At 73.8% G+C, this 55,406-nt stretch carries 59 protein-coding genes and 1 tRNA gene (2 of these 60 only partly in view); 29 read left to right on the top strand and 31 right to left on the bottom strand.

Annotated features, from left to right (window positions below):
- Positions 1-2,551: the 3' portion of an AAA family ATPase gene (locus Voc01_RS54245; RefSeq protein WP_203932156.1), read on the top strand. The gene continues 185 nt to the left of window position 1, outside the view; only the last 2,551 of its 2,736 coding nucleotides appear in the window; the start codon falls outside the window, past its left edge; its stop codon occupies positions 2,549-2,551.
- 67 nt (positions 2,552-2,618) lie between these two features.
- Entirely contained in the window at positions 2,619-3,719 is a 1,101-nt protein-coding gene (locus Voc01_RS36150; protein WP_239160718.1) for a methyltransferase, read from the top strand.
- 19 nt (positions 3,720-3,738) lie between these two features.
- Here the strand turns inward: Voc01_RS36150 and Voc01_RS36145 are convergent, their stop codons facing one another.
- From Voc01_RS36145 to Voc01_RS36130, 4 genes are read right to left on the bottom strand one after another with little or no spacing between them, the layout of a single operon-like run.
- Positions 3,739-4,404 (bottom strand): response regulator, encoded by a 666-nt coding sequence (locus Voc01_RS36145; RefSeq protein ID WP_239160717.1) that lies wholly within the window; start codon positions 4,402-4,404, stop codon positions 3,739-3,741.
- Between the two features lie 5 nt (positions 4,405-4,409).
- Positions 4,410-5,558, bottom strand: coding sequence for a sensor histidine kinase (locus Voc01_RS36140; RefSeq protein WP_203932155.1), 1,149 nt, complete (start codon positions 5,556-5,558; stop codon positions 4,410-4,412).
- Between the two features lie 7 nt (positions 5,559-5,565).
- On the bottom strand, positions 5,566-6,342 hold the full coding sequence (locus tag Voc01_RS36135) for an ABC transporter permease subunit (RefSeq protein WP_203932154.1): 777 nt from the start codon (positions 6,340-6,342) through the stop codon (positions 5,566-5,568).
- A gap of 2 nt (positions 6,343-6,344) precedes the next feature.
- A complete protein-coding gene (locus Voc01_RS36130; protein WP_203932153.1) occupies positions 6,345-7,235 on the bottom strand; it encodes an ABC transporter ATP-binding protein in 891 nt (296 codons plus the stop codon).
- A 226-nt stretch (positions 7,236-7,461) separates the two neighbouring features.
- On the opposite strand from Voc01_RS36130, the gene Voc01_RS36125 reads away from it, so the two are divergent.
- Positions 7,462-7,911 carry a hypothetical protein gene (locus Voc01_RS36125; protein WP_203932152.1) on the top strand — a complete coding sequence of 150 codons (450 nt, stop codon included), beginning with the start codon at positions 7,462-7,464 and terminating at the stop codon, positions 7,909-7,911.
- Positions 7,912-8,088: 177 nt separating this feature from the next.
- Here the strand turns inward: Voc01_RS36125 and Voc01_RS36120 are convergent, their stop codons facing one another.
- A complete protein-coding gene (locus Voc01_RS36120; RefSeq protein ID WP_203932151.1) occupies positions 8,089-9,444 on the bottom strand; it encodes an amidase in 1,356 nt (451 codons plus the stop codon).
- Between the two features lie 16 nt (positions 9,445-9,460).
- On the opposite strand from Voc01_RS36120, the gene Voc01_RS36115 reads away from it, so the two are divergent.
- Genes Voc01_RS36115 through Voc01_RS36105 form a run of 3 tightly spaced genes read left to right on the top strand, consistent with a single transcriptional unit; the run spans position 9,461 to position 11,523 of the window.
- On the top strand, positions 9,461-9,784 hold the full coding sequence (locus Voc01_RS36115) for a putative quinol monooxygenase (protein WP_203932150.1): 324 nt from the start codon (positions 9,461-9,463) through the stop codon (positions 9,782-9,784).
- 36 nt (positions 9,785-9,820) lie between these two features.
- Entirely contained in the window at positions 9,821-10,360 is a 540-nt protein-coding gene (locus Voc01_RS36110) for an RNA polymerase sigma factor (protein WP_239160716.1), read from the top strand.
- On the top strand, positions 10,357-11,523 hold the full coding sequence (locus tag Voc01_RS36105) for a hypothetical protein (RefSeq protein ID WP_203932149.1): 1,167 nt from the start codon (positions 10,357-10,359) through the stop codon (positions 11,521-11,523). The genes Voc01_RS36110 and Voc01_RS36105 overlap by 4 nt, the downstream gene beginning before the upstream one ends.
- A 51-nt stretch (positions 11,524-11,574) precedes the next feature.
- Here the strand turns inward: Voc01_RS36105 and Voc01_RS36100 are convergent, their stop codons facing one another.
- From Voc01_RS36100 to Voc01_RS36085, 4 genes are all read right to left on the bottom strand, one after another.
- The gene (locus tag Voc01_RS36100) at positions 11,575-11,802 is read right to left on the bottom strand and encodes a hypothetical protein (RefSeq protein WP_203932148.1); all 228 of its coding nucleotides are present in this window, start codon (positions 11,800-11,802) and stop codon (positions 11,575-11,577) included.
- A gap of 68 nt (positions 11,803-11,870) precedes the next feature.
- Positions 11,871-12,377 carry a helix-turn-helix domain-containing protein gene (locus Voc01_RS36095; RefSeq protein ID WP_203932147.1) on the bottom strand — a complete coding sequence of 169 codons (507 nt, stop codon included), beginning with the start codon at positions 12,375-12,377 and terminating at the stop codon, positions 11,871-11,873.
- A gap of 92 nt (positions 12,378-12,469) precedes the next feature.
- The gene (locus tag Voc01_RS36090; RefSeq protein WP_203932146.1) at positions 12,470-12,820 is read right to left on the bottom strand and encodes a hypothetical protein; all 351 of its coding nucleotides are present in this window, start codon (positions 12,818-12,820) and stop codon (positions 12,470-12,472) included.
- Between the two features lie 974 nt (positions 12,821-13,794).
- Positions 13,795-13,974, bottom strand: coding sequence for a hypothetical protein (locus Voc01_RS36085; RefSeq protein ID WP_203932145.1), 180 nt, complete (start codon positions 13,972-13,974; stop codon positions 13,795-13,797).
- A gap of 251 nt (positions 13,975-14,225) precedes the next feature.
- Here Voc01_RS36085 and Voc01_RS36080 point away from each other — a divergent pair, with 251 nt between their 5' ends.
- Positions 14,226-14,735, top strand: a complete 510-nt coding sequence (locus Voc01_RS36080; RefSeq protein ID WP_203932144.1) for a hypothetical protein — start codon at positions 14,226-14,228, stop codon at positions 14,733-14,735.
- On the opposite strand, the gene Voc01_RS36075 is transcribed toward Voc01_RS36080, so the two are convergent.
- Positions 14,720-17,230 carry an ATP-binding protein gene (locus Voc01_RS36075; RefSeq protein WP_203932143.1) on the bottom strand — a complete coding sequence of 837 codons (2,511 nt, stop codon included), beginning with the start codon at positions 17,228-17,230 and terminating at the stop codon, positions 14,720-14,722. The genes Voc01_RS36080 and Voc01_RS36075 overlap by 16 nt on opposite strands.
- Before the next feature lie 168 nt (positions 17,231-17,398).
- Here Voc01_RS36075 and Voc01_RS36070 point away from each other — a divergent pair, with 168 nt between their 5' ends.
- Positions 17,399-17,872: a hypothetical protein gene (locus Voc01_RS36070; RefSeq protein WP_203932142.1), complete on the top strand. Its 474-nt coding sequence runs from the start codon at positions 17,399-17,401 to the stop codon at positions 17,870-17,872.
- Positions 17,873-17,984: 112 nt separating this feature from the next.
- Positions 17,985-19,004, top strand: coding sequence for a serine hydrolase domain-containing protein (locus Voc01_RS36065; protein ID WP_203932141.1), 1,020 nt, complete (start codon positions 17,985-17,987; stop codon positions 19,002-19,004).
- Here the strand turns inward: Voc01_RS36065 and pdxR are convergent.
- Complete coding sequence (gene pdxR / locus Voc01_RS36060) at positions 19,001-20,431, bottom strand: MocR-like pyridoxine biosynthesis transcription factor PdxR (RefSeq protein ID WP_203932140.1); 1,431 nt, start codon at positions 20,429-20,431, stop codon at positions 19,001-19,003. The genes Voc01_RS36065 and pdxR overlap by 4 nt on opposite strands.
- A gap of 59 nt (positions 20,432-20,490) precedes the next feature.
- Here pdxR and Voc01_RS36055 point away from each other — a divergent pair, with 59 nt between their 5' ends.
- Genes Voc01_RS36055 through Voc01_RS36045 form a run of 3 tightly spaced genes read left to right on the top strand, consistent with a single transcriptional unit; the run spans position 20,491 to position 25,090 of the window.
- Complete coding sequence (locus Voc01_RS36055; protein ID WP_203932139.1) at positions 20,491-21,636, top strand: monodechloroaminopyrrolnitrin synthase PrnB family protein; 1,146 nt, start codon at positions 20,491-20,493, stop codon at positions 21,634-21,636.
- Positions 21,626-22,735: an aminotransferase class V-fold PLP-dependent enzyme gene (locus Voc01_RS36050; protein ID WP_203932138.1), complete on the top strand. Its 1,110-nt coding sequence runs from the start codon at positions 21,626-21,628 to the stop codon at positions 22,733-22,735. Before Voc01_RS36055 ends, Voc01_RS36050 begins: the two co-directional genes overlap by 11 nt.
- A 9-nt stretch (positions 22,736-22,744) precedes the next feature.
- Positions 22,745-25,090, top strand: a complete 2,346-nt coding sequence (locus Voc01_RS36045; protein ID WP_203932137.1) for a glycoside hydrolase family 3 protein — start codon at positions 22,745-22,747, stop codon at positions 25,088-25,090.
- Here the strand turns inward: Voc01_RS36045 and Voc01_RS36040 are convergent.
- The gene (locus Voc01_RS36040) at positions 25,030-25,521 is read right to left on the bottom strand and encodes a CcdC protein domain-containing protein (RefSeq protein ID WP_203932136.1); all 492 of its coding nucleotides are present in this window, start codon (positions 25,519-25,521) and stop codon (positions 25,030-25,032) included. The two genes, Voc01_RS36045 and Voc01_RS36040, sit on opposite strands and share 61 nt — an antisense overlap.
- A gap of 64 nt (positions 25,522-25,585) precedes the next feature.
- Here Voc01_RS36040 and Voc01_RS36035 point away from each other — a divergent pair, with 64 nt between their 5' ends.
- The 3 genes from Voc01_RS36035 to Voc01_RS36025 are packed head-to-tail and all read left to right on the top strand — an operon-like array spanning position 25,586 to position 26,791.
- Positions 25,586-26,203: a TetR/AcrR family transcriptional regulator gene (locus Voc01_RS36035; protein ID WP_203932135.1), complete on the top strand. Its 618-nt coding sequence runs from the start codon at positions 25,586-25,588 to the stop codon at positions 26,201-26,203.
- Positions 26,204-26,237: 34 nt separating this feature from the next.
- Entirely contained in the window at positions 26,238-26,423 is a 186-nt protein-coding gene (locus Voc01_RS36030; RefSeq protein WP_203932134.1) for a hypothetical protein, read from the top strand.
- Positions 26,424-26,425: 2 nt separating this feature from the next.
- A complete protein-coding gene (locus Voc01_RS36025; RefSeq protein ID WP_203932133.1) occupies positions 26,426-26,791 on the top strand; it encodes a hypothetical protein in 366 nt (121 codons plus the stop codon).
- Positions 26,792-26,802: 11 nt separating this feature from the next.
- On the opposite strand, the gene Voc01_RS36020 is transcribed toward Voc01_RS36025, so the two are convergent.
- Positions 26,803-29,064 carry an ATP-binding protein gene (locus tag Voc01_RS36020; protein WP_203932132.1) on the bottom strand — a complete coding sequence of 754 codons (2,262 nt, stop codon included), beginning with the start codon at positions 29,062-29,064 and terminating at the stop codon, positions 26,803-26,805.
- A gap of 118 nt (positions 29,065-29,182) precedes the next feature.
- The gene (locus Voc01_RS36015; protein ID WP_203932131.1) at positions 29,183-29,971 is read right to left on the bottom strand and encodes a TrmH family RNA methyltransferase; all 789 of its coding nucleotides are present in this window, start codon (positions 29,969-29,971) and stop codon (positions 29,183-29,185) included.
- A 30-nt stretch (positions 29,972-30,001) separates the two neighbouring features.
- Here Voc01_RS36015 and Voc01_RS36010 point away from each other — a divergent pair, with 30 nt between their 5' ends.
- Positions 30,002-30,814 (top strand): TrmH family RNA methyltransferase, encoded by an 813-nt coding sequence (locus Voc01_RS36010; RefSeq protein ID WP_373873913.1) that lies wholly within the window; start codon positions 30,002-30,004, stop codon positions 30,812-30,814.
- A gap of 241 nt (positions 30,815-31,055) precedes the next feature.
- Here Voc01_RS36010 and Voc01_RS36005 read toward each other — a convergent pair whose 3' ends face one another.
- Positions 31,056-31,502, bottom strand: a complete 447-nt coding sequence (locus Voc01_RS36005) for an Hsp20/alpha crystallin family protein (protein WP_203932129.1) — start codon at positions 31,500-31,502, stop codon at positions 31,056-31,058.
- Between the two features lie 136 nt (positions 31,503-31,638).
- Between Voc01_RS36005 and Voc01_RS36000 the strand changes: the two genes are divergently transcribed.
- Together Voc01_RS36000 and Voc01_RS35995 are read left to right on the top strand one after the other, a co-directional pair.
- A complete protein-coding gene (locus Voc01_RS36000) occupies positions 31,639-32,265 on the top strand; it encodes a type III effector protein (RefSeq protein WP_203932128.1) in 627 nt (208 codons plus the stop codon).
- A 61-nt stretch (positions 32,266-32,326) separates the two neighbouring features.
- Positions 32,327-33,043 carry a universal stress protein gene (locus tag Voc01_RS35995; RefSeq protein ID WP_203932127.1) on the top strand — a complete coding sequence of 239 codons (717 nt, stop codon included), beginning with the start codon at positions 32,327-32,329 and terminating at the stop codon, positions 33,041-33,043.
- 11 nt (positions 33,044-33,054) lie between these two features.
- Here the strand turns inward: Voc01_RS35995 and Voc01_RS35990 are convergent, their stop codons facing one another.
- Positions 33,055-34,236 (bottom strand): ABC transporter substrate-binding protein, encoded by a 1,182-nt coding sequence (locus tag Voc01_RS35990; protein ID WP_203932126.1) that lies wholly within the window; start codon positions 34,234-34,236, stop codon positions 33,055-33,057.
- A gap of 139 nt (positions 34,237-34,375) precedes the next feature.
- A complete protein-coding gene (locus Voc01_RS35985) occupies positions 34,376-34,975 on the bottom strand; it encodes a TetR/AcrR family transcriptional regulator (RefSeq protein WP_239160715.1) in 600 nt (199 codons plus the stop codon).
- Between the two features lie 41 nt (positions 34,976-35,016).
- On the opposite strand from Voc01_RS35985, the gene Voc01_RS35980 reads away from it, so the two are divergent.
- Positions 35,017-35,526 carry a cupin domain-containing protein gene (locus Voc01_RS35980; protein ID WP_203932125.1) on the top strand — a complete coding sequence of 170 codons (510 nt, stop codon included), beginning with the start codon at positions 35,017-35,019 and terminating at the stop codon, positions 35,524-35,526.
- Here the strand turns inward: Voc01_RS35980 and Voc01_RS35975 are convergent.
- The 5 genes from Voc01_RS35975 to Voc01_RS35955 all read right to left on the bottom strand — a co-directional run bounded on the left by Voc01_RS35975 (position 35,505) and on the right by Voc01_RS35955 (position 40,064).
- Positions 35,505-36,230 (bottom strand): PspA/IM30 family protein, encoded by a 726-nt coding sequence (locus tag Voc01_RS35975; RefSeq protein ID WP_203932124.1) that lies wholly within the window; start codon positions 36,228-36,230, stop codon positions 35,505-35,507. The two genes, Voc01_RS35980 and Voc01_RS35975, sit on opposite strands and share 22 nt — an antisense overlap.
- A gap of 21 nt (positions 36,231-36,251) precedes the next feature.
- Positions 36,252-38,219, bottom strand: coding sequence for a TPM domain-containing protein (locus Voc01_RS35970; protein WP_203932123.1), 1,968 nt, complete (start codon positions 38,217-38,219; stop codon positions 36,252-36,254).
- A gap of 6 nt (positions 38,220-38,225) precedes the next feature.
- Positions 38,226-38,408, bottom strand: coding sequence for a hypothetical protein (locus tag Voc01_RS35965; protein WP_239160714.1), 183 nt, complete (start codon positions 38,406-38,408; stop codon positions 38,226-38,228).
- Between the two features lie 76 nt (positions 38,409-38,484).
- Positions 38,485-39,126 carry a hypothetical protein gene (locus Voc01_RS35960; protein ID WP_203932121.1) on the bottom strand — a complete coding sequence of 214 codons (642 nt, stop codon included), beginning with the start codon at positions 39,124-39,126 and terminating at the stop codon, positions 38,485-38,487.
- A gap of 95 nt (positions 39,127-39,221) precedes the next feature.
- The gene (locus Voc01_RS35955) at positions 39,222-40,064 is read right to left on the bottom strand and encodes a bifunctional 5,10-methylenetetrahydrofolate dehydrogenase/5,10-methenyltetrahydrofolate cyclohydrolase (protein WP_239160735.1); all 843 of its coding nucleotides are present in this window, start codon (positions 40,062-40,064) and stop codon (positions 39,222-39,224) included.
- Between the two features lie 72 nt (positions 40,065-40,136).
- Here Voc01_RS35955 and Voc01_RS35950 point away from each other — a divergent pair, with 72 nt between their 5' ends.
- Positions 40,137-42,173 (top strand): hypothetical protein, encoded by a 2,037-nt coding sequence (locus Voc01_RS35950; RefSeq protein WP_203932119.1) that lies wholly within the window; start codon positions 40,137-40,139, stop codon positions 42,171-42,173.
- Between the two features lie 2 nt (positions 42,174-42,175).
- On the opposite strand, the gene Voc01_RS35945 is transcribed toward Voc01_RS35950, so the two are convergent.
- Positions 42,176-43,222 (bottom strand): tartrate dehydrogenase, encoded by a 1,047-nt coding sequence (locus Voc01_RS35945; RefSeq protein WP_203932118.1) that lies wholly within the window; start codon positions 43,220-43,222, stop codon positions 42,176-42,178.
- Between the two features lie 44 nt (positions 43,223-43,266).
- Positions 43,267-44,163: a LysR family transcriptional regulator gene (locus tag Voc01_RS35940; RefSeq protein WP_203932117.1), complete on the bottom strand. Its 897-nt coding sequence runs from the start codon at positions 44,161-44,163 to the stop codon at positions 43,267-43,269.
- 104 nt (positions 44,164-44,267) lie between these two features.
- Between Voc01_RS35940 and Voc01_RS35935 the strand changes: the two genes are divergently transcribed.
- Positions 44,268-44,783, top strand: a complete 516-nt coding sequence (locus Voc01_RS35935; RefSeq protein WP_203932116.1) for a hypothetical protein — start codon at positions 44,268-44,270, stop codon at positions 44,781-44,783.
- 83 nt (positions 44,784-44,866) lie between these two features.
- Positions 44,867-45,739, top strand: a complete 873-nt coding sequence (locus Voc01_RS35930; protein ID WP_203932115.1) for a haloalkane dehalogenase — start codon at positions 44,867-44,869, stop codon at positions 45,737-45,739.
- Positions 45,740-45,753: 14 nt separating this feature from the next.
- Here the strand turns inward: Voc01_RS35930 and Voc01_RS35925 are convergent, their stop codons facing one another.
- Together Voc01_RS35925 and Voc01_RS35920 are read right to left on the bottom strand one after the other, a co-directional pair.
- Positions 45,754-46,404: a trimeric intracellular cation channel family protein gene (locus Voc01_RS35925; RefSeq protein WP_203932114.1), complete on the bottom strand. Its 651-nt coding sequence runs from the start codon at positions 46,402-46,404 to the stop codon at positions 45,754-45,756.
- 62 nt (positions 46,405-46,466) lie between these two features.
- On the bottom strand, positions 46,467-47,162 hold the full coding sequence (locus Voc01_RS35920) for an alpha/beta fold hydrolase (RefSeq protein ID WP_203932113.1): 696 nt from the start codon (positions 47,160-47,162) through the stop codon (positions 46,467-46,469).
- A gap of 178 nt (positions 47,163-47,340) precedes the next feature.
- Here Voc01_RS35920 and Voc01_RS35915 point away from each other — a divergent pair, with 178 nt between their 5' ends.
- Positions 47,341-47,961, top strand: a complete 621-nt coding sequence (locus tag Voc01_RS35915) for a GntR family transcriptional regulator (RefSeq protein ID WP_239160713.1) — start codon at positions 47,341-47,343, stop codon at positions 47,959-47,961.
- 124 nt (positions 47,962-48,085) lie between these two features.
- Positions 48,086-50,083: an arabinofuranosyltransferase gene (locus Voc01_RS35910; protein ID WP_203932111.1), complete on the top strand. Its 1,998-nt coding sequence runs from the start codon at positions 48,086-48,088 to the stop codon at positions 50,081-50,083.
- Positions 50,084-50,093: 10 nt separating this feature from the next.
- Here Voc01_RS35910 and Voc01_RS35905 read toward each other — a convergent pair.
- Together Voc01_RS35905 and Voc01_RS35900 are read right to left on the bottom strand one after the other, a co-directional pair.
- A tRNA-OTHER gene (locus Voc01_RS35905) sits at positions 50,094-50,216 on the bottom strand.
- A gap of 54 nt (positions 50,217-50,270) precedes the next feature.
- Positions 50,271-50,903 carry a TetR/AcrR family transcriptional regulator gene (locus tag Voc01_RS35900; protein ID WP_203932110.1) on the bottom strand — a complete coding sequence of 211 codons (633 nt, stop codon included), beginning with the start codon at positions 50,901-50,903 and terminating at the stop codon, positions 50,271-50,273.
- Positions 50,904-50,964: 61 nt separating this feature from the next.
- Here Voc01_RS35900 and Voc01_RS35895 point away from each other — a divergent pair, with 61 nt between their 5' ends.
- The 3 genes from Voc01_RS35895 to Voc01_RS35885 are packed head-to-tail and all read left to right on the top strand — an operon-like array spanning position 50,965 to position 52,876.
- Positions 50,965-51,309 carry a cupin domain-containing protein gene (locus tag Voc01_RS35895; RefSeq protein WP_203932109.1) on the top strand — a complete coding sequence of 115 codons (345 nt, stop codon included), beginning with the start codon at positions 50,965-50,967 and terminating at the stop codon, positions 51,307-51,309.
- Positions 51,310-51,356: 47 nt separating this feature from the next.
- Positions 51,357-51,659 (top strand): VOC family protein, encoded by a 303-nt coding sequence (locus Voc01_RS35890; RefSeq protein WP_307781603.1) that lies wholly within the window; start codon positions 51,357-51,359, stop codon positions 51,657-51,659.
- 41 nt (positions 51,660-51,700) lie between these two features.
- Entirely contained in the window at positions 51,701-52,876 is a 1,176-nt protein-coding gene (locus Voc01_RS35885; protein WP_203932108.1) for a cytochrome P450, read from the top strand.
- Positions 52,877-53,111: 235 nt separating this feature from the next.
- Here Voc01_RS35885 and Voc01_RS35880 read toward each other — a convergent pair whose 3' ends face one another.
- On the bottom strand, positions 53,112-53,450 hold the full coding sequence (locus Voc01_RS35880; RefSeq protein WP_203932107.1) for a hypothetical protein: 339 nt from the start codon (positions 53,448-53,450) through the stop codon (positions 53,112-53,114).
- A gap of 35 nt (positions 53,451-53,485) precedes the next feature.
- Between Voc01_RS35880 and Voc01_RS35875 the strand changes: the two genes are divergently transcribed.
- On the top strand, positions 53,486-54,058 hold the full coding sequence (locus Voc01_RS35875; protein WP_203932106.1) for a hypothetical protein: 573 nt from the start codon (positions 53,486-53,488) through the stop codon (positions 54,056-54,058).
- A 78-nt stretch (positions 54,059-54,136) separates the two neighbouring features.
- On the opposite strand, the gene Voc01_RS35870 is transcribed toward Voc01_RS35875, so the two are convergent.
- The gene (locus Voc01_RS35870; protein WP_203932105.1) at positions 54,137-54,604 is read right to left on the bottom strand and encodes a MarR family transcriptional regulator; all 468 of its coding nucleotides are present in this window, start codon (positions 54,602-54,604) and stop codon (positions 54,137-54,139) included.
- A 69-nt stretch (positions 54,605-54,673) separates the two neighbouring features.
- Here Voc01_RS35870 and Voc01_RS35865 point away from each other — a divergent pair, with 69 nt between their 5' ends.
- Positions 54,674-55,060, top strand: coding sequence for a tautomerase family protein (locus Voc01_RS35865; protein WP_203932104.1), 387 nt, complete (start codon positions 54,674-54,676; stop codon positions 55,058-55,060).
- Here Voc01_RS35865 and Voc01_RS35860 read toward each other — a convergent pair.
- Positions 55,050-55,406: the 3' end of a hypothetical protein gene (locus Voc01_RS35860; RefSeq protein WP_203932103.1), read on the bottom strand. The gene runs 576 nt beyond the window's last position; the window shows 357 of its 933 coding nt (coding positions 577-933); its start codon lies off the right edge, out of view; its stop codon occupies positions 55,050-55,052. The genes Voc01_RS35865 and Voc01_RS35860 overlap by 11 nt on opposite strands.

Raw genomic sequence — 55,406 nt, 5'->3', positions numbered from 1 at the left:
CTGCGACGACCTGTCCACACCCCGGCCGTTCGGTCCGCTGCGCGACCTCGTCGGAGCCGTCGGCGCCGGCCTGGCCCGGGCCCTCGACGCCAGCGACCGCACCCGCGCACCCGACGCGCTGCGGGCCGAGCTCGACCGGCCCGGGCAGCCGACCGTGCTCGCCGTGGAGGACGCGCACTGGGCCGACGAGGCGACCCTCGACGTGCTGCAGTTCCTGGTCCGCCGGATCACGGCGCTGCCAGCCGTCCTCATCCTCACCTACCGCGACGACGAGCTCGGACCCGAACACCCGCTGCACCGCCTCCTCGGGCTGGCCTCCCGCACGCCGGGCACGCGGCGGCTGCCGCTGCAGAAGCTGTCGACCTCGGCGGTCCGGCGGCTCACCGAACAGAGCGCGCTCGACCCCGACGACGTGTACGCGGTCACCGCCGGCAACCCGTTCTTCGTCACCGAGGTCGTCGCCGCGGGCGGCGCCCGGAAGGTGCCGCCCACGATCGCCGACGCCGTGCGGGGACGTGTCGCCGGGCTCCCCGAGGCCAGCCGCGAGGCGCTGGAGCAGCTGGCGGTGCTGCCGTCCGGGGTGGAACGGTGGCTGCTCGACCCGCTGCTACGCGACAGGCCCGAGAGGCCCGGCAACGCCGACAGGATGCACGTGCTCGCGGCGGCAGAACAGCACGGGCTGCTCACCGTCACCCCGCAACGGGTGGCCTTCCGCCACGAGCTGGCCCGCCGGGCCGTCGCCGACGCGCTGCCCGCCGCCCGCCGCATGCACTACAACCGCAGGGTCCTGCGAGCCCTCGTCGAGCACACCGAGTGGGACCTGTCCCGCATCGTGCACCACGCCGCGGAGGCCGGCGACACCGACGCGATCGTCCGGTACGCGCCCGCCGCCGCCACCGAGGCCAGCCGCACCGGCGCCCACCGAGAGGCGGCCGCACACCTGCGGCTGGCGCTGACGCTGCGCACGCGCTTCCCCGACGACGCGCTCGCCGGCCTCTTCGAGGCGTACGCCGTCGAGTGCTACACGCTCGGCCAGGCCGGCCCCGCGCTGCCGGCGCAGCAGGAGGCGGTCGCGCTGCGCCGCACGCTCGGCGACAAGGCGAAGCTCGGTACCGCGCTGCGGTGGCTGGCCCGCATCGGCTGGTGGGCCAACGAACGGCCGACCGCCGAACGCGCCGCCGAGGAAGGCGTGAAGATCCTGCGGGACGCGGGTGAGCCCGCCCTGCTGGCAATGGCGCAGAGCAGCCTCGCCCAGCTGCACATGCTCGCCAACCGCAACGAGGAGAGCGTCGCGCTGGCGGCGGAGGCGGTCACGGTCGCCCGCTCCGTCGACGACCCAGCGCTGCTCTCGCACGCGCTCAACAACTGGGCGACCGCCGGCTGGCGGATCGGCGACCCCGACGCCGAGGCGCGGCTGGTGGAGAGCCTGCGCGTCGCGCTCGACGCCGGCGAGACCGACCACGCCTGCCGCGCGTACGTGAACCTGGTGTGGAGCCTCATCGAGGACCGCCGCTGGGACGACGCCGACCGCTACCTCACCGAGTCGATCGGCTACGCCGACGGCACCGAGTTCGTCGGGTTCCTCGCGTACCTGCTCGTCGCCCGCGGCCTCGTCTACCTGGCGACCGGCCGGTGGGACGAGGCGGTCGCGGTCGTCGAGCCGGCCTTCGACGCGCAACCGGCCGCCCGCTGGGGCGCGCTCACCGTCCGCGGCCGCATCGCGGTCCGGCGTGGACTGCCCGAGGCCGACGACCTGATCGACCAGGCGCGCCAGATCGCCGAACGCATGGACGAGCCGCTGCGCATCGGTCCGGTCGCGGCCGCCCGCGCAGAGGCCGCGTGGTTGCGGGGGGACCGGGCTGCGGTGACCGCGGTGGCGGCGCCCGCCTACGACCGCCTCGCCGGCGACCCGCGCGACCCGGTGCTGCCCGAGCTGTACCTGTGGCTCGCCAAAGCGGGGGCGGCACCCACCGGAACACCACCACCCGGCCGCCCACCACCCGGCCGCCCACCACCCGGCCAGCCACCCGCTGGCCAGGCAACGCCACCCACCGGCGCACCACCCACCGGGCGGGCGACCCCGCCGGCGTGGACCGAGCCGTACGTGGCGCAGGCCCGGGGCGACTGGGCGCTGGCCGCGGAGGGCTTCACCGAGCTCGGCTGCCCCTACGAGTGCGCCCAGGCGCTGGCCGACAGCGACGACCCCGACGACCTGCTCGCCGCGCTGTCGGTCCTCGACGGGCTCGGGGCCGAGCCGCTGGGCCGGCGGGTGCGGGCGCGGCTGCGCGACGTCGGCGTCACCCGGATCCCGCGCGGGCCGACCGACACCACCCGCGACAACCCGGCCGGCCTCACCGAGCGGCAGCTCACCGTGCTGCGGATGGTCGCCGAAGGCCTCACCAACGCCCAGATCGCCGAGCGGCTGGTGGTCTCCACCCGCACCGTCGACACCCACGTCGGCGCCGTACTCGACAAGTTCGGCGTCCGCAACCGCCGCGACGCGGTCGCCCACGCGGTCACTCTGGGGATCGTGCCCGGCCAAAGTAGGTAGGTGCACGCACGAAACTCCGTAGCTGGCACGGATCCGCCGGGGCCGCGCCCCGCCGTAGAACTGGCTCATGCTGCAGGACGAGGATGTCAAGCTCGACGGGTCGACGATGGGAACGCCGGTCAACGCGGGCCGGCTGCTCGAGTTCGTCGAGCGGTTCGTCGGAGACCTCGGTGCCACGATGGCCGCCGGAAGCGTGGTCCTCGGTGACCGGCTGGGCCTCTACCGCGCCCTCGCCGAGTGCCCGCAGCACCCGGAGGAGCTGGCCGGCCGCACCGGTACCGCCGCCAGGTACGTGGAGGAGTGGCTGCGGGGACAGGCGGCCAGCGGCTACGTCTGCTACGACCCCGCGACCGGGAAGTACTCGCTGACCCCGGAGCAGGCGTTCGCGCTCACCGACCCGCACGGTCCACTCTTCGCGCCGGGCGCGTTCGAGCTGGCGCTCGGGGCGCTGCGGGCCGAGCCCGAGATCGCGGCCGCGTTCCGCACGGGCGCCGGCATCCCCTGGGACCTGCACGACGACCAGGTGTTCCGCGGCTGCGAGCGGTTCCTGCGGCCCGCCTACACGGCGAACCTCGTGCCGAACTGGCTGCCGTCGCTCGACGGCGTGGTCGCCAAGCTCCACGCCGGCGCCCGGGTCGCCGACGTCGGCTGCGGGCACGGCGCGTCGACGGCGCTGCTCGCGGCGGCGTTCCCGCGGTCGACGTTCGTCGGCTCCGACCCGCACGCGCGGTCGGTGGCCGAGGCCGTCCGCGGCGCGCGGTCGGCCGGCGTCGACGACCGCGTCGAGTTCGAGACCGCGTCGGCGCAGACGTTCAGCGGCGGACCGTTCGACCTCGTGACCACGTTCGACGCGCTGCACGACATGGGTGACCCGCTGGGCGCCGCCCGGCACGTCCTGCGCTCCCTGCACCCCGACGGCACGTGGATGATCGTCGAGCCGTACGCGGGCGGGTCGGTGCCGGAGAACCTCGGCCCGGTCGGCCGGGTCTACTACTCGCTGTCGACGTTCCTGTGCGTGCCGAACGCGCTGTCGCAGCCGGGCGGCTACGCGCTCGGGGCGCAGGCCGGCGAGGAACCGATCCGCCGGCTCGCCCTCGACGCCGGGTTCGGCACGTTCCGGCGGGCGGCCGAGGCGCCGTTCCACCTGGTGTACGAGGCGAAACCGTGAGGGCGGACCGGTGAGAACGTCATGCCTCGCCGCGGGTCACGACCCCGGCCTCGTACGCGAACACCACGATCTGCACCCGGTCGCGCAGCCCGAGCTTGGCGAGCAGCCGGCCGACGTGCGCCTTGACCGTCGCCTCCGACAGGCACAGGGCGGCCGCTACCTCGGCGTTGGACCCGCCGCGGGCCACCAGTACGAGGACGTCGCGCTCGCGATCGGTGAGGCGCTGCAGGCGCTCGTCGCCCTCGGTGCGCCCGGTGGCGGGGTCGGGCAGGAGCGGGGTGAAGGCGTCGATGAGCCGACGGGTGACCCGCGGCGCCACCACCGCGTCTCCCCCGGCGACCGCGCGGAGGGCGGAGAGCAGGTCGGCCGGCGGCACGTCCTTGAGAAGGAAGCCGGAGGCGCCCGCGCGTAACGCGGCGTACACGTACTCATCAAGATCGAAAGTCGTGAGGACCAGGACGCGCGCGTCCGACGAGGCGACGATCTCCCTCGTCGCGGCGATCCCGTCCATCACCGGCATGCGCACGTCCATCAGCACCACGTCGGGCCGCAGCGCGCGGGTCATGGCGACCGCCTGCTCGCCGTTGCCGGCCTCCCCCACCACCTCCAGGTCGGCCTGCGCCTCCAGGACCAGCCGGAACCCGAGAAGGAGCAGGGGCTGATCGTCGACCAGAAGCACCCTCACGCGCGTCACCCCTGATCTTCGGTCGGAAAGCGCAACGACGCGCGGACCCGCCAGCCCGCGCCGGCGCCCGGCCCCGCCTCCAGCCGGCCGCCGAACGACGCGGCGCGCTCGGCCATGCCGGGAAGGCCGTGCCCGTCGGCACCCGGAGTGACCGCGACACGGCCGGCGCCGTCGTCGACGACCTCGATGTCGGCGCCGTCGGCGGTGAACCGCAACCCGACCCGGGTGACCGCGCGCGGGCCGGCGTGCTTGAGCGCGTTCGTCAGCGCCTCCTGCACGATGCGGTACACCGCGAGCCCGGCGCCCGGACCCCACGCGCCCGGCTCGCCCCGCCGGGTCAGCTCCACGCGCATACCGGCGGCCCGGACCTGGTCGACCAGCGGGTCGAGGTCGGCGAGACCGGGCTGCGGGCCGCGCGGCGCCTCGTCGGTCCTCAGCACGCCGACCATCCGCCGCATCTCGACCAGGGCCAGCCGGCCGGTCGCCGCGACCTTGTCCATGACGTCGACCGCGCGGTCCGGGGCCGTCGGGACCGTCGCGGCCGCGCCCTCGGCGAGCGCGACCATTACGGTGAGGTTGTGCGCGACGATGTCGTGCAGCTCGCGGGCGATGCGCGCCCGCTCCCCGGCGGCGGCGAGCCGGGCCTGCTGGTCGCGTTCGCGCTCCAGCCGGGCGGCGCGTTCCTCCAGCTGGTCGAGGTAGGCGCGGCGGGTGCGCAGGTTCATGCCGAGGAACACCGACGCGGCGAGCAGCGCGGTCACCGCGATCACGTCCTGGTTCTCCAGGTCGTTCGCGATCAGCGTCCCGACGATCACCGCCTCGAACGCGACCGCCACCGGCACCAGCCAGACCCGCGGGCGGTGGCGGGCGACGGCGTAGACCGCGAACAGCGGGCAGAACAGCGACGCCGGCGTGTCCGCCACCGAGTCCGTGAGGCCACCGACCGCCATCACCACGCAGAACACCACGACCGGCGCCCGCCGCCGCCAGACCAGCGGCAGGCACACCGCCACCGACGCGAGCCAGGTCCGGGCGGTCGGCCCGGTACCGGTCACCTCCGACCGGCCGACCAGCGCCATCGCGCTGACGGCGAAGGCCAGGACGGCGACCACGGTGTCGACGACCCACGGATGCCGCCCCGGCCAGCTCCTCATGGACACATCATGCGTCGCGCCGCAGCAGCACCGCCGCGCCCCCGGCGAGCACCGCCGCGACCCACGCGAGCATCACCAGCGCCGCCGGGCCGGCCGACAGCAGGTCGATGTCGCCGGCCGACCCGAGGTCGCCGACCGCGTACAGCGACTGGCTCGCCGCGACCGGCACCACCGGCACCACGTCGTCGAGCATCCGGTCGGGCAGCGCCGCCGGCAGCAGCGCCGGCAGCACCAGCAGCACACCGACGTACACGGTGATCGCGGCCGCGGTGTGCCGCACCATCGCACCGATGCCGAGCCCGATCAGCCCCATCGCGACGGGCGCCACCGCGGCACCGGCGGTGGCCCGGAGCACGCCGTCGTCGGTCAGGCCGACACGGACGCCCGGCTCGGCGAAGGCCTGGCTCACCAGCAGCGCCGCGACGCACGCGGCCGCCGTCACCGGCAGCATCAGGGCCACGAACGCCAGCGCCTTGGCGCCGAGGACCGGCAGCCGCGTCGGCACCGCCGCGAGGGTCGACCGGATCGCGCCGGAGCCGTACTCGCCGGTCATGAGCAGGATCCCGAAGACGCCGACGACCAGGGAGGCCACGTCGACGCTGAGGAACGCCCGGGCGATGGCGTACGGCGCGCTGTTGTCGACGTCGGGGTCGCGGTTGGCCTGCCAGCCGATCAGCCCGGAGACGGTCACCATCAGGACGGCCACCACACCGAGCAGGGCCCAGGTCGACCGGAGCGAGACGAGCTTCGTCCACTCCGACCGGACCACCCGCCGGAAACTCACCTTCACAGTCCCTGTCCCTCCGTCAGTTCCATGAACGCCTCCTCCAGCGACGCCCGTCGCGGGGTCAGCTCGTGCAGGACCAGGCCGCTCCTCGCCGCCAGCTCGCCGATCGACTCCGGGGTCGCGCCGTCGACGTCGAGCAGGCCCGGCTCCCGGCCCGTCACCGTCGCGCCCGTGCTGACGAGAGCGTCGCGCAGCGCCGTGGCGTCGGGCGAGCGGACGAGCACCCGGCTGACCGCCACGCTGGCGATCAGCTCGGACACCGTGGTGTCGGCGAGGAGCCGGCCGCGCCCGACCACCACCAGGTGCTCGGCGGTCACCGCCATCTCGCTCATCAGGTGGCTCGACACCAGCACGGTGCGGCCCTCGGCGGCGAGGTCCTTGAGCAGCGTGCGGATCCAGCGCACGCCGTCGGGGTCCAGGCCGTTGACCGGCTCGTCGAGCATCACGACAGCCGGGTCGCCGAGCAGTGCGGCGGCAATGCCGAGCCGCTGCCCCATGCCCAGCGAGAACCCGCCGGCCCGCCGGCCCGCCACCTTGCCGAGGCCGACGGTCTCCAGTACCTCGTCGACCCGTCGTGCCGGGATCCCGTGGGTCTGTGCCAGCGCGAGCAGATGGTTGCGGGCGCTGCGGCCGCGGTGCACCGACCTCGCCTCGAGCAGCGCGCCGAGCACGCACAGCGGCGCGGCGTGCGCGGCGTAGGGCCGGCCGAGCACCGTCGCGCGTCCCGCGGTGGGTCGGTCCAGGCCGATGATCATGCGCATCGTCGTCGACTTGCCGGCGCCGTTGGGCCCGAGGAACCCGGTGACCTGCCCGGGCCGGACCTGGAACGACAACCCGTCGACGGCGACGGTCTTTCCGTAGCGTTTGGTGAGGTTCTCCACGTCGATCACGGCTTCGACGCTAGGTTTCCGGCTCCGCGGGCGGGAGCGCCCGCGGTCTGCGTGTGCTCCGCCGCGGACGCGCCCACGGTCTAGGTGTCTCCTCCTTGCGGAGGAGTAGGGAATCACCCGATGTTCGACGGTCGCGGCCGCGCTTACGGTGGGCCGGCTGTCGACGACATCCGCGGGAGGACGCATGGGAGACAGGTACGGCGCGAGTGACTCTGTCCCGTCCGCGGTGACCGATCGGGCCTCCGCGACCGTTCCGGGCGCCGGGACCGCCGGCCCGCTGCCGGTGCCGCCACCCGGCGCCACACCCGATGGCCGGGGCGGCTACCTGATCGACCGCGACGGCGACGGACGCGTCGACGCCATATGGCGCGACACCGACGGTGACGGCGACGTGGACGTGGTCGGCTACGACGACGACGGGGACGGACACGTCGACCGGCTGCTCCTGGACCGCAACGGTGACGGACAGGTCGACCTGTACGCCTACGACCAGAACAGCGACGGCTACGTCGACTACATGGTCGGCGACGAGAACTTCGACGGTCGCGTCGACGCGGAGACCGTCGACAGCGACGGCAACGGAGTGGCCGACATGCGGTACAGCGACACCAACGGCGACGGCGTCGTCGACACGGTCGAGTACTGGCACCCTGACGTGTATCCCGACCACTGGTAGGCCACGGTGTCACCGGCGACGTTCGGGCGCCGCGCGGCCGCCGCGCTGCTGGTCGTCACCTTGTGCGGCGCGCTGCCCACGTCGCCGGCGGCCTGACCCGCGGAGCACCTGCGTCGACCATACGACGGCTGACCCTCGCCGCCGGACGCGGCGGCGCGCGCCGGACGCGGACGGCGGTCACGACACGGCGCGCTCGTACGCCCGGGCCGCGCGCAGCACCAGCGCGTCGGCGTGCCGCGCCCCCACGATCTGCAGCCCCACCGGCAGGTTGTCGCCGGGCGTCCGTCCACAGGGGACGCTCGCCGCCGGCTGCTGGGTCAGGTTGAACGGGTACGTGTACGGGGTCCAGCTCGTCCAGTCCTCCGACGCGGAGTTCGGTGGCACGTCGGAGCCGACGCGGAACGCCGTTATCGGCACCGTCGGCGTCAGGAGCAGGTCGTACCCGCGGTGGAAGCGGCCCATCCGGGCGCCGAGGTCGACCCGCACCGCCGTCGCGTCGAGGTAGTCGGAAGCGGTGAAGGCGGCGCCGAGAGCGGCGATCCGCGCGAGGCCCGGGTCGTCGGCGCCGCCGTAGGTGGAGACGACCTTCGCCGCGCCGGCGAACCACAGCGTGTGGAACGCCTCGACCGGGTCGTCGAAGCCCGGGTCGACCTCCTCCACGGTCGCGCCGGCGTCGGCGAACACGGCGGCCGCCGCGAGGAACAGGTCCTCCACGTGCCGGGCGTTGCGGCCGGCGCGGCCGAGGTCGGCCGAGTACGCGATCCGCAGGCCGGCCACGCCGTCCTCGAGGCCGTCGAGGAACGAGCCCGTCGGCGTCGGCATCGCCGACCAGTCGCGGTGGTCGAAACCCGAGAGGATGTCGAGCATCAGCGCCGCGTCGGTGACGGTGCGGGTCATCGGACCGGCGTGCGACAGCGTCCCGAACGGGCTCGCCGGCCACAGCGGCACCAGCCCGTACGTGGGCTTGATCGTCACGGTCCCGGTGAACGCGGCGGGGATGCGCAGCGACCCGCCGCCGTCGGTGCCGACCGACCACGCGCCCATGCCGAGCGCGACCGCCGCGGCGCTGCCGCCGCTGGACCCGCCGGCGTGCATGTCCGGCCAGTGCGGGTTGCGGGTGACGCCGTACCGCGGCGAGCCGGTGACGCCCTTCCACCCGAACTCCGGCGTGGTCGTCTTGCCGAGGAGCACGCATCCGGCCGCGCGCAGCCGCGCCACCGTGGGCGCGTCCTCGTCCGTCGAGGACGGCGAGACCAGCGACGAGCCGCGCCGCGTCGGCCACCCCCCGGTGAGCAGCAGGTCCTTGACCGACGTCGGCACCCCGTCGGCCGGGCCGAGCGGTGTGCCCGCCCGCCACCGGGCCTCCGAGGCCGCGGCGTCCGCGAGGGCCCGCGGAGCGTCGACGTGGACGAACGCGTTCACCACCGGGTCGTGCTCGGAAATGGCGGCGAGCGCTTCGCGCGTCACCTCGACGGGTGACAGCTCACCTGACGCGTACGCCGCGCCGAGCGCGGCGGCTGACAACAACTCCACGCCATAGGATGCCCACATGATCTTCATTACCGCCAAGTTCCCGGTGAAGCCCGAGGACGCCGACCGCTGGCCCGAGATCGTCGCCGACTTCACCGCCGCCACCCGCGCCGAGCCGGGCTGCCTGTGGTTCGACTGGTCCCGCAGCCTCGACGACCCCACCGAGTACGTGCTCGTGGAGGCGTTCCGCGACGACGAGGCCGGCGGTGCGCACGTCCGGTCGGAGCACTTCGCCACCGCGCGCCGCACGCTGCCGCCGCACCTGGCGGCGACCCCGCGCATCGTCAACGTCACCGTGCCGCAGAGCGAGTGGTCCGAACTCGGCGAGATGGCCGTCGAATAGCCGGGAACGGTTCGTCGGTGTCGGGCGTGTATTCGTGTGACATCCCCCGCTGTTGACGCCACGGACGAGCACACCGCCCCGGTCGACGACTTCGAGGCGTTCTACCGGGCCGAGGTCGACAAGGTCTACCGCGCGCTCGCGGTGACGCTCGGCGACCGTGACCTGGCCCGCGAGGCCGCCGACGAGGCGATGGCGCGCGCCTTCGCCCGCTGGGCGAAGGTCCGCGCGCACGACAACCCGGGCGGCTGGGTCTTCCGGGTCGGTCTCAACTGGGCCACGTCGTGGTGGCGCAAGGTCCGCCGGGAGCGGCCCCTTCTCTGGGACCGCGTGAGCACCTCCGGCGCGTATCCGCCGACCGATCCCGTCGGGGTGGCGGCGCTCGCCGCTCTCCAGGCGCAACCGCGGGCGTTCCGGGCGGTGGTGGTCTGCCGCGTGCTGCTCGGACTGTCCACTGTGGAGACCGCCGCGGTGCTCGGCGTGGCCGAGGGCACCGTCAAGAGCCGGTTGGCGCGGGCGCTCGCCGGGATGCGTGAGGCGTTGGCGGCCGAAGAGACCACCGAGGAGCGTGAGCCGTGACCCCGTACGACACCGACGAGATCCCCGACATCCCCGCCGACCTGGCCGACGCCGTCCGGCACGCCGCCGCCGCGGTACCGGCCGGCCGGCACAGCATCGGCGAGGTCCACCGCCGGCGCCGGCTGCACCAGCGGCGCCGCACCGCGGCCGTGGCCGGTGTCGCGACCGTGGCCGTCGCCGCCGGCGCCGCGGGCGTCCCGGCGCTGTTCCGCGCCTCCGGGCCCGGGCCTGTCGCGGCCACACCCACCGCCCCGGCCTCCGCGCCCGCTGCGGCCGGGCCCGCCCAGCGCCTGCTGCTCGGCAACCCCTACCTGTCCATCGAGGGTCCGGGCGGAGGCGCCGGCATCACCGGCCCGTCCGGCATCCTCGAGGTCGACCCCGGCGGGAGCATCGTCGCGCACCCGGTCACCGGCGTCGACTCGGCCGACCAGGTGGTCGCGCTGCCCGACGGGCGGCTCGTCGTGCTCGGTCCGCGCAACCTCAAGCCCGGCGTGGCGCGCAACGACGGCGTCGACGTCACCGACCTGGAGTTCCGCCTCGTCTTCGGCGGCTACAACGCCAACGTGCGGGTCCGGGGCGAGCAGCTGCGGCTGGTCGGCGCCACCGCCGAGGGCGCCTACCTGCTGCGCAACATGCAGCGGCTGGTGTTCCACGAGTTCGCCACCGGCGCCGAACGTCCCCTGACGGCGGCGACCGCCACGATGATGGCGTCGGGCCTGCCGGTGAACCGGTGGGACGAGCAGGTGCAGAACGGACGGCTGGTCTTCCGCACCGTCGGGGACACGCCGACCGTCCGCGTCGTCGACGTCTCCACCGGTGCCGAGGTGGTCCACCCGTTGCGGTTCGACGGCGTCCCGGCCGACGGCTACCACGTCGAGGAGCTGCGCCTGTCTCCCGACGGCCGCACGCTGGCGCTGGTGATCAGCGAGTTCGGCGCCGGGTCGGCGCGGTACCGGCTGGTCACCGTCGACGTGGCGACCGGTCGCACCGCCGGCCCGAGCGACGTCGCCACGATCGACCCGGCGTCGAAGAGCACCGGCGTGCTCGGCCTCGCCTTCACCGACAACCGGACGGTGCGGGTCGCCACCGTCGCGTTCCCGGCCGGCGCCACCCGGATGTACCAGCTGTCGGAGCTGCTGAAGGTCTCCACGTTCACGGTGTGAGAGAGGCCGGTCGGGCCGCGACGACCGCGGCCCGACCGGCTCCCGGTGGTGCTACTCGGTGACGAGGCCGGCCGGATGGCTGTCCCGGCTGAGCCCGTCGAGGAGCTGCCACCCGCCGAGCGCCACGTCGGCAAGCTGCGTGAGGGTCAGCGGATGTCCGTTCGCCATCCGGTCGATCAGGGGCGCCAGCCGGCGGGCGACGGCGCGGAAGTTGGTGCCGGCTGGCTCCGGCGACGCGTCGGGGGCCGCCCGGTGCAGCAGGTCGAGTGGTCGGGGCATGTCGGTGGTCCCTTCGAAGGATGTCGTTGGTGACCGGGGACCGCGCCGGCGGTCCCCGGTCATGGTTCTCAGCGCGGGAAGGACCCGGCGGTCGGGTTCACCGCGACGGTGCCGGGTCGGGTCGTCACCTCACCGGCGGCCCGGCCGACCGTGCCGTGCCACTTGCGGTGCCGCGCGGTGTCTCCGACCACACAGCCGCACGCCGTGCAGATCGACGCCACGGACGCGGGTGACAGCGGGCTCGGCGGTGGGATCCGGCTGCCGATGTCGGCGGCGGTGCCGAGGGGCTCGTTCGCGGCCCGGGACCAGCGGCGGCGCCACTCGGTGAAGTGTGCCTCCGGCACTCCCAACGCTTCGAGGACCGTCAGCAGATTCACCAGCCTCGGCGGCTTGTCGCCGTTCAGCATGCGCGAGATCGTCGAGGCGCCGAGCGTGCCCCGGGTGCGCCGCGCGATCTCGCGCTGCGACGGGCCGCCGGCGTTGCGGATGGCCAGGCTCAACTGCGCCTGCAGATCCCGGAGGTCCGGGCTGGCCGGCGTCGGGCCGTCCGCACCGACCGGATCGTCGTGTCTCATCGACGGGTTCGTCTCCTTCACTGTCGCGTCTGTCAGCAACGGGCCGGTGGGCGGTGTCCGGCGTGGCCGCCGGCCACCGCCCCGTCGACCGTTCAGAACCGGTGCCTCGGACCGCGCCCGGTGGCCCGGTCGACGATCGCGCCCGCCGCGAGCCCGACGAGCCCGGCCGTCATCAACGCGCCGGGCAGGTCGTGTCCGGCGGCGATGAGCAGAGTGGCGAACGCCGTCACCGCGGCACCGACGACGGCGGTCGGCAGCGCCGCGCCGTCGGCGACCACGCGCTGGGCGACCTGGCCGCCGGCCAGGGCCGTGCCGAGCGCGCCGAGCAGAGCCGGGACGAGGTCGTGCCCGCTGACAAGCAGCAGGCCCGCGACGGCCAGGACGAGCACGACCGTTGCGGTGGCGGGAATCCAGTTCGGCGGCGGTTCCTCTTCGGGTGGCATTCTTTTCTCCTTGTCTCGTCGGGCAGCCCGACAGGTGGGGGCGGAGGACATTTCCTCCGCCGCCCGGTGCTGGTCCATTTCGGTGGCCGGCCGTTTTCGAATGTCCGGCCATTTGCCCGGCCCCTGCAGCGGAGCCCGACGCCGCTATCTTGCGGCACGGCGTGGCCGTGCGGAAGACCACGCAACACTGTGGTTCGGGCGCCGACCGGGACGTGTGGACTCGAATTGCGCGCGAAGGCGGAAGATAATGACCTCGGGCCGCGGAACGGAATTGAATAGGTCATGGCCCGAAAACGACGGAGCCCCTCGGCTGCACGAGGGGCTCCGCCCTTTCATTGTTCCTCGACCGCCACCTGGACCAGCAGACAGCAACAAGGAGATCCGCGACAGTGATCACGGATGCGGGGTGCCGGTCGGATGATCGGCGTCCGCTCCGACAGAATGTCGAGAGAGCGCGACCCGGCACATCCCCCGGCAGGTCCCATGAATCAGTCTGACGCGATTTGCCGCACGGCTAATGCGAGCTTATGCCGGATATTGCCTGTTCGTTCTGCGACTGAACGTCGATCATCCCATTGCGAAGGGTCGCTGCCGCTCGGGCGGCCCGTCACTACGGAGCGCCCCCGCCCCGCCCGTTACTTTCCCCGCGATGCGGCGGCGCGGCGATTCTCGCTCCCATTTCTCCTCCCATTCCCGGAGTATCGCGATCCGCCAATGGGAAAGGGGAGCACCGCATGACGCCGGCAGAATGACAGGACGGCTGGCACCCATTGTCGCAGGGGTCTAGTTCAATCTCGACGGGTGCGCCGGACGCGATGTCCGACTCCCACGAAATTCCCCCGGATTCGTGATTCATCCAAGATCGCATGGAGTCATTGCCCGGAAGCCGTCGGTGACAGGGCGACGGAAATGCAGTGGCGGCTGACGACTGTATTTCCTGACCTACTGAATGCAGTAACCACTGCAATCATCATTCACCGGCGCCAAGACCGCAGCGACTCGACGACGAAGCGCCGGAGCTCCGGATCCTGGTGCAGCCGGAGCAGCAGCAGACGCACCACATCGGCCTGCGCGACGTTCGCCCGGTCCAGTTCGGCGGCGGCCGTCATGCACCACGCCTTCAGGTCCGCGTGCACGTCTTTCGGGAGATCCACGGTCAGCCGCCTCGTGGTGCGCCGCTGCGCCGGTACAGCCGCTTCCTCGGACTCACTAGTCGACACATCGGTCTCCGTCAGCCTCGGCGTTATTAACGCAGTGTAGGGGATCGATTACCTCTCCGGTATCTGGCGACCCGGAACCACCGGTTGGTGGAACGCCGACGCAACGGTGCGTGGCACCAATCAGGGATTCCGGGGCCGGCCGGATCCGTGAGGCTCGAGGCTCACCCACGATCGAGGAGCCCACGATGTCGTACGGATACGGCCACCCCTACCCCGCCTACGCGCCGGCGCCGGCCTACCCGCCGGCCCAGCGCCGGTCCGCGCCGCCCGGGGTGCACGTCCTCGCGATCCTGCAGTACCTCTCCGGCGCGGCGACGCTCGCGATCGCCGCGGTGCTCGGCTGGGCCGCGGTCGTCGTCGGCAACGGGACCTACGACACGGCGCCGAGCGGCCCGTACACCGACGAGATCCTCGACAACGAGGGCGCGGCCATCCTGTTCGGCGTGATCGCCGGTGTCATCGCGGTGTTCGGCCTCATCACGATCTTCCTGGGCCGCAAGCTGCAGCGGGGACGCCAGTGGGCGCGGGTCATCGTGCTCATGCTGAGCCTGCTCAGTCTCGCCGGCGTGGTGGCGTCGGTCGCCATCAACCAGCGCATCGACGTGTCGGTCGCCGGCGTGGCCTACCCGGTGCTGTGCCTGGTCCTGCTCAACACCACCGCCGCCCGCAACTGGTTCCGCTACCGCACCTGGTGATGCCGGTCCGGACCGATGGCGGCGGCCAGACGGACGAGGGCCACGGTGGACAGGCTCGCGCCGTCGGCCTCCGCCCGTGCGTAGACGGCCGGCGGCGTGGCGGTGCGGCACGCGGCGACGGCCCCGTCGAGCACTCCGGCCAGGTTGCCCGGCACCGGGCGGTTGGCCTGTGTGAACAGCGCCGTGCAGGCTGCCGCGAGGCCGGCGGCGGCCACCGGGTCGCGGTGGACCAGGCGGGCGGCGTGCGCCCCCAGCGTGAACGCCGCCTCCTCCCGGGTGCGGTGGTCGGCGCTCAGGGCGACCGGCATCGTGCGTCCCATGATCTCGGACGCCTCGGCGAACCGGCCCGCGGCGTGCAGCACGACGCTGCGCCGTAGCCGGATGACCAGGGCCGTGCGTTCGTCGTCACCGGCGTCGCTGGCACCGGCCAGGAGTGCCTCGGCCCGATCGATGGCAGCGGTGGCCGCCGCGGGCGCGTCGTCGGCGAGCAGGGCCAACGCCCGCGTGGACTGGGCCTGCGCGGCGGCCCGGTGGAAGCCGACCGAGGCGAAGACCGACGCGGCCTCGTCGGCCCGGCCCGCCGCGAGAGCCGCCTGGCCGCGCTCGCGGGCCAGCTCGGCGAGGTTGTTCAGCGTGGTCCCGATCGTGATGGCGCCCATGCCCGCCCGGCGCTTGACCACCAGTGCGGCGGTCCACTGCCGGTCGGCCGCGCGCAGGTTGCCCATCGTCGCCGACAGCACGCCGAGGTTGTTCAGTACGGTGGCGGTGAGCTGGTCGTCGCCCGCCGGCCGCGCGTGCCGCAGCGCGGTGCGCAGGTGCCGGCGAGCCGTGCCGGCGTCGCGTCGCTCCGAAGCCGCCGTGCCGAGCAGCAGGTGGGTCAGGACGCGGCCGGCGTGGTCGGCCGGGTCCAGCCCGGCCAGCGCGGCGGTGCCCAGGCGTTCGGCCCCCGCCAGGTCGCCGCGCAGCAGAGCCAGCTGCCCCGCCCGGACCCGACCGAGGACCTGCCCGGCGGCCGCCGCCCGGACGAGGATCGCCTCACCCTCGACATACCGGCCGGAGAGCTGGAAGTACCGGTACAACGCGTGGATGTCGATGTCACCCGGGCGATGGACCACCGCCCAGGCGAGAGCGGCGCGCAGGTTGTCGGCGTCACGGCCGACCACGATGCTGTCGGTGGGTGCGGGCTGCCCGCTCCACCGGCTCAGCCTGACCAGCAGCCGGCCGGCGACAGCAGCGTCGACCCGCCCGCGGTCGTCGCGCGCCGCGAGCCGTTCGGCCGCCAGCTCGGACATCGGGTCCGGCAGGGTGTAGCGGCTACGACCCGCCTCGGTGGTCGTCCGGACCAGGCCGGTGTCGACGAGCTCGCCCAGCATGCCGAGCACGGAGCCGGCGCCGGCGCCGAGCACGGTTGCGACGGCCTCCACGTCGTCCAGGACGCCGCCGGCGGGGAACGCGCCGAGCCAGTCGAACATCGCGCGGGCCGGCGGGTCGACCAGGTCGAGGCTGGACTCGATGGTCGCCCGTAGCGACCGGTGCCGGGCCGGGAGGTCGGCCGCGCCGTCGGTGAGCACCGGAAGCTGACGGCCGAGCCGCTCGACCAGCTCGGCCGGGGTGAGGATCCGCATCCGGGCCGCCGCCAGCTCGACGGCAAGCGGTAGCCCGCCGACCCGGACGCAGACCGACGTCACCGCCGCGGCGTTGTCGAGGGTCAGCTCGAAGGCCGGGTTCGCCTCGGCGGCCCGCAGCGCGAACAGCTCGACCGCCTCGGGTGGCGGCAACGGGGCCAGCCGGACGAGCCGCTCGCCGGTCACCCGCAGCGGTCGCTGGCTGGTGACCACGAGCGTGAGACCCGGGCACCGCCGCACGAGCAGCGCGAGATCGGGGGCCGCCGCGACGACGCGGTCACAGCAGTCCAGCAGCAGCACCAACCGGCGACCGCGCAGTTCCGCCGCGACGCGTTCGACGGTCGGCAACCTCGACCCGGACGGTCCCGGACCCAGGATCGCCTCGGCGGCGACCTCGACGAGCAGTGTCGGGTCGTGGACGGCCGACACGTCGATGCCGCGCACGTCGAGGTCGGTGCCCGTCTCCAGCGCGGCGACCAGCGCAGTCGCGAGCCGCGACTTGCCGATGCCGCCCGGGCCGGTGATGGTGATCTGCCGGTGGCGGCCCCCACGGACGAGGTCCACCAGCGCCCCGAGCTCGCGTCGCCGCCCGACCAGGCCCATCCCGGCACCGAGCGCAGGCACCGGTGCGGGCACCGGTGCGATGCCGCCGCCCGAACGGCCGGCGGAGAGGAACACCACGAGGTCCGGCCCCGCAAGCCGCAGCGCACCGGCGATCGCGCGCACCGAGTGCTGCCGCGGCCGTGACGAGCCGCGCTCCAGATCACGGATCGCCCGCTCGCTGATGCCCGACCGGCCGGCCAGTTCGGCCTGGCTCATCCCCACGGACCTGCGGTGCCGGCGAACCAGTTCGCTCAGCGCCTCGGACACCCGGTGACCGTACCGGTCCCGGCACCACCCGGATGTCCGCCGGCCGACACCGTCACCGGCCGACCGGCAGTTGACCGGCAGTTGACCGGCGCCACCGGGCCCGCCGGCCCGGCACCGGCCCAGGATCGAGCCGTCACACCGTTTCCACTCTCCACAGAGGAGTCACAGATGCACCGCATCTTCACCAGGCGTCGGACCGGCATCGCCTCCCTGGGCGCCGCCGGGCTCGTCACCGCGGCCCTGGCCGGCGTGCTGGGTGCCGGTGCCGCGCAGGCCGATCCGGCCTCCGGCGGCAACGTCGCCGGCGACGGGTCGTCCCGGGCGGCGGCACCCGCCGCGATCGCCGCACCGTTCGACGATCCCCGCTTCGCTGTCGTCAGTCCCAACGGAACCCTCGTGCGGGGCCGCAACGCCGTCTCCGCGTTCCGGCTGGCCGCCGGCAACTACGAGGTCATCTTCGACCGGGACATTCGCAACTGCGCGTTCGTCGGCACGGCCGGCAGCACGGGAGGCGGCAACCCGCAGGGTGGGCAGATCGCCGTCGCGCAGCGGTCCGGCAACGTCAACGGTGTCTACGTCGACACCCGCGACAGCCAGGGCTTCACGATCGACCGGGGCTTCCACCTGGTCGTCGTCTGCTGACGTGGGCACGGACCTCCCGCCGCGGCCGGCACGGGCGGGAGGTCCGTCGACGATCCGCCGGCCCGGCCCGGCCCGGCCCGCGCGGGCCGGGGTTCCGCTACCGTGACCGGTGATGCCGGTCGATCAGGACGCGCTGCGGGCAGCGCTGCACGCCACCGCGGAGTCGCACGGTCCGGGGCTGTTCGGGCTCGTCACCGAGGCCGGCGGGGTGGTCTTCCAGGGCTCGGTCGGGGTAGCCGACCTCGACCGGCCGCGGCCGCTGACCGCCGGCGACCGGTTCCGGATCGGCAGCATCACGAAGACGTTCACCGCCGCTCTCGTCCTGGGCCTCGCCGACGACGGCGTGCTCGCCCTCGACGACCCGCTCCCCCGGTGGCTGCCCGGCCTGGTACCCGACGCCGACCCGGTGACCGTCGACCTGCTGCTCCGCATGCGCTCGGGCCTGCCCGACTACGCCGGGGCCGTCCTGGGCGACCCGCCCGACCTGCGCGCCCTCGACCGCTACTACGCCCCGGAGCACCTGGTCGGCCTGGCCCTGACGACGGGCGACCGGCTCCCGCCGGGCGAGCGGTTCCGGTACTGCAACACCGACTACGTCCTGCTCGGGCTGATCGTCGAGCGGGCCACCGGCCAGCGCGTCGACGCCCAGCTCTGGCAGCGGGTGTCCGGGCCGCTGGGGCTGGTCGACACCACGCTGCCCACGTCCGACCCCTACCTGCGCGGCCCGCACGCCTGCGGTCACGTGCGGGAGACCGCCGACTCGCCGTACCGGGAGTTCACCACGTTCTCGCCGTCGGAGGCGTGGACCGCGGGCGGGATGGTGTCGACCGCCACCGACCTGGTCGCGTTCCTCGACGGCCTGTTCGGCGGCCGGCTGCTCAGCGACGCCGCCCTGGCCCGGATGACCGCACCGACCGAGCCGCTGGACGACTGGCGCTCCCGCACCACCGGCATGATCCGCTACGCGGTCGGCGACACGGTCGCATACGGCCAGCACGGCGGCGCGCCCGGGTTCACCACGCTGGCGCTGCGCACCACCGCCGGCCGGTGCGTGGTGCTGTGGCAGAACGGCATCGACCTGCACCACGTCCTGTCCTCCGACGCGCCGTTCATCACCGCCGCCCTGGGCTAGCTCGACCGCAGCGGCGCGAGGATCGCCGCGATCCGCTTCGCCGCCTCACGCAACCGCCCCGGCGGGTGTGCCGCGTAGCCGATGACGAAGCCGGGCACCCCGGGCCGCACCCGGTGCCAGGACAGCGGGTGCACCAGCACGCCGGCCTCGCGTACCTTGTCGACCAGGTCGGTGTCGGCGATCCCGGCCAGGTCGGGCACCTGGATCATCAGGTGCAGCCCCGCCGCGGCGCCCCGTACGCGGGCGAACGGCAGGTGCTGGTGCAGCGCGGTCAGCAGCGCGTCGCGGCGGGCCTTGTGCCGGGCCCGGACCAGCCGCACGTGGCGGGCGAACTCGCCGGTGGCGAGCATCCGGGCGAAGACCAGCTGCGGGATGGCCGGGCTGCCGAGGTCGCTCTGGTGCTTGGCGACCACGAGCTGCTCGTAGAGGCGCCGGGGCGGCAGCAGCCAGCCCAGCCGCATCCCGGGCGCGAGCGTCTTCGACGTGCTGCCCGCGTACGCGACGCGGTCGGGCGCCGACGCCTTCAGCGCCGGCACGGGCGCCCGGTCGTAGCGGTACTCGGCGTCGTAGTCGTCCTCGATCACCAGGCCGTCGCCGTCGGCCCAGTCGAGCAGGGCGCGGCGCCGGTCGGGGGTCATCACCACGCCGGTCGGGAACTGGTGGGCCGGCGTCACGAACACCGTGCGCAGCCCGGTCTGAGCGAGGTCGGCCACGCGCAGCCCGTGCGCGTCGACCGGTACCGGCACCGGTGCCAGGCCCCAGTGGCCCAGCTGGTCCCGCGCGCCCCGGGAGCCGGGGTCCTCCATGGCGATCTCGCCGGCGCCGAGCACGCGGGCGAGCAGCGCCAGCGCCTGCGCCACACCGGCCACGATGATGATGTCGTCGGGCACCGCCCGGATGCCGCGGCTGCGGGCCAGCCACCCGGCGACCTCCTGCCGCAGCGCCGGCACGCCGCGCGGGTCGCCGTAGCCGAGGTCGGCGGGTCCGGCGGCGGCGAGCACCGCGCGTTCGGCCCGCAGCCACATCGCGCGCGGGAACAGGGACAGGTCGGGCACGCCGGGCGAGAGGTCCACCGACACGGTCGAGGCGGCGGGCGCCGTCGGGCGCCGGGGCAGCAGCGGAACCGCCGGGTCCGTCCTCGGTTCACCGGCCTCGGGTGACGAGGTGAGCGGCGTCACCACGGTTCCGACGCCGGCCCGGGCGGTCACCACGCCCTCGTCGGTCAGCCGTCGGTAGGCCTCGACCACGACGCCGCGCGAGATGCGCAGCTCCTGGGCGAGGTCGCGGGTGGCCGGCAGCCGCACGCCGGCGGGCAGCCGACCGTCGTCGATCGCGGCCCGGATCGCCCCGGACAGCCAGGTGGTGAGCCCTTTCGGCGGCGCGTCGACCGGCCGCAGCTGGAGGAAGTCGGCCCCCGATTGGTCCACTTCGAATGCCCGTCTGTGGTACTGGTAGTGGTCCACGTTCCAGGATCATGATGGTAGACATGGCCAACCCTGTCGAGTTCGACCGGTGGCTCGACGACGAGTTCGTCGAGCTCAACACCGAGCTGGAGGAGGCGTACTTCGCCGCCCGCGCGGAGATCGTCCGCGGCGACCCCGACCTCGACGCCCGCCGGGAGGCCATCCTCTTCGACGGCGCGAAGCTCGCCGCCGGCGTGCTCGACGCGGGCGAGCTGCCCGACGACCCGGTCGCCCGCTACCAGCTGCTCGGCTCGGTCGGCGGCTACCTGGGCGCCGTGCGCCGGCACCAGATCGACACGGGTCACGCCGACGTGCTCGCGCCGGCCTGGACCCTGGCCTGGACGCTGGCCGCCCCGCTCGGCGTCGCGCCCCGGTACGTCTTCGCGCACCAGTGCCTGTACGGGCACCGGCTGTTCACCGCGCTGCGCGACGAGCGGATCTTCGTCACCTACAACGCGCTCGGGGTACTGGCATACCGGCGGGCCGCCCACGCGCTGCGGCAGATCCCGCCGATGGGTGTGTCCACCCCGATGACCGGCTACCTGCTCGCCGACGCCCGCACCGCGTTGGAGGACGTGCTGCGGTTCAACCGGCTCCTCGCCGCCGAGCTCGACGTCGACCGGTTCTTCTTCAACGTGCGTCCGTACTTCAAGCCCTACCGGGTCGGCACGAAGGAGTACCGCGGCGCCAACGCCGGCGACTTCGCCGGCATCAACGAGATCGACCTGCTGCTCGGCCTGTGCCGGCGCGACGACCCGTTCTACGCCCGCATCCTCGCCGAGAAGGCGCCCTACGTGCCGCCGGAGGACCAGGCCCCGCTGCGGGTGGCCGGCACCGGCCCGTCGATCCTCGACCAGTTCCTCGCCGCGGCGAACGCCGGACGGCTGACCGGCGAGCTGAAGCAGAACGCCGCCACGTTCCTCGACGTGTGCCGCGCCCACGGCGCCGCCTACTCCTTCCACCACAACCGGCTCGTCCGGCCCTACCTGGTCGAGCCGGCCGGGAGGTCCCCGGACGCGGAGGACCTCACCGCGAGCGGTCCGCCGCTGCCGGTCGTCCTCGAGTTCCTGGAACGGCTGAGTGACCTGCGCGCGGCGCGCAACCGACCGGACCTGCGCACGGCGCACGGTGACCTCCGGGCGCTGCGGGCGGCCGTCGATGGGTCCTGACGAGTTCCGGGCGAGGTTCCCGGGCCTGGCGACGATGACGCACCTGGCGAGCTGCAGCCAGGGCGCGCTGAGCGACGCGGTGGCCGGCGCGCTCGGCGAGTTCCAGGACGCGCTGGTCGAGTACGGCAACCCGTGGCACGTGTGGATGGAGCGGGTGGAGCAGGCGCGGCGGCGGTTCGCCGCGTTCATCGGCGCGCACGACGACGAGGTGGCGATCGTGCCGTGCGCCTCCGACGGCGCGTTCCAGGTCGTGTCCGGGCTGAGCGGCCCGACGGTCGTCTCGTGCGAGCTGGAGTTCCCGTCGGTGGCGCAGGTCTGGCACGCGCAGCGCGACGCCTCGGTGCGGATGGCGCCGCTCGACGACCGCGGCTTCGCCACCGCCGAGGGGTTCGCGTCGGTGATCGACGACCGGACCCGGCTGGTGTCCGTGCCGCTGGTCAGCTACCGGCACGGGCAGCGGCTTCCGGTCGCCGACATCGTGGCGACCGCGCGGGCCCACGGCGCGCAGGTGTTCGTCGACGCCTACCAGGCGACCGGCGTGGTGCCGGTCGACGTCCGCGAGCTCGACTGCGACTATCTGGTCAGCGGCGCGTTGAAGTACCTGCTCGGCGTCGCCGGGATCGCGTTCCTGTACGTGCGCCGGGGCACCGCCCGCGACCTCGACCCGCAGCTGACCGGCTGGTTCGGCCGGGTCGACCCGTTCTCCTTCGACCCGACCCGGGTCGACTTCCCGGCCGCGGCGCGCCGGTACGAGACCGGCACCCCGTCGGTCCCCGCCGCGTACGCCGCGGCCGCCGGGATCGACCTGCTGGCCTCGCTCGACCGCGACGCCGTCCACCGGCACGTCGTCGAGATCACCGGGCGGCTGCACGCCCAGCTCGCCGACGCCGGCGAGCGGCTCGGCTCACCGGCCGGCGACGACGAGCGCGGACCGATGGTCGCGCTGCTCGACGACAACCCGGAGAAGCTCGCCGCGCACCTGGCCGAGCACCGCATCGTCACCAGCCCGCGCGGGAGCTTCCTGCGGCTGTCGGTGCACTACTACACCGACGACGCCGATGTCGACGCCGTCGTGCGGGCGGTCGCCGCATACCGTTAACTGGCAGGCATGGACCTCGCCGGAAGGGTCGCGCCGCTCACCGGCGCGAGCATGTTCACGCTGGCGCCGCTCGACGGCGTCGAGCTGCGGTTCTCCGACGGACCCACCGGCGTGCGCGGGCTGAGGTTCCACGGCGGTCCGGTGGTGGCCCTGCTGCCCAACGCGACGCTGCTCGCCTCCGCGTGGCGCGAGGACACCATGTACGAGGTCGGCACGATCCTCGCCGGGGAGGCGGCCCGGCTCGGCGTCCACGTGGTGCTCGGCCCGACGATCAACCTGCACCGCACCCCGCTCGGCGGGCGGCTGTTCGAGGCGTTCTCCGAGGACCCGCTGCTCACCGGGAAGCTCGCCGCCGGCTACGTGCGCGGCCTGCAGGAGCACGGCGTCGGCGCCTGCCTCAAGCACCTGGTCGCCAACGAGTCGGAGACCGACCGGAACACCGTCGACAGCGTGGTCGACGAGGCGACGCTGCGCGAGGTCTACCTGCTGCCGTTCGAAATCGCCGTCGACGAGGCCGACCCGTGGACGATGATGGCCGCCTACAACGACGTCAACGGTGTCGCGGCCACCGAGCAGGACCACGTGAACAACGGCATCGTGAAGGGCGAGTGGGGCTACCGCGGCCTGATCATGTCCGACTGGTTCGCCACGAAGACCACGGTGCGGTCGGCGAACGGCGGGCTCGACCTGGTGATGCCGGGTCCGGGGGGACCGTGGGGGCCGGCGCTCGTCGAGGCGGTACGCGCCGGTCTCGTGGCCGGGTCGACGGTGGACGACCACCTCGACCGGCTGCGGCGCCTCGCCCGACGCGTCTCCCCCGACGCCGCCGCTGGCCCCGCGCCCGACGACGCGGGCCGCCGGCAGCAGCTGGTCCGGCTCGCCGCCCGCGGCATGACCGTGCTCACCAACAACGGCGTCCTCCCGCTGGCCCGCGACCGGTCGGTGGCGCTGATCGGCCGGCACGCGGTGTCGACGGTCTGCATGGGTGGCGGGTCGGCACAGGTCAACCCGCCGTACCAGGTGAGCGTCGCGGTCGGGCTCGGCGCGGAGTTCCCCACGATGACCGTCGTCGACGGTGTGCCCGTACGGCAGCGTCCGGTGACCCCGTTCGGCGCGGTCTTCGACCCCGACCCGCACCGGCCGGGGGTGCGGGTCACCCTCCGCGACGCCGCCGGCGCCGTGATCGAGGAGCGGCACTCGTCCGACGCCACCGCGGTCGTCGGCCTCGACGACGACCTCGGCACCCCGGTCGCGTCGGTCACGTTCCGGGGCCGGCTCACCGCGGGCGGTGCCGTCGAGCTGGGCGCGACCGGCGTCGGTGACTGGCACCTGTCCGCCGGGCCGGTCGACGAGCGGTTCACGCTGTCGACCTCCGGCCGGGGTTTCGGCGAGGCGATCATCGCTCCGCCGTTCCACACGGTCGTCGCGGAGGTCGCCGGCGGCACCACCGTCGAGGCCACGGTCACGCTGCCGGCGCCGGACGAGGGGCCGATGGGCGGCGCCGGTCGGTTCGGGCTCGTCGTCGGCCCGGCGCCGCGTCCCCTCGACGACGTTCTCGCAGACGCCGTGAGTGCGGCCCGGCGGGCCGACGTCGCCGTCGTGGTGGTCGGGCTCACCGAGGAGCAGGAGACCGAGGCGGTCGACAAGTCGACCCTGCGGCTGCCGGGCGACCAGGACGCCCTCGTGTCCGCCGTCGCCGCGGCGGCCCGGCGGACCGTGGTCGTGGTGAACGCGGCGACACCGGTCCTGATGCCCTGGCTCGACGACGTCGACGCGGTCCTGTGGGCCGGCCTGCCCGGCCAGGAGGGTGGGAACGCGGTCGCGGCGGCGCTGCTCGGCGTGGTCGAACCGGCCGGCCGTCTCGTCACGACGTTCCCGGCCGCCGACGGTGCCTCCCCCGCCTGGTCGGTGACCCCGGTCGACGGGAAGCTCGAGTACACCGAGGGCCCGTTCGTCGGCTACCGCGGACATCACGCGGGGCGGGCGCCCGCGCCGCTGTTCTGGTTCGGACACGGGCTCGGCTACGGCTCCTGGGAGTACGGCGACGTGTCGGTGTCCACCGATCCGCTGACCGTGTCGGTCTCCGTGTCGAACACGTCGACGCAGACCAGCCGCGAGGTGGTGCAGGTCTACCTCGAACCGGTCGAGGACGACCAGCCCGTACGGCTGGTCGGCTGGTCGTCGGTCGAGGTGGTCCCGGGCGGCACGGCGCCGGTCGTCATCGAGCCCGACGCCCGGATGTGGCGCCGCTGGGACGCCGCGGCCGGCCGGTGGGACCGGCTCAAGCCCGGCGGTCACCTGCTGGTGGCCCGCGGCCTCGGCGACGTGGTCAGCCGGACCCCGCTACCGGACTGACCGGCGAGCCACGCCCTCCCGCCGAGGACGAGCAGCTCCCCGAGCAGGCTGACGCCGATCGCCAGCGTCACCGGCCGCACCTCCTCACGCACCCCGCCGCGCACGGCCAGCCAGCCGAGCCCCGCGCTGACCGCGACCGATCCGACCCACACCACGACGGTCCACGGGCCGTACCGCTGCCAGAGCGCGCCGTCGCGGACGAACAGCCGCACGGTCCACCCGCGGGCCGCGCCGAGCGCGAGCCCGACGATCGACCCGCTGACGACCCAGGCCAGCTCCACCGCGGTGGCCGGGGCCGCGCCGACCACCGCGTACCCGCCCAGCCCGACGAGGACGACCGGCGGTACGAGCAGGTCGCGGGCCGACAGCGGTTCGCCGAGGAACCGCCGCACCACCACGACCACGACCGCGATTCCCAGAATGATAATCATGCTGCCCCCTCGTTTTAGCACACTGATGCCAAAACAAAGTAGCACGGTCGTGCTAGAAAGAACCGTGCCGAAGATCGTGGACCCGGACGCGCGCCGCCGCGCCGTCACCGACGCCGTCTTCCGCGTCATCCACCGCGATGGCCTCGAGGGTGCCTCGCTGCGCCACATCGCCGACGAGGCCGGGCTGGCCGTCGGCTCGGTGCGGCACTACTTCGCCAGCCACTCCGAGCTCCTGCTCTTCGCCCTCGCCGCACTCCGGGAGCGGATGACCGGACGCATCCTCGGTCACCTCGACCGGCTCGCCGGTCCGGACCCGGCCACCCCGGCCGAGGTCGCCGAGGCCGTGCTGGCCGAGTTCCTCCCCCTCGACGAGGCGCGCCTGCAGGAGACCGTCGTATGGCTGGCCTTCGTCACCGCGGCGCGGACCCGTCCCGAGCTACGCGAGCAGGCCGTCCGGCTGCACGAGGGCGCCCGGCTGGTGGTCCGCCGCGTCCTCGACCGGGCCGCGGCCCTGGGCCGCACCGCTCCGGGTCTCGACCCGGCGCTGGAGACCGAGCGGCTGAGCGCCCTCCTCGACGGCCTGGCGATGAGCGTGGTCCTGCACCCCGACCGCCTCTCCCCCGAGACGTCGCTGGAGGTGCTCCGCCGTCATCTCGACACGTTGCGGGTCGCGGGTGGGTAGAACGGACGTTCGAGGAGCCGGTAGGATGGTCGCCATGAAGGCGCGGGGAGAGCGGCCGGTCACCACTCCGGCCCCCACGGCGGGCACGGCCTCCGACGAGGAGCGCGCCCACGCCCGCGAGCGCTTCCGCACCAGGCTGGCCGACGCCCAGCGGCGCGCCACCCCCGAGAAGCGCGCCAAGCTGCGCGCCGCCCTCGGTTTCACCGCCCCCGCCGCGTGAGCGTGCTGGTCCTCGACACCTCGGCGATCGTCGCCTTTACGCAGGGGTCCGTCGATGTCGGCGAGCCCATCGCCGAGGTCCGCGACTCCGGCGGCACGATCCTGGTTCCGGTGGTCTGTGTGGTCGAGGCCGCCCGCACGGTGGACGCGGCGATGCTGCATCTGCTCACCGAGCATCCGGCGTGCGAGCTGGTTCCCCTGACCGGCAACGAATGGCCCATGGCCGCCACGACCACGTTGATGCTCGGTCGCCTCGACCTGGCGACGTCCCTGATGGCGGCCGCCTCCCGGGGCGGTTTCGTGCTTACGGGCGAGCCCTTGGCCTACGGCGCACTCGGCGAGGACGTGGTCATTTCCCTGGGTGCCTGAGACCGGGACCCTCATCCGGCCGATGCACGGCGGATCCACCGCCATGGCCTGCTGTACCACCGGGCTGCGGCCTCGCCTGTCAGTGTCCGGCGAAGTGGGTCCGGGATCACCGGCAGGCCGAGCAGGTTCCGGGTCCTGGCCAGCGAACGCACACACTCGCCGTACGACAGCCCCAGCATCGCCCGCGCCCGGGCAAGCGACTCCACGATCTCTTTCCACCGGCCGTCGACGATCCGCTCGTGCCATTCCTTCCAGAGCCGGACGTTCGTGAAGTAGTCCTCCACGGTCGCGGCGAGCAGCATGTAGGAGATCACCGCCTCGTGGGGAACCTCGGGACGCGGTGCGGCGTCCCCGCCCTCGGCACCGTCCGCGACGGCAGGTTGCCAGTCCCGGACGGCTTCCATCACCCCGTCGAAGGTACGGGCCTGTCGGTAGAGCAGATTCTCGCGCATGGTGAGCAGCCAGTCGGGCACACCGGTTCCGTCGCCACGATCGCGCCGCAGAGCCGCGTCGACGACGTCCATGCCCTCGAAACGAACCAGACCACGAGCCACCTCGTCGAGCGTCAGTGCCGTGCCCTCGCGGATCCGCAGTTCGACACAGCGCCGGGCGGCCCGGATGAGATCCCGGGGCAACCCACCTGACAATGCGTGGCAGAGGAGCGCTACCGGCTCGGGAAAGTCCACGACCCGGCGACCGATCAACTGGATCGAGTGATCGATGGAGAACGGCTCCACTCTCAGGACGGTGTCGAACGCCGAGTCGAATACGTCCCGTACCGGAATCCCGCGTAGCGCGAAACTGTCGAGCGCGTCCTCGCTCACCGACACCACGAAGTGGACGCCGCCGACATGGAAGAGGTCCTTCAGGTTGTTGATCGACTCCAACGCTTTCTGACCATCTGCCATCTTGTCCAGCTCGTCGATCGCGATGACGATCGGCCGCCCCGACTCCTGGTGGGCCTGAAGAAGAAAGCCGCGCAGGTCCGATACGCGTTCGGGATGGGTGCGGTCGCGCTCGGTGAGCGAGAGCTGGTCCTCGGAGTCGATGCGCAGCAACGGGACCGGCGAGAAGCGGGTCCGGTCCCGGGCCCGCATGCTGGTGCGCCACTCCAGCCGACGGAGTTCCGCAAGCGCAAGTTCCGCGAGCGGGTCCCGTGTCTTCACCTGGCCGATGGCCCGGCGAAGAGGAGCTGCGGACGCCTGCGTCGCCAGTACGGTGCCGGAGAACAGCAACATCAGGCCGGCCAACGCAGTAGCGTTCAGACCCGTCAGACGAATGAACTGATCCTCGAACCCGAGCACCAGAAGAAGGGTGCCGAGCGCCAAGGTGATGACCACGATCGCCCGACGGCCGGTCATCGTCGACCGCGGGGCCGCGGTCGCTATCGACTCCTCGAATATGCCCTGCTCGGCGAGGATGGCGCGCGCCACCTTGGCGTGCATGAGCCGCACGAAGTCGGCGGCGTCGTAGTGGACGGGCGCGGCGATGTACACGCCGAGATACTCGGGCCGCGATGTGGCCTTGCGGATGATCGTTGTCTTCCCGACGCCGCGAGGACCGGCCACGCCGACCGCCGACGTGCCGTGCCGGTCGACGAACTCGACGATGGCGCGGACGCTGGTGGACGTGATGACGTCCTGGGTGTCCGTCTCGACCAGGTCGGGCGCGTCGGTCACGTCGAACCGCACGGGCGACGCGTCGTCGTGGAGAGGTTGACCGAGCCGATGTTGACGGATCATGGCGCCGACCTCGATGGTCAAGGTCTCCAGCAACCTGGCCCGAGCCTTGTCGAGCCGGTCGTGAGCGACCGCCACCCGACCTTCCTGTTGCCGGAAGGTCCCACGGACGAACCTCATGAAGGGACCGACAGCCATGCTGCCGAGGCTGAGGTAAATGGCGACGCCGGTGACGACCGTTCCGTCCCAGCCCGCCGGCAACAGCGCCTCCCACACATTGGCGATGAGGATCACCGCTATCGCGAGGAGAACGACCACTCCGTTGATCAGATAGCGCCCCGTCCTCTCCGTTTGGAGCGCCGCGACTGCGAGGTCATGACCCCGTTCCGCTTCGTCGTAGGCCATCTGCTCGGCCACCACCTGGGTGATGACCGCTCCGGCCCCGGTACCGAGGTGCTGCCACACGACATCCGGTGACAGGTTCAGAGCCGCGATGTCAGGAATCTCGAGCGCCCGCCGAATGGCGTCGCGGACCAGGTCGTCCGCCAGAGTCGGGGACTCCGGCGCATCGGCGCCGCTCGGGGTCGTTGCCATTCGACCAGGACTATCAGCCCTGTTCTTCGCCCACTGTCGGAAGCTCGATAGGCCGCGGCAGGCCCGTCCACCCGACGTACCCAGACCGGGTGACGTCGGGTGGTCCGGCCGCACGGCCTCAGGGGCGGTTGAGCTCGTACAGCATCAGCGACGCCGCCACCGCCAGGTTCAACGACTCGGCCGTGCCGGTCATCGGGATGCGGACCCGGCGGTCGGCCCTGGCCAGGGCCTCGTCGGGCAGGCCGTCGCCCTCGCTGCCCAGGAGCACGGCCACCGGACGGGGATAGCGGGTGGCCCAGTGGTCCACGGAGGCGTAGCCGGACGTCGCCACCACGGTCACGGCGTGGTCGGCCGCCCAGGTGAAGAACGCGTCCAGGGTCGGCGTGTGGGCCACGTTCACCGCGAACAGGGACCCCATGCTCGCCTTCACCGCGGCCGGCGCGAACGGGTCCGTCGTGTCGCCGACCAGCACCACACCGGCGGCGCCGGCCGCGTCGGCGGTGCGGATGACCGTGCCGAGGTTGCCGGGGTTGGCGACCCGGTGCAGCGCCACCAGGACGCCGTCGGCCGGCAGGGCGGACAGCCCACCGACCCGGCCGCGGACGATCGCGGCCAGGCCGGGGGCGCCCTCGCGATCGGACAGGCGCAGGAACAGCTCGCCGCTCACCCGGGCGACGCGGGTCCCGAGCGCCTCCTGCTCCTCGACCATGCGCATCGCCGGCGAGCCGGCCAGCAGGTCGGGCGCCACGATGAGCGTCTCCACGGCGGCGCCGGCCTCGACGGCGCGCCACACGGGCTGGACACCGTCGACGACGAAGGCGCCCTCCCGGCGACGGTGCCTGCGGTCAGCGAGCAGCCGGACCCGCTTGACCAAGGGGTTCGCCGCACTCGTGATAATTTCCGCCAACACCGCTCCTCTCGACCCCGGAGAACGTGAATGCCGAGCCTGCAGCCCATCGGGGCCCAGCACCCGAAGGTCCGACAGGTGCAATCTATCCAGCGCAACTCGGCGCCGAACCCGCACCGGCTGTTCATCGCCGAAGGGTTGTGGGCGCACAACCTGCTGCTGGAGCACGACATCCCGATCGACACGTTCTTCTGGTCGCCGGAGGCCGCCTACGGCGACGAGGCGCACAAGCGCGCCGAGCAGCTCGCACAACGAGCCGACAGAGCCTACGAGATCTCCGCGAAGACGCTGGAGCGCATCTCCGAACGCGACCGCCCCGACGGCCTGCTGTCGCTGGCGCCGCTGCCCCGGTGGGAGCCCGAGGACATCGACCTGCCGCCCGATGCGCTGGTCATGGTCGCCGACGGGATGGAGATCCCCGGCAACCTCGGAACGCTGATCCGCACCCTCGACGCCTGCCGCGTCGACTGCCTGATCCTCACCAACCGGCGCACCCGGCTGACCCACCCGAAGGTGTTCCGGGCCAGCCAGGGCATGGTGCTCACGACCCCGACGCTGGAGTTCGGGCAGCCCGAGCAGGCCGTCGACTGGCTGCGGAGGAACAACTTCGACGTGTTCCTCGCCGACACCGAGGACGCCCGCAACTACCGCCGCTACCGGTACGGCGGCCGGCGCACGGCGTTCGTGCTGGGCGCGGAGAAGTACGGCATCCCGAAGGCGTGGTACCAGCCGCACGTGAAGAAGGTGTTCGTGCCGATGCTGGGCCGGGCCGACTCCCTGAACGTGTCGGTGTCGGCGGCGGTGCTGCTCTACGAGGCGCGGGCCCAGAAGGAGCAGTGGTAGAACAGGGGCGCGGGCCCCGGTGACCGGGGCCCGCGACGGTGTCTGTCGCCGCCGGATCCGTGCGCCGCTGCGCTGGCGGGTCCACTGGAAGCCCGCGAGGTGTCTCGTCCGGACGGCGAATGTGGGAACTGACGGGCATCACCTTCCTTCGGGTCGGCGGAGCGCCCTGACGACCGCGCCAGGGGCGCTCCGCGTCCGGGAGCCTCGTGCGCCCGGCCGACCGAGACCGGGCGGGTACGGGTCAGACGTCGATGGCCTTCTTCTGCTGGGTCCCCTCGACCGCGACCTGCACCTTGCGCGGCTTCGCCTTCTCGGCCACCGGGATGCGCAGCACCAGGATGCCGTTCTCGTAGGCGGCCTGGATGTGGTCGGTGTCGAGGGCGTCACCGAGGAACAGTTGGCGGGAGAACACGCCGTAGGGCCGCTCGGTGAGGTGCGCCTGGGCGCCGTCGGGAAGGTCGAGCGGGCGACGCTCGGCCTTGACGGTGAGCACGTTGCGCTCGACGTCGACCTCGATCGCGTCCGGCGCCACGCCGGGAAGATCGAAGGCGACGACGAACTCGTCACCGTTGCGGTATGCGTCGAGCGGCATGGATGTGGGCCGCGACCAGGTACCGGCCGGGGTGCCGCTGAAGAACTGCTGGGTCAGCCGGTCGAGCTCCCGGAACGGGTCGGTGCGCATCAACATGTTCCACCTCCCGGAGTCATTGTCTGCTCGTCAATGCGCTGATACCTTTGTAGCACGTCATCGGAACGATGACAAGCCGAATGTCATCGGAAGGATGGCATCGGTGAGTGTCATCGTCAGTACGACAGGATCCCCCATGGACGACGCCCAGCACCTGCTCGACACCACCACCGGCACCGACGTCCTCGCGGCCCTCGTCGCGTTGCGCGAACTGCGCGACCGCCTCGACGCCTACGAGCCCGAACTGATCGCCGCCGCCCGCGCCGCCGGGATGAGCTGGGCCGACCTGGCGCCGGCGCTCGGAGTCGCCAGCCGCCAGGCCGCCGAGCGGCGGTACCTGCGGCTGCGCCCCGGCAACCGCTCCCTCACCGGCGACGAGCGGGTGCTCGCCGAGCGCGACCGGCGGGCCGCCGACCGCGCGGTCACCGCCTGGGCCCGGGCCAACGGCGCCGACCTGCGCCAGCTCGCCGGGCAGATCAGCGCGCTGTCCGACCTGGGTCCCGACGCCCAGCCCAGCCTCGACCGCCTGCACGCCGCCCTCGGCGACGCCGACGCGACGGCGCTGCCCGATCTGCTCGCCGGCACCCGGGAGCACCTTCCGGCCGCGCTGGCCGAACGCGTGCGTGCGATCGGTGAGCAGATAGATGCGGTCCGAAGCAATACACAAAGCGCACGAACGCACCACCGGACGTCCGCGGAATTCGCAGATGGTTCCAGTTCCGAACCGTCGCGTTTGAAACTTTCGCGTGACAGTCTGGGTTAGGCACGCAGGGCGGGCGAAGGGGCGGGCGCCGATGTTCTCTACCGGCAGACATCCAGTGGGCATGAGGGACATCGTCATCGGCGTCGATGGTTGCGCGCCCAGCTGGGACGCCCTGTACTGGGCGGTCCGCGAGGCGCAGCGCCGCCGGTGCCGGCTGCGGCTGGTGTTCGTCGACACCGCGGCGTCGCCCGATCCCGCGCAGGCGAGCCGGAAGCTGGCGCACATGGTCACCGACGCGCGCCAGTTGGAGCCGTCGGTGCGGGTCACCGGGATGCTCGCCGACGCCGAGCCGGTCGCCGCGTTGCGCGCGGCGTTGTCGCTCGCGGCGCTGCTCGTCGTGGGCGACGAGGGAGAACCCGGCTGTACCGCGCTGGGCCGGGCCGGTCGCGCGATCGCCGACGACTCGGCGGTGCCCGTGGTGGTGGTGCGCGGTCAGCAGCCGCCCGAGCACAGCCCGGTCGTCGTCGAGGCCTCCGCCGGCACCCAGTCGGCCGTGGGGCTCGCGTTCGAGGAGGCCGGAATGCGGGGGTGCCCGCTGATCGCGGTGTCCTCGGCCGGTGCGGCCCTCGACGAGTCCCTCGCGCCGTGGCGCGACAAGTTCCCCCGGGTGCCCGTGCGCACCACCACGATCGAGGCCGAGCCCACCCCCGCCCTGCTGGCGTTGTCGCGGCGGGCGCAGCTGCTGGTGGTGGGCCACGGCGACGACGAGGGACTGCTCGGCCCGGTGCCGCGCACGGTGCTCGACCGCGCCCACTGTCCGGTGCTCATCAGCGCCTAGCCGGCACCGGGTCAGCGCATCGCGGCGGGGAACTGCTGGCGGGCCCAGTCGGTGGGGATCAGGGTTCCCCCGTCGACCTTGTTGACGGAGATGAAGTCGGTCGTCAGACCCGTGTGGTCGGTGCGGGAGTAGGCGTAGGCGCCGTTCGGCGTCACGAGGCGGATGTTCTCCAGCGTGTCGCGGACCTTGGTGCGGTTGGTGGTCTTCGCCTGCCGCACGGCGGCGGCGATCAGCTGGACCGCGCTGTAGCCGTCCTGGGCGAACTGGGGCGGAGCGTACTTGTACAGCGCCCGGAACGAGCGGGACAGGCTGCCGATCACCTCCTTCTGCTCGCCGTCGGGCAGGTAGGCCCCGACCACGCCGATCGAGCTGGCGATGGTCACCCCTTCGGCGGCGGCGCCGGCCGGTTCGAGGAACAGCCGGCTGGCCTGCGCGGCGGTGAGCACCAGCGGCACGCCGAGGCGCGACGCGGCGTACTGCTTCGTCACCGTCACCGCGGGCGGGCCGGTGGCCCACACCGTGAACGCCTGCGCGCCCGACGAGCGCACCTTGGCGAAGATCGGCGCGAAGTCGGTGGTGGCGGTCTGGAACTCCTCCTGTGCCACCAGCGTGACGCCGTAGTAGCCGGCCTTGTCCTGCATGCCCGTCAGGCCGGCGGTGGCGTAGGAGCTGCGGCCGTCATAGGCGACCGCGACCCGGCTGACGCCGGTCGCCTGGAAGTACTGCAGCAGCCGGTCGGCGTACTGTGAGGAGACCGCCGGCACCACGAACGTGTAGGGGCGAATGGGCTTGACCTGTTCGTCGGCCGGTGCGAGGGACAGGTACGGCAGGCGCGCGTCCTCGGCCAGCGGGATCGTCTGGAGGGCGCTGTTGGAGAAGGCCGACCCGATGACGACGTCGACGTCGCCCTTGATCTCGTTGAAGCTCAGGACGGACTGGTCGGGCTGGCTGCGGTCGTCGCGCACGACCAGCTCGACGGGGCGGCCGAGCAGGCCACCCGCCGTGTTGATCTCCTCGACGGCCAGCTCGACGGCCTTCTTGTGGTCGCGCCCGAGCGACTCGTAGCCGCCGGTCAGCGGGGCGATCATGCCGATGCGGTACGGGCGGTCGCCGTCGCCCTCCCCGTCGTCGCCGCAGCCGACAGTGGCGAGCACGACCGCGAGCAGTACGGACACGGACACGGATCGACGCACGAGTACCTCCATGTACTGCGCGGGAAAACCTGCTGATCAGAGGGTGGAACTGATAGCGCGGCCGGATGTTACCGGGAGATCCGGTGCCTTTCGAGGGGGAAGCGTCCACAGATCGAAACCCGATCGGCCACCGCCCGTATCACGGCCGACCGGGCGACGCCGAGGCGCTGACCAGGGCGATCATGAGATCCACCGCCTCCTCGTCGCGCAGGCCGTATTCGTGGCACAGCGACCGCCAGGTCGCGAACGACGTCGCGTGGGCGATGGTGGCGCGCAGCCGGCGCCGTCGTGACCCGCGGGCGCGGAACGGTCCGAGCAGCAGGCCGAGCCGGTGCTCCTCGGCGGCCGCGGCGCCCGCACGGATCCGCTCGGGTAGCGCGTCGCGGTCGCGCTGGGCGTTGGCGAGCATCGGCTCGCCCGCGCGGTAGAAGCGGAACAGCTCGCCGAGGGCCAGGCGCAGCCGCGCGGTCGGGTCGGGTTCGGCGGCCCAGCCGGCCGGGTCGGGCAGCGGGAGGCCCGACGCCCAGTGCGCGGTGCACGCCGCGAACAGCGCCTCCTCGTCGGGGAAGTGGCGGTAGACGGTGAGCCGGGTGACGCCGGCCGCCTCGGCGATCGCCGAGACGGTGGTGGCCGCCGGCCCGACCGTGCCGTGCAGCGCGACGGTCGCCTCGACGATGCGCAGGTGGGTCGCGGTGACGTTCTCGGCCCGCCGGCGCATCCGGTACCCGCGCGAGGTCAAATCGGTTGACTTCCTTTCGGTGAACACGCATGTTCACTCATATGAGAACACACGAGGAACCGGCCCGGCTCACGGTGGTGCCGCCCGGTGACGGCCAGACCGGCGACCTGGGGTCCATCGGCGTCCAGTTCAAGCTCTGGGGACGCGACACCGGCGGCGCGTTCGCCGTGGTCGAGCACCCGTTCCCGGTGGGTGCGCTGGTGGCGCCGCACCTGCACACCCACGAGGACGAGTTCTCGATCGTCACGGAGGGCGAGATCGGTTTCCGGTCCGGCGACCGCGAGGTGGTCCTCGGCGCGGGCGGGTACATCGCCAAGCCACGCGGCGAGCTGCACGCGATGTGGAACGCGGGCAGCACCCCGGCCCGCATGATCGAGATCATCAGCCCGGCCGGGTTCGAGCACTTCTTCCGCGAGGTCGCCGAGGCCGTCGCCGACGGAACGGCCACCGAGGAGCAGGGCGCCGAGCTGATCGACCGCTACGGCCTGTCGTTCCCCGAGGCGGCCTGGCTGCCCGACGTCATCGCCCGCTACGGCCTCGACCCGGGCTGAGCCTTCATCGCGGCGAGCCGCGCCTCGACCTCGCTCCGCTCCGTCTCGTCCTCCAGGGCCTCGAACTGCGCGTCGAGGCTCGACGCCGCCAGCTCCTGCTGGCCGATCACCCGGGCCTCCTCCCGGCGGATCCTGTCCTCGAACCGCGACAGCTCGCTCGTCGGGTCCATGAGGTCGACGCTGCGGACCGCGTCGTGCACCTGCTGCTGGGCCCGCGCCATCGTCGCCCGGGCCACCAGCTCGTTGCGCCTGGCGGTCAGCTCGGACAGCTTCTCCCGCATGCGGTCGAGCCCGGTCTTCAACTTGTCGACGACCTCCCGCTGCGCCTCGATCTGCGGCTGCAGCGTGCGCACCTGCTTCTCGACGTCGAGCTGACGCTGCAGCGCGACGCGCGCCAGCGAGTCGAACCGGTCGGCGCCCGCGGGATCGCCGCCGGCACGCAGCTCGTCGGCCTTGCGGCTGGCGGCCAGCGCCTTGCTCCCCCACTCCCCGGCGGTCTCGGTCGCCTCCCGGTGGTCCTCCTCGAGCAGGCGCAGGTTCCCGATGATCTGGGCGACGGCGTCCTCCGCCTCGCCGATGTTGGCCGTGTAGTCGCGGACCAGCTGGTCGAGCATCTTCTGCGGGTCCTCGGCCTGGTCGAGCAGCGCGTGGATGTTCGCCCGCGCCAGCTGGGTGATCCGGCCGAGAATGGACTGCTGCGCCATGAGGGTCTCCTCGGGAAGGTGTCAGAAACGTCCGCCGCCGCCGTGGCGGGCACGGGTGCCCGAGCCGCCGAAGCTGCCCGGCGACCAGCCGCCGCCGAAGCCGCCGGACGAGCCGCCGTACGAGCCGCTGCGGCCGCCCAGCAGGATGCCGCCGAGCACGAGGCTGCCGAGGTCGACGCCCGACCCGCCGCCGTACCCGGGCAGGCCGGCCGGCTGCGACCACCGGTCGACGTCGCCGCGGGCCAGCTGCAGCGCCTGCTGCGCCAGCGCGTCGGCGTACTGGGCGTACCGCAGCGCCGACTCCGGGTCGGACGCCGACGCGGCGACCGCCTGGTCGAGCTGGCGCCGGGCCTCCGCCAGCCGGGTGCGGGCGTCCGCGCCGACGGCGCCGCGCCGGGTCGCGATGAAGTCGTCGGCGGCCGCCACCGCCGAGGTCGCCGCGAGGATCGCCCGGTCGACGAGCGCGGCCGCCCGGTCGCGCTGCTGTCGCGCCTCCCGTACGGCGGCGAGCGCGCGGTCGAGGTCGGCGCCGGCCTCCTCGAGCACGCGCAGCGCCGCCAGCGGGTCGGGCAGGCCGGTGCCGGCCGGCGTCATCGCGGTGTCCGCGGTGGTCAGGGCCGCCTCGGCGCGCGCGATCGTCGGTCGCAGGTCGGAGCCGTCGGACGCGACGAGCGCGCGGGCCTCCTCGAGGTCCTGACCGAGCTCGGACCGGGCCGCGGCGATCCGGGCGTCGGCCTGCTCCAGGTCGGCGGTGGTGCGGGTGATGCCGTCGAGCAGCGTCCCGGCCTGGCCGGTGGCGTCCTCGGCGGCGCGGATCGGCACGACCGCCCGCTCCGGGCGGCCCGCGTCGACGGCCGACCGGGCCTCGGCGAGCTCCTCCCGGGCGGCGTCGAGGCGGTGCCGGGCCTGCTCCAGGCTGTCGGCCAGGGGCGTCACCGCGGTCGGCGCGAACCGCTGCCGCAGCGCGTCCAGGCGCGCCTGTTCCGCCGGCAGCCGGCCGGCGAGCGCCTCCACCCGCGGTGCGAGCGCGGCGAGGACCTGCGGGGCGGTGCGTTCCAGCGACCGCATGCGGTCGAACGCCTCCGCCTGGGCGTCGAGGCGGGCGTCGGCCGACCCGCACAGCCGGAGGATCTCGGTGAGGATCGCGCGGCGGGTCTGCTCGTCCTCGGGCTCGGCGTCATCGAGGCGCTGCCGCAGCGTGAACGCCTGCCGGAGCTCGTCGCGGGCCTGGTCGAGCGCCGACCGGAACCCGGTGACCGCCTCGTCGCCGAACTGGGCCTGCGCGAACGCGAGCTCCTGCTCGGAGGTCTGCACCGCGTCGTCGACGTCGACGAGCGCGGTCGCCGCCTGACGTGACAGCTCCGCGACGGGCACGGGTGGCGGGCCGGCCGCTACCGCGGGTCCGGCCGCGCGTCCCGCCGCCTGCCGGGAACGGCGCCGCAGGACGACGACCAGGACGACCACGACGGCGGCCACCACGACCAGGGCCACGCACAGCAGCAGGCCGAGGGACTGACCGGTACCGTCGCCGCGGCCGCCGAGTCCGTCGGCGACCGCCACGGCCGCGCCGGCCCAGTCGCCGCCCGCCAGCCGCGGTTCGACGGTGCGGACCATCAGGTCGCGCAGGTCGTCGTCGGAGATCGTGGCGTCGCCGGGAACCGAGTAGCCGTAGGCGCGGTCGTCGACCGCGACCGCGAACAGGACGTCGCCGTCGCCGAGCTGCGACAGCCGTGCCGTGTCGGCGGCCCACCGCTGGCCGTCGGCGCCCTCGAAGGAGGTGACGTACACGACGAACAGCTGGGTGCCCCGGTCGGCGCGCAGGTCGCGCACCGCCTCCCGGACGCGGTCGGCGCCGCCGCCGAGCACGCCGGCCCGGTCGACCACCTCCCCGCCGACCCGGAACGGCGGGTCGGCGGCGGCCGGTGCGCCGGTGAGGACCAGCCCGGTGAGGACCAGCCCCGCCAGGACGCCGGCCAGCGCGCGTCGCACGCTTGTCTACCAGCCGAGACGGCGGCGACGCTTGCGGCCGGTGAGCCGCTGTGCGAGCCCGGCGCCCCGGCGCAGCATCCGGCTGCTGCGGGTCGACCCGCGACGCGCCTCGATCAGGTCGCTCACCTTCCTCGTGCCGGCGACCGCCAGGGGAACCGCGACCGCGGTCAGTGCCCACCGAACGACCATCTTCTGCAGCATTGTCCGCCTCCGATCCGGATGTCGCGGCGGATCACATACCCCGGTCGCGGCCGGTCAACCGCGGTCAGTCGTCAGGGTAGGACAGCGGATGCCAGTCATCGACGGCCCACTCCTCGGCGAACGCGACCCCGGCGTCGGTGAGGGCGGCCAGGTGGGTCAGCCAGCCGTTGACCATGCACAGCACCACCCGCCGCGCCGGGTCGGTGCCCAGCCGGCGCCACCCGTCGGGGTGGCGGCGGCCGCCGGTCGGGCCGGGTCCGTGGAAGACGCCGTCGTCGGTGGCGATGGCGAGCAGCGGACCGGTACGCGACCAGACCATCGCCACGTCGCGCACCGGCGCCGGGGTCGGCAGGTACTCCAGTTCGCACGACGGCCCGATCCAGCGCAGGCCCGGCTCGCCCGACCGGGCGGCGGCGTACACGTTCTCGCGGAACGGGTTCACGGTGACCGCGACGAGGTCGACGTCGGCGAGCTTGGTGGGACGCAGCGTGTCCGGCGCGCCGCCGAGGACCCGGCCGTCGCGGCCGGTCGTCACCAGCACCGGGGTGCCGGCCGGACCGGTGGCGACCGCGACCGGCCGGCCGGTGCCACCGGCCAGCTGCCGGACCTTCGGCTGACCGCGCAGCCGCAGCGTGACCTCGACCGCCCGCCCGGAAGCTCCCCAAGCGGGGAACGCTCTGGCAGCAGCACGACGAAGCCACCGCACAGGTGCTCCGCCGCTCGCTGATGTCCGAGATGGCAGCGCCGGTCCCGTAGTAACCCGGCGGGACGCAACGCCCGTGACGCGCTCCGCGCGGGAAGCTACGCCGTGGCGCGCTCCGCGGCGGTGACCGCGTTGCGGAACAGCATGGCGACCGTCGTCGGGCCGACGCCGCCCAGCCGCGGGGTGATCGCCGACGCGACCCGCTCGCAGGCCTCGTCGACGTCCGGGAGGAGGCGGCGGCCCTCGTAGCGGACGCCGGCGCCGATCACCACCGCGCCGGGACGCACGTGCTCCGGCTGGATGATGCCCGGCACCCCGGCCGCGGCCACGAGGATGTCGGCGCGGGCGGTGTAGCGGGGCCAGTCGGCCACACCGGTGTGCACGACGGTGACGGCGGCGTTGGCGGTGGGGCGCTTCTGCGCCAGCATCATGGCCAGCGGACGTCCGATCGTGGCGCCGCGACCCAGGATGACCACCTCGCGCCCGGCGACCGGGATCTCGTAGTGGGCGAGCAGCGCCTCGATGCCGGCCGGGGTGCACGGCAGCGGACCGGGCATCCCCAGCGCGAGGCGGCCCATGTTCAGCGGGTGCATCCCGTCGACGTCCTTGTCGGGGTCGAGGGTCTGCAGGGCGGCGTCGTAGTCGAGGTGGCCGGGGATCGGGTACTGGATCAGGACGGCGTGCACGCCCGGGTCGGCGTTGAAGCCGGCGATGACGTCGAGCAGGTCCCGCTGGGTCGCGTCGGCGGGCAGGTGGCGGTGCGGTGAGTCGAACCCGAGGTCGGCCGCCTGCCGCTGCTTGATGCGGATGTAGCCGGCGCTCGCGTCGTCGTCGCCGACGAGGATCGTGGCCAGGCTCGGCGTCACGCCACGCGCGCGCAGGGCGGCGACACGCTGGCCGACATCGGCGAGGACCGCGTCGGCGACGGGCTTTCCGGGCATGAGAAGTGCTGGTTGCTGCGGGTTCGAAGACACGGGGCATCCTACCGCCGCCCGGATCCGTAGCATCGCGGCGTGCCCACGGACCCTGACGACGTCGACTGGAAGGACCCGGACGTCGCCGACTGGCTGCGCGGTCTGGCCGATGACGACGACGACCCGGCCGACCTGCCGCCGTCGATCCTCTGCGACTCCAGCCTCGGCGAGGACGCCGTCGCCGCCGCGCCGTTCCTGGTCGACGTGGCCGTCGGCGCGGCCGTCGGGTGGGGCCGGGCCGACGGGGTCGAACACACCGTCGAGCGGCACGGGGCCGTCGCCACGCTCGCGGCGATGGTCAGCCCCGAGTTCGAGACCCGCGGTGACTCGGCCCGCGTGCGCGCGGCGGTCGCCGCCCGGGTCGCCGACCTGGCCGCGCTGGCCGACGACGCGAACTGGCTGGTCCGCGCGCACACCTACCTCGTCCTCGGCGCCTGCGACGGCCCCGCCGACGTGCTGCTGCGGCGCTGGGACGCCGAAACCGACGCCGACGCCCGGGCGGCCCTGCTGATCGCGCTGCCGGCCCGCTCGCCCGAGGCGGCCGGGAGCGTGGTCGTCCCCGCCGTCCTCGGCGGTGCACCGTCGCACCGGTTGGCGGGCGCGGTCGGTCTGCACCGCGCCGGCCTGCCGTTCCCCGCCGGAGCGGGCGCGGCCGTCGCGGCGGCGCTCCGGGCCGGTGGGAAGATCTCCGAGGAGCTTGTCCGGGACCCCGTGCGCGAGTTCCTGGTCGACAGCGCCGACGAGGCGTTCGTCGCCGACCTGCTGACCGACGTGTCCCGGCAACGGGAGCCGGTCTCCCCGGACGTCGGGTACGCCCTGGACGACCGCGTCGGGCGCAGCCGTCGGGAACCCGGGCGGGTCCTGCCCGTGGTGGCGCCGCTGCTGCACCACGGCGACCCGGAGACCCGGCGGATGGCGGCCGAGCGGATGCACGAGGGAGGGCGGGCCGCGGCGGCGTTCGCCGACGACCTGGCCCGGCTCGCCGGTGTGCTGCCGGAGCGCAGCGCGACGCGGCTGGTCAGCCCCGAGGTCCTGGCGCTGTCGACGCTGGTGCGGCTCAACGATCCCCGGTGGGTCGAGCCGGCGTGCCGCACCTGGAAGGCCCGGCGTGCCCTCGACCTGTCCCACGACTTCGGCTACCTGCCCCTCGGCGCCGACCTCCTCGCGACGATCGGTGCGGCGTTCGCCGCGGCCGACGGGCCAAGGGTGGTGGCCGGCCTCGCCGGAGCGGTGGCCCTCCTCGCCGGGGCGACCCGGTCGTGGGACGCGCAGCGGCGGCTCCTGCGGTCCCTGGAACCCACGCTGCGCGCGGCCGCGACGGTCGCGCCCGTACCCACGTCGACCGCGCTCCTGCACCTCGGGCTCGCCGACGAGCGCGACCTGCGCACCGTGGCCGCCGACGACGACGCCGGCACGGCGGCAGCGGCCGCGGTCGCCCTGTTGCGCCGCACCGGCGACGCCGGGCCGCTGGCCGCGGCGCTGCGCCGCAGGAACCCCACGGTCGACGTGGCCGCGGGGATCCTGCGGCCGGTCCTGCTGACCGGAGACGGTCCGGGCGAGGCGGCGCTGACGGCGCTGGCGGAGCTCATCCGGCCCCTGCCGATGGACGCGTCGGTCCCGATGCGGCTGCTGGCCGCACACGTGCTGCTGCGCAGCGGCGATCCCGTGGAGGCCACCCGCCTCGTGCCGGTCGGGCTCACGCACTGGCTGGCGCACGAGCACGCCCTGCGGATCGCCGTCGAGTTGCGCGACCCGGCGCTGGAACCGGCGCTGCGCGACCACCTGACCGGGCCGCAGACGCCGCTCGCCGCGCGGGCCCTGCTCGCCCTGGGCGTCGGCCGGGCCGACGTCACCGGGCCGGTGCTCCACTGGATGGCCGGGTGCGACGAGTACGACCCGATCGTGGCGGCGTGCACCGACCTCCTCGACCCCATGGCCCTTCCCCGGCTCCGCGACCTCGCCGACAGCGACGGACGCGCCGCCAGGGGCGGCATCCACAGCAGCGTGATCTGGCGTGACGAGCGCCACCGCGACGCCGTCCGCGCGGGCGTCGCGGCGCTCGAGGCCCGCGTCTGACGTCAGACGCGGTCGAGGACGGCCCGGGTGTAGCCGGCGGTGTCGGCCGTGCCACCGAGGTCGGCGGTGCGCACTCCGTCGGACAGCGCGCCGAACGCGGCGGCCAGCAGGTCGGCGGCGGCCTCCGGGTGGCCGAGGTGGTCGAGCATCATCGCCGCCGACCACATGGCGCCGAGCGGGTTCGCCTTTCCCTTGCCGGCGATGTCGGGCGCGGAGCCGTGCACGGGCTCGAACATCGACGGGAACTCACGTTCGGGGTTGAGGTTGGCCGCCGGCGCGACCCCGATGCTGCCGGCCACCGCGGCCGCGAGGTCGCTGAGGATGTCGCCGAACAGGTTCGACCCCACGATGACATCGAACGTCCGGGGCGCGAGGACGAGCTTGGCGGCCAGCGCGTCGATGTGCTCCCGGTCGCTGCGCACGTCGGGGTGGCGGTCGGCGACCCCGGCCACGATCTCGTCCCAGAACGGCATCGTGTGGATGATCCCGTTGCTCTTGGTCGCCGACGTCACGTGGTTCGAGCGGGTCGCGGCGAGCGTGTAGGCGTACTCGACCACGCGCGTGACACCCTTGCGGGTGAAGACCGCCTCCTGCACGGCGAGCTCGTCCGGCGTCCCCCGGCCGAGCCGGCCACCGATCTCGGAGTACTCCCCCTCCACGTTCTCCCGCACCACGACGAGGTCGACCCCGTCGGCGTCGCGCAGCGGGCCCGGCACGCCGTCGAGCACCTTCACCGGGCGCAGGTTCACGTACTGCTGGAACGTCCGTCGGATCGGGATCAGCAGCCCCCACAGCGACACGTGGTCGGGCACCCCGGGCCAGCCGACCGCGCCGAGCAGCACCGCGTCGTGGTCCCGGATGCGCCGCGGCCCGTCGGGCGGCATCATCGCGCCCTCGGCCAGGTACCGCTGGCAGGACCAGTCGAACCGGTCGTACGTGAACGCGATCGCGTGCCGGCGTCCGACGGCGTCGAGCAGGGCCTGCGCCGGCGGCAGCACCTCGGTGCCGATGCCGTCGCCGGGGATGAGGGCGATGCGGTAGGTGGTCACGGTGTCAGTAGACCGTCGCGCGCCGCCGCCGGTCCAAGACGCTTTTACTGGACCGGTGAGAGCCCCCGCCTATCAGCAAGGTGCACGAATGCGGCCGCGGCGGGGCTCAACCGGCCCGGTCGGTACACCAGCGACACCTCCAGCACGTCGGGGCAGTCGAGGGACCGCACGGTGACCCCCGCCGCCCCGGCGACCGACCGCCACGCGTCGCTGACGACCGCGACCCCGACGCCGGCGAGCACGAGGGGCAGCACCGCCTCCCGGTGCTCCACCTCCACCGCGAGGCGGCTGCCCGCGGCCTGCCGGCGCACGGCGTCGGCGACCCGGCGCATCCCGGTGCCCTCGCGTCCGGCGATGAGCGCGGCCCCGGCGAGGTCGGCGGGGCGCACGGGATCGCCGTCGGGCAGCATCGCCGCGTCGCGGGCCAGCAGCACGAAGCGCTGGCTCGTGAGGCGCACGCTCACCAGGTCCCGTGGCGGCGCGACCGTCGGCGCGGCCGCGACCACCCCGAGCTCGGCGGCGCCGGTGGTGACCAGGCCGCGCACGCCGGCCGGGGTGCCCGCGCCGCGGACCGTCACCCGCACGCGCGGGTGCGCGGCGGTGAACGCGGCGACCAGGTCGGTGAGCGGGCTGACCGCCTGCGACGGCATCGACGCGACGACCAGCTCGCCCCCGGCGAGGCCGTCGACGGCCGCGACGGTCGCCCGGGCGAGGTCGAAGCCGCGCATCACCTCGCGGGCCGGGTCGACGAGCGCCCGGCCGGCGGCGGTGAGCACCAGGCGGCGGCCGGTGCGGTGGAACAGCAGGCTGCCGAGGTCGCGCTCCAGGGCGCGGACCGCCTGCGAGACCGACGGTTGGGCCACGAACAGCTCCGCCGCCGCCCGGCGCACGCTCCCCGCGTCGACGACGGCGAGGAAGTACCGGAGCTGACGCGCGTCCACCGCCGGTCCACCCTTCTGATAGCCGTTGCCTATCAGTCTCGCAGCTGGCGGGGCACCGCTACCGTCATGACCGGACAGTCATCGACGCCGATGCGAGGAAACGGATGACCGAGCCTGAACCGGAACCCCGGCCCGAGCCCCCCGGCGATACGGCCCAGTGGCGGCCGCGGCGCCGCACCGTCGTCATCGGGCTGGCCGCGCTGGTGGTGGTCGCCCTCGCGGTCGTCGGTGTCACCGTGGTCGTGGTCCAGCGGGAGCCGGACACGCCGACCGAGGTCGTCACCGCGTTCCTCGAGGCCGCCCGCGACGGCGACGCCGGGGCGGCGGCCACGTGGTGGATGGACCTGGAGGGCACGCGGGGCGGAGCAGGCCTGCGCGACCGGATCCGGGACTACGTCGAGCGCTGGCACTCCCGGTACGAGGAGGCCCTCGACGACCGGGAGTGGACGCTGACCGAGGGCGAGGCCCGGCTGGGCCGGTCGGTGCGCGTCTCGGTCGGCGGCCGGGAGGCGGACTACCTCGTCGGCGGCACCGACGAGGGGCCGCGCATCGCGCTCGGCCCCGAGGACCAGTTCGGGCAGTCGGCCGGCGGCGCCAACCCGCTGTTCGTGGGCGGCTGACCGCCGGGCGAACGGGCGGTGAACACTCACCCCCGGCGCCGCTCCGGATGGCGGACACCCGCCGGGAGCCCGACCATCGAGGGATGGTCCGGTGGGTCGAGCGTGACGTCGCGGTGGCCGGGTCGACCATGCGGTGCCTCGACGGCGGTGCCGGACGACCGGTGGTGTTCCTGCACGGCAACCCGACGTCGTCGTACCTGTGGCGGGGCGTCCTGCCGCACGTGGCCGCCGGCGGTCGGCGCTGCGTCGCCGTCGACCTGATCGGGATGGGCGGGTCCGGGAAGCCGGACATCGCCTACACGCTCGGCGAGCACATCGACCACGTCGAGGCGCTGCTGGACGCGCTCGACCTCGACGACCCGGTTCTCGTCGGGCACGACTGGGGCGTGGCGATCGGCCTGGACCTGCTGCGCCGCCACCCCGACCGGGTGGCCGGGGCCGCGTTCATGGAGGGCCACCTGCGTCCACTCGACGGCTGGGACGACTTCGACCCGGGCGGTCGCGAACTGTTCCAGCGGCTGCGGACACCCGGCGTCGGCGAACGCATGGTGCTGGAGGAGAACTTCCTCCTCGACGCGCTGCTGCCCGCCGCGATGCTGCGTACGCCGGCACCGGCCGACCTGGCCGTCTACCGCCGCCCGTACCCGGACGCGGCGTCCCGCCGGCCGCTGCTGCGGTGGACCCGCGAGATCCCCGTCGCGGGTGTTCCGGCCGGCAGCGCGTCGATCCTCGCCGCCGGGTGGGAGAACCTGTCGGTCTCCCCGGTGCCGAAGCTGCTCGTCCACGGCGAGCCGGGCGCGGTCGTCACGCGGGACGTGGTGCGCAGGTGCCGCGACGCCCTGCCGCACCTGACCGTTCAGGACGTCGGTACCGGGCTGCACTTCCTGCCCGAGGACCGCCCGGCGGAGGTCGGCGCGGCGGTGTCGACCTGGCTGCGGTCGCGGCTGGGCAGGTGACCGGTTCCGCACCGTCAGCCGGAGCGGTGGGAGCCCCGCGGCCGCACCGCACGCTGCTCCGGGAAGGTCCAGCCGAAGACGACGGCGGACAGCCGCACCGACGCGGTCACCACCAGGCAGACGACCCCCGCGACCGGGGTCGGTGTGCCGAGCCCGGTGAGCAGGACGAGCGTGGCGGCGCCGGCGCCGGCGGCCACCGCGTAGAGCGTGCCGACGTGGAGGAACGAGATCGGCAGCCCCATGATGACGTCGCGCAGCATGCCGCCGCCGATGGCTCCGACCACCCCGACGACCACCGCGCCGACCGCGCCGACCCCGAGGGACAGCGCCTTCGAGGCACCGATCGCGCCGAACAGCCCCATGACGACCGCGTCGAGCACGGTGATCAGCAGGTCCGCGCGCGCGAGCAGCGGTTGCAGCGCCATGCCCAGCACGGCCGACGCGCCGGCGACCAGCAGGTACCAGTTCTCCCAGACCACGACGGGCGGCCGGTCGAGGACGATGTCGCGCAGCAGGCTCCCCCCGAGCGACACGGCGAGCCCGATGACGATGACGCCGAGCACGTCGATGCGGCGGTGCCGCTCCCCCGCCGCGAACAGCGCGCCCTGCAGGCCACCGAGTCCCGCGGCGAGAAGCTCGATCCACAGCGCCACCTGGAACGACATGCGGTCACCCTCCGGGAGGCCGGGGCCGGCCCCACGACACGTGCGGGCCGGCCCGGCGGTGGTCAGCGGGTGGAGCCGGCGGTCCGCGCGGCGGTGGCGATCACGTCGGAGACGGTGCCGGCCTGCGTCACGTACAGGGCGTGGCTGGCGGACACGTTCGTGACCGTGGCGTCGATGCGCTTGGCCATGTGCTGCAGCATGGCCTGGTCGAACGCCCTGTCCTCCGTCGCGATCACCGCCCAGCTCGGCTTGTCGCGCCACGCGGCGTTCTTCACGGGCGTCCCGAACACCGCCATGTTGATGGGGACCTGCGAGTCGCGGAGGAAGGCGGCCTCGGCGTCGCTGGCGTCGGCCGCGAACCCGGCCTTGAACGTCGCGGGGTCGAGGTACCCGAACCCGTCGACGACGTCGATGACGAAGTCGGGCGTCGCGGCGAACCCCTCGTACTGCTGGGCGGTGGTCTCGCCGGCGTCGGGTGCCAGCGCCGACACGTAGACCAGCCCGGCGACGGCCGGGTGGACCCCCGCCTCGGTGATGACCGTGCCGCCCCAGGAGTGGCCGACCAGGATCGTCGGGCCGTCCTGCCGGTCGAGCACCCGCGTGGTCGCCGCGACGTCGTCCTCGAGCGAGGTGAGCGGATTCTGCACGACCGTGACCCGGTAGCCCTGGGCCGTGAGCCTGTCGTACACGCCGCGCCAGCCCGAACCGTCGGCGAACGCGCCGTGCACGAGCACGATGTTCCTGATCTCCTGCGCCATGACGCTCTTCCTCCCTGTGCCGCGCCGGCCTTCCTGCCGCCCGTCGATGGGCGACTTCCACCGGCGCTGCATGCAATATATTGCGTGCAGCACGCACAGGCAAGGGGTCCATCGATTTGTGTGAGCGGGCGAGGTATGTGCAATATGTTGCATGCCGATTCCCTCGGGCGGTCGGGCCGTGGACCGCTCCCTCCTGCGCGACGACGTCTACCGGCGCCTGCGCGACGCCATCGTCGACTGCACCTTCCTCCCCGGAGAGCAGTTGAAGGACGGTGAGCTCGCGGAGTGGCTGGGGGTCAGCCGCACCCCGGTGCGCGAGGCCCTGCTGCGCCTCGCGGCCAGCGGCCTGGTGGTCGCGCTGCCGGGCCGGTCGACGCGGGTGAGCACCATCGACGCGACGGCCGTGCAGGACGCCCGCGACGTCGTCGCCGCCATGCACGAACTGGCCGTCCGCCAGACCGCGGGCCGGCTGAGCGAGGACGACATCGCGCGCATGCGCGACGCCAACCGCCGGTTCGCCGCGGCGGTGGACGCGGGAGACATCGGCGCGGCCCTCGACGCCGACGACGAGATCCACCGGATCCCGGTGACCGCGCTGGGCAATACGGCGGTCGAGACCGTCCTCGACCAGTTCGATCCGCTGGTGCGCCGCGCGGAGCGGCTGCGCTTCAGCACCGACGGGCACGCGTCCGTCGACCTGCACACGCGGCTGATCGACCTCATCGCGGCCGGGGACGCGCGCGCGGCCGCGTCGATGGCGTTCGACATCTGGCACACCCTGCCGGCCGGTGACGGCTGACCCACCCGGCGGTCGACCGTCCATGATGGACGGTGGCGGGGCATCGACGGTGGTGCGGGACCATGTCGACGGGCGTCGACGCATAGGATGCGCTTCTGGCCACTCATGGGGGAGGCTCGCCAGCGTGTCTACGACCCATTCCGCCGTCACCGGGGGCACCGACGGGCGGGATCGCGACGACGCGCCCGATGCCGACCGGCCGACGGCGGAGAACCTGACGACGGAACCACCGGCCCCGGAGCAGCCCGCCGCCGAGGAGTCGACGCCGGCGGAGGCCGTCGATCCGTCTCCCGCGACCGCGCGGTGGCGGCGGCCGGTCACCCTGCTGGCCGCGGTCGCGGCCGGAGCGGCGCTGGCCTGGGTGGTGGGCTCCGTCGACACCTCGGTGACCCGCTACGGGAGCCTCGCCCGGTACGAGCTGCGCACGTTCCAACTGGTCCTGGTGCTCGTCACGGCGCTCGCGGTGGTGCGGGCGGTGCGCCGCGACGCGCGGTGGGACGCCGACGTGGTCGTCGCGGCGGTCGCGGCGCTCAGCGCGGCGACGGTGACGAGCGCGCTGCGCGGCACCCCGTACGGCCTGGCCGGGCTGTGGGACAGCGACCAGTCGTTCCGCATGCAGGCGGTGACGCGCTTCGCCGACACGTGGCACAGCGCCGACTACTTCTACAAGGGACTGCACGCCTACTACGCGCCGCTGTTCCCGTGGCTCGAGGGCCGGGCGGCGGCGCTGTTCGACGTGCCGGCCTGGCACATGGTGAAGGTGGGCGAGATCGTCGGCGCGTTCGTGGCGCCGCTGCTGGCCTACTGGCTGTGGAAGCGGATCGTGTCCGACCGGGTGGCGGCCTTCATGGCGGTGGCGACGCTGACCACGGGCATCGTGGTGTACGAGCCGTACGCGCTGGTCGTCATGGTGACGGTCGTGCCGTGGTGGGTGCAGGCGTTCCACGGCGTGCGCCGCGCCGACGCGCGGCCGCTGCACCCGGTGGTGCTCGGGCTGGTCGGCGCGCTGATGTTCACCACGTACTACTACTACCTGTTCGTCTGCGTCGTCGTCGCCGCGATCCTCGTGCCGGTGGAGCTGCGGTACGGGCGGCTGACCTGGGTGCGGGTGCGGCGGGCGGCCGTCGTCCTCGGGGTCACGTTCGTCGGGTCGGCGCCGTTCTGGGCGCCGCTGGTGTACGACATCCTGACCGCGGCCGACTACCGGCCGATGAACAACCGGTGGTTCCAGAGCGACTTCGCCGACCTGCCCCTGCCGATGTTCCAGCCGACCGTGCTCGGGGCGGTGTGCCTGCTCGGCCTGGTGTACCTGGTCTGGACGGCGCGGGAGGAGCTGTCGCGGTCGCTGCTGGTGTTCCTCGCCGGGCTGTACGTCTGGCACGCGGCCGGCTACCTCATGATCATGATCGATGTGCCGCTGTTGAGCTTCAAGATGCGCGACCTGGTGCCGCTGGTCCTCGTCTGCGCGGCGGTCCTGGCGGTGCACCGGCTGGCCGCGTGGGCCCGGCGGCGCTTCGACCGGGTCCGGGTCCAGCGGCTGACGGCGGTGCTGGTCGCCGGGCTGTGCCTGCTCGCGGCGGACCGCTATGTGGGCGCGATCCTCGACAGCGACCTGACCCCGGCGGCGCACGACACGCCGCTGCCCGACGGCACCATGCCGCGGCACGCCACCGGCACTCCCGACGCGGAGCGCCGGCTCCCTCCGGCCGAGGACCTGCGCCGGGCCATCGAGGAGCGGTACCGCGGCTCCGGCCACCCGGTGGTGCTCAGCGACCGCCAGGACCTGTACGTCTTCTACCCGTACTACGGGTACGTCGAGTACTCCTTCGCCTACTCGCACCCGACCGCCCAGTTCCGCGGCCGCGTCGCCGTGCTGGAGTGGCTGCAGTCGGTGCCGTGGCCCGACCAGTTCGCCAACGCGATGGTCAACAACCCGTACGACCGCATCGACGTGATCGTGCTGCAGCGCCGGGAGGGCTGCCTGCGGTTCCGGTTCCACGACGAGAACTGGCCCAACGCCTACGCCGTCCGGGAGCTGTGCCTGCCGGCCGCGGCGATCGACGACACGTACTTCGACTCCACCACCGTCGGCGACTACGTCGTGGCGGTCCGGCGCACCTGAGTGGAGACCGTGGGTCGCCGGGGACTCGAACCCCGAACCTTCTGATCCATAGAGAAGGAAGCACGTCCATGACCGCCGGAGCGGGAAGCGGACGCGCTAAGCCAGACGCTCTATCCATTTGAGCTAGCGACCCGCGCAGATCCTCGCACGCGCCGAACCGGCGCCGCACCGGGATTCCGGCGCGAGCTCACGACGTGGCGGCGTCGACCAGGGCGTGTGCGGTCGCCGCCACCGTGACGGCCGCCTCCTCTCGGGTGTAGCCGGCGATGTCGATGAGCCAGATCAGCGTCTCGATGCCGGTGGCGGAGCGGATCGCGACCGCGAGCCGGTCGACGTCGACGTGCGGGTGGCTGTGCCGCAGCGGCGCCAGGGCGTCGGCGACCCAGCCGATCGCGCGTCCCCGGCGCAGCACCGGCCGCCCAGTGCCCGGCCCAGTGCCCGGCCCAGTGCCCGGCCCAGTGCCCGGCCCAGTGGCCGGCTCCAGCGACAGCCGCAGCGACGTGCGCAGCTGCGGTTCCCAGGTCAGGTTGTAGCGGGTGAACTCGGCCATGAACAGGTCGAGGCGGGCCCGCAGGTCGGTGGGCGCGTCGGCCGGCAGCAGCGTGTCGGGCGAGATGGCCGGGTGGGCGGCCAGCAGCAGGCTGCGCTGGTTGGGGAAGTAGCGGTAGGCGGTGGTCCGGGAGATGCCGGACCGTTCGGCGGCGTCCTCGACCTTCGGCGTGTGGCCCTCGGCCAGCAGGTCACGGGTCGCGGCGACGAGCGCCTGTCGGGTGCGTGACTTCTGGGCCGTCCGGCCGGTCGACTCGTACGGCGTCGCCACCCCGTCATGGTACCGTGATCCCATATGGGACTGCAGTCCCATGAAGGGAAGGACGTCCACCATGACCCACGATCCCTGCATCACCGACCCGGACTTCTACACGGTGGTGTTCGAGAACGACCGCGTGCGCGTCCTCGAGTACCGCGACCGGCCCGGCGACCGCACGAACGCGCACCGCCACCCCGACAGCGTGATGGTCACGCTCAGCGCCTTCCGCCGCCGGGTGTCCGCCGGCGACCGGAGCGTCGACGTCGACCTGCCCGCCGGCGAGGCCCGCTGGGTCGGCGCACAGGAGCACCGCGGCGAGAACATCGGCGACAGCGGCACCCACACGATCTTCGTGGAGCTGAAGGAGCCGGCGGGAGCACCGGCCACGCGGACGCCGCTGGGTCCGGACGTCCCGTAGTACCTTCACCGGAATGACGGACCGGCTGACCGCACGGAGTTCCACGCGTGCAGCTCAACGTCGACCTGCGACCCGCCGGCGTCACCGTGTTCCTGTCCCGACGCGACCCGGCGCGTCGCGGTCCCCACCTCAGCCCGCAACCGATGGACGCGCCGCGACCGCACCGCAACCGCCTGCACGTCGACGTCGCCGTGCCGCACGACCTGGCCGGCGACCGCGTCGCCGCCGCCCTCGCCGCCGGGGGCCGGCTGGTCTCCGACGCGCACGCGCCGGCGTGGTGGGTGCTGGCCGACGCCGAGGGCTACGAGGCGTGCGTGGCCACCTGGGTCGGGCGTCACCCCGAAGGCTGAACGGTCGCGGCGCGGCCGCGACCGCGCCTTATGGTGACCGCATGGGCGATCTCGACCTGTACGGGCCTGCCTTCCGCACCGACCCGTACGCGGAGCTGGCCCGCCTCAGGAACGAGGACTGGTACGCCACCACCGCGATCGGTACGGCGGTGCTGCGCTACCGCGAGGTGCAGACGCTGCTGTCCATGCGCGACCTGCGCACGCCCGGCGCCGACTTCCTCGCCCTGCAGGGGATCACCGACGGGCCGCTCGTCGACACCATGCGCGGCTTCCTCCTCAACGCCGACGGCGACGCGCACGCCCGCGTGCGCAGGATCGTGAACGCCGCGTTCACCACCCGCCGCGTCGAGGCGTTCCGGCCGACGGTGGCGGCCATCGCCGACGGGCTCGTCGACGACCTGGCCGCGCGGGAGGAGTGCGACTTCGTCGCCGCCTTCGCCGAGCCGCTCGCGCAGCGCGTGCTGTACCGGTTCGTCGGGATCCCGGAGGAGCGGCGGGAGGACCTGCAACGGTGGACCGCCGACGTCGGTCTCATCTTCGGGTTCAGCGTCACCGACCACCGCGCGCGCATCGAGGCCGCGCTGCGGAACCTGGACCTGTTCCTCGACGGCCTGCTCGCCGAGCGGCGCGCCGCACCCCGCGACGACCTTCTCAGCGCGCTCGTGTCCACACAGGACCTGACCGACGTCGAGCTGCGGGCGATGGTCGTGACGCTCATGTCGGCCGGGCAGGGGACGGTGCAGCACCAGCTCGGCACCGCGATGGCCGCGTTCCTCGACCACCCCGACCAGTGGCGGCTGCTGGCCGAGCGGCCGGACCTCGCCGCCGGCGCCGCCGAGGAGGTGGTGCGGCACAGCCCGTCGGCGCTGCTCGGCGTCCCCCGGGTGGCGAAGGTCGACGTCGAGCTGAACGGTCTGACGCTGCCCGCGGGCAGCTGCGTGCTGCCCGTCACCGGTTCGGCCAACCGCGACGGTGCGGTCTTCGACCGTCCCGACACCCTCGACATCACGCGCCGCCGCACCCCGCACCTGACCTTCGGCGGCGGCATCCACTACTGTCTCGGCGCGGCGCTCGCCCGGGTCGAGCTCGCCGAGGCGCTTCCCCGCCTGGCACAACGGATCCGGGACCCGCGTGCGGCCGCCCCGGCGACGTGGCTCCCACCGACGGAGGCGGTCTACGGCCCCCTGACTCTCCCCATCGGGTACGCGGCGCGCTAGCGTCACGCCTGCCCTCCGGTCTCGACCAGCTGCTTCCCCTGCTCGGGCGTCGTACTCGGGGCGGTCGGTGCGTTGACGGCCACCGCGGTCACCGACCGGATGCGGTTCCGCCGTGAGTTCGACTTCCGGTGGGACCAGGAGCGGCCGCCCGCGCCAGCCTCCACGTGCGTGGCGGGTCGGTGGCCCAGGCGGACATCCTGCGCGGCATCCGCGACGCGCGCGGGTGACCCGCCGGCTACCTCCGGGCCCGGGCGTAGACGACGTTCGTCCGCAGTTCGGCGACCCCGTGTGACCGCAGGTGGCCGACGCTCGCCGCGCGGACCCGCCGTGCCGCCGCCGCGCCGAGCCGCTCGACCGTGGCGCGGTACCCGGTGCCGAGCACGATCTTCCACCAGTCGTCCGGGTCGGCGAGCGGATGCGTGCCGTCCTCGGCCTCCACGGTCGGGGTGGCGGCGCCGCCGTCGTGGAACAGCCGGGTCAGCGCGGCCGGGTCGGTCAGGCGGGTCCACGGGCGGAACGCACCGACGAGGTAGATGCCTCCGCGGAAAATCCCGGACCGTCGAGTGGCCGACACCACGTATCGTTGTCCACCGATTCGAGGGGGCATCCATGCAGTGGTATGTCGCGACGAGACGGGTGGTCGGGTTCGCCGTGGCGTTCGCCGTGGCCGTGCTGGGCTCGGCGGTGTATGTCGACGCCGTCGACGCGGCGCCCGCACCGCGGATGGTCACCGCGATGACCGGGGTCGGGGTGGGCCTCGGGCTGCTGGTGCTCGGCACGCTGCTCGGGCTCGCGATCACGGTGCCGTTCTGGGTCTGGCAGGCCGTGCGGCAGACCCGCGAGCACGGCTCGCCGGGCCACGGGCACCTCGGCTACTGGGGTGTCGGCGCGTTCCTCGTGCTGTTCGCCGCCGGCTTCGTCGTGCCCGGCGGGGTCTACGCGGCGGCGGCCCCGCGCGTGCTCGGTTCCGCGCTGCTCGTCGCCGGGGTGCTGCACACCCGCGCGTGGGTCCGCGGGCGGACCGCGCCCGACCGCCCGTACGCCGCCGACCGGTACGACCTCGTCTCCGGGGGCGACACGTCGTCGCCGCTGGCCGCGCAGCCGACCGCCGACGACTGGAACGCCGCGCAGTGGGACCCCGACGTCGACCGGCAGATCGAACGCCGCCGCCACCGCGGGTGACGCCGGAGCCCGTGCCGGCGTCACGGGCGCGGGCGACCGCCGCCGCGGGGTCGGCCACGACGCCCACGACGACATTGGTCACCGCGGAGCGGCCGGTCCCGGACGGTCGGGATTCCCCACCGCGTCCTCGTACCGGAGCAGGACGTCGACGAACATCCGCCGCTGGTCCGGGGTCAGCGGCTCCAGTGCCCGCCGCCAGGCGCGCGCTCCGGGTGACAGCCACCGCTCGATCGCGGGCCGGCTGGCCGGGCTGATGTCGACGATGCGGCGACGCCGGTCGGCGTCGTCCTCGCGGCGTACCAGGACGCCCTTGCGGCTGAGGTCACCCACGAGCAGGCTCACCGTGGTCGGTGCCACGCCGAGCATGCCGGCCAGCTCGGAGACGGTCAGCGGGCCGTCGAGCAGGAGCAACGACAGCATCGACAGGTGCCGCGGCGCCAGGTCGAAGGACCGCAGCTCCTCGGGCGGCGGCAGCCGTTTGACGCGGCCGACCAGCCTCGGCATCACCAGGAGCAGCTCCCGGACCGTGTCGTCGGTGGTTGACATCCCGTCGACCCCCCAAATACCTTTGTTTGCAAAGATAGTTTGCTGTCAAACCTGTCTCCGGGGGATCGTATGCCGCACCTCAGCGTCCGCGTCGTGGAGAGCGACCTCGCCGGGAACGAGACGGCGCTGATCCGGACGCTGACCGACGCGGTCGTCGCCGTCTACGGCGAGTGGGCCCGCGGCACCGTGGACGTGCACCTGGTCGGCGTGCCGCCGCACCGGTGGGGGGTCGGCGGCGTGCCCGCCGCGGCGCCCTCCCCCGCCGTCACGTTCGGCATCCGGGAGTCGGTGTTCGGCCGGCCCGACGCCGACGCGATCGTGGCCCGCCTGGTCGCCGGCGTCACCGACGCCGTGGTGGAGGTGCTCGGCGAGCGGGTCCGCGCGGGCGTCCTCGTCGAGTTCGTCGCCACTCCGGCCGGGCGTACCGGCCTCGGCGGCGCGGTCGTCACGTCGTAGCGGGAACCGGATCGCGCCGCCGGCGGCGGACCGTGTTCGCGACGATCGCCAACCCCGGCAGCGCGCCGAGCAGCAGGAGGACCGCGAGCGGCCAGTGGATCACCGACCCGACCGCCCCGCGGACCCGCGGCAGGTCACCGACCGTGAATCCCCAGTCGCCGCCGCACGTCACCGTGTAGGAGCCCGGTTCCGGGACCGCGAAGGTCGCCACCCACGTCACGCCGCTGTCGGCGGAGCCCTCGTAGTCGGCCGGCCGGGCGGTCACCGGGTCGGCCCGCCGGGCGCCGACGCCGGGGCCGCTGACCCGGCAGTCGGGGCGCAACGGCGCGGTGTCGTACCCGAGGAT

Source organism: Virgisporangium ochraceum, assembly GCF_016863655.1.
GTDB lineage: Bacteria > Actinomycetota > Actinomycetes > Mycobacteriales > Micromonosporaceae > Virgisporangium > Virgisporangium ochraceum.
The sequence above is the reverse complement of the archived record's forward strand: the minus strand, read 5'-3'. Positions and strand labels throughout refer to the sequence as shown.

Bases quoted from the DNA above. Each gene is read 5' to 3' on its own strand.
- Voc01_RS36020 (WP_203932132.1), bottom strand. From the start codon at position 29,064: ATGGCAACGACCCCGAGCGGCGCCGATGCGCCGGAGTCCCCGACTCTG.
- Voc01_RS35895 (WP_203932109.1), top strand. From the start codon at position 50,965: ATGACCCACGATCCCTGCATCACCGACCCGGACTTCTACACGGTGGTG.
- Voc01_RS36150 (WP_239160718.1), top strand. From the start codon at position 2,619: ATGCTGCAGGACGAGGATGTCAAGCTCGACGGGTCGACGATGGGAACG.
- Voc01_RS36000 (WP_203932128.1), top strand. From the start codon at position 31,639: ATGGACGACGCCCAGCACCTGCTCGACACCACCACCGGCACCGACGTC.
- Voc01_RS36080 (WP_203932144.1), top strand. From the start codon at position 14,226: ATGTCGTACGGATACGGCCACCCCTACCCCGCCTACGCGCCGGCGCCG.
- Voc01_RS35870 (WP_203932105.1), bottom strand. From the start codon at position 54,604: ATGTCAACCACCGACGACACGGTCCGGGAGCTGCTCCTGGTGATGCCG.
- Voc01_RS36070 (WP_203932142.1), top strand. From the start codon at position 17,399: ATGCACCGCATCTTCACCAGGCGTCGGACCGGCATCGCCTCCCTGGGC.
- Voc01_RS35875 (WP_203932106.1), top strand. From the start codon at position 53,486: ATGCAGTGGTATGTCGCGACGAGACGGGTGGTCGGGTTCGCCGTGGCG.
- Voc01_RS35885 (WP_203932108.1), top strand. From the start codon at position 51,701: ATGGGCGATCTCGACCTGTACGGGCCTGCCTTCCGCACCGACCCGTAC.
- Voc01_RS36065 (WP_203932141.1), top strand. From the start codon at position 17,985: ATGCCGGTCGATCAGGACGCGCTGCGGGCAGCGCTGCACGCCACCGCG.
- Voc01_RS35965 (WP_239160714.1), bottom strand. From the start codon at position 38,408: ATGGTCGTTCGGTGGGCACTGACCGCGGTCGCGGTTCCCCTGGCGGTC.
- Voc01_RS35975 (WP_203932124.1), bottom strand. From the start codon at position 36,230: ATGGCGCAGCAGTCCATTCTCGGCCGGATCACCCAGCTGGCGCGGGCG.
- Voc01_RS35930 (WP_203932115.1), top strand. From the start codon at position 44,867: ATGGTCCGGTGGGTCGAGCGTGACGTCGCGGTGGCCGGGTCGACCATG.
- Voc01_RS35920 (WP_203932113.1), bottom strand. From the start codon at position 47,162: ATGGCGCAGGAGATCAGGAACATCGTGCTCGTGCACGGCGCGTTCGCC.
- Voc01_RS36040 (WP_203932136.1), bottom strand. From the start codon at position 25,521: ATGATTATCATTCTGGGAATCGCGGTCGTGGTCGTGGTGGTGCGGCGG.
- Voc01_RS35865 (WP_203932104.1), top strand. From the start codon at position 54,674: ATGCCGCACCTCAGCGTCCGCGTCGTGGAGAGCGACCTCGCCGGGAAC.
- Voc01_RS36055 (WP_203932139.1), top strand. From the start codon at position 20,491: ATGGCCAACCCTGTCGAGTTCGACCGGTGGCTCGACGACGAGTTCGTC.
- Voc01_RS36010 (WP_373873913.1), top strand. From the start codon at position 30,002: ATGCCGAGCCTGCAGCCCATCGGGGCCCAGCACCCGAAGGTCCGACAG.
- Voc01_RS36115 (WP_203932150.1), top strand. From the start codon at position 9,461: ATGATCTTCATTACCGCCAAGTTCCCGGTGAAGCCCGAGGACGCCGAC.
- Voc01_RS35925 (WP_203932114.1), bottom strand. From the start codon at position 46,404: ATGTCGTTCCAGGTGGCGCTGTGGATCGAGCTTCTCGCCGCGGGACTC.
- Voc01_RS36005 (WP_203932129.1), bottom strand. From the start codon at position 31,502: ATGTTGATGCGCACCGACCCGTTCCGGGAGCTCGACCGGCTGACCCAG.
- Voc01_RS36045 (WP_203932137.1), top strand. From the start codon at position 22,745: ATGGACCTCGCCGGAAGGGTCGCGCCGCTCACCGGCGCGAGCATGTTC.
- Voc01_RS36095 (WP_203932147.1), bottom strand. From the start codon at position 12,377: ATGAGACACGACGATCCGGTCGGTGCGGACGGCCCGACGCCGGCCAGC.
- Voc01_RS35935 (WP_203932116.1), top strand. From the start codon at position 44,268: ATGACCGAGCCTGAACCGGAACCCCGGCCCGAGCCCCCCGGCGATACG.
- Voc01_RS36140 (WP_203932155.1), bottom strand. From the start codon at position 5,558: ATGAGGAGCTGGCCGGGGCGGCATCCGTGGGTCGTCGACACCGTGGTC.
- Voc01_RS36050 (WP_203932138.1), top strand. From the start codon at position 21,626: ATGGGTCCTGACGAGTTCCGGGCGAGGTTCCCGGGCCTGGCGACGATG.
- Voc01_RS35980 (WP_203932125.1), top strand. From the start codon at position 35,017: ATGAGAACACACGAGGAACCGGCCCGGCTCACGGTGGTGCCGCCCGGT.
- Voc01_RS35995 (WP_203932127.1), top strand. From the start codon at position 32,327: ATGAGGGACATCGTCATCGGCGTCGATGGTTGCGCGCCCAGCTGGGAC.
- Voc01_RS36090 (WP_203932146.1), bottom strand. From the start codon at position 12,820: ATGCCACCCGAAGAGGAACCGCCGCCGAACTGGATTCCCGCCACCGCA.
- Voc01_RS35955 (WP_239160735.1), bottom strand. From the start codon at position 40,064: ATGCCCGGAAAGCCCGTCGCCGACGCGGTCCTCGCCGATGTCGGCCAG.
- Voc01_RS36100 (WP_203932148.1), bottom strand. From the start codon at position 11,802: ATGCCCCGACCACTCGACCTGCTGCACCGGGCGGCCCCCGACGCGTCG.
- Voc01_RS36030 (WP_203932134.1), top strand. From the start codon at position 26,238: ATGAAGGCGCGGGGAGAGCGGCCGGTCACCACTCCGGCCCCCACGGCG.